This is a genomic window from Streptomyces sp. NPDC043812 (assembly GCF_056436245.1).
The window spans coordinates 1-49,522 of sequence record NZ_JBWKCY010000040.1; the positions used below are offsets into that span (position 1 = coordinate 1).

Consider the following 49,522-nt stretch of genomic DNA (forward strand, 5'->3'; position numbering starts at 1 on the left):
CTGGACACCGGCAACGAGGACGATCGCGGCGAGAGCGGTGGCCGCGGCCCTGCGGGGGCGCGGGGTCGGGGCGGGCATCAGGAGATCTCAATCGTGGCGGCGGGCATCTCCGGGACCAGGATGTCGACTTGTGAGGTGGCGGCGGGAGGGGCGGGGAACTGGGCGAAGAAACTGACCGACTCGTCAACGTCCATGCGTCCAATACCTGTCGTTGTCAGCGGATAGCCGTCCGTATCGCGCAGCACGTAGTAGCGCTTCTTCTCCGACTTGTCCACGAGCGTGATGCCTGCCAGTGAGCGCCCCGTCGCCTTGACCTGCGACTCCTGGCCGTTCCAAGTAATCGGCGCCCCTTGGCGTTCGCCGCTGACATTCTTGACGGTGCCGGTAACGGTCAGGAATCCGCCTTCGTCCCGCACAGCGGTATGGATGACGAACTCGAAGCCATTGCTGCCCTTGATGGTTGCCAGGGTCTGGCTGGTGTCGGGGACGGTCGTACCGCCGTCACCCTTTTCCTTGTCATCGCCCTCATCTGATGCAGCCGAAGACTTGCTCGTCTCCTTCTTCGGCGGCTCCGGGTCGTCCCCGCCACAGGCCGTCAAGGCCACCGTCAGGGCGACTGCCACAAACGCGGCCGCCGCAGCCCTGCGGGGCTTCGTCCCATACCTCATGCTCATCAATGTCATTCCTTTGCGATCTTCATGGGTCAGTCCTCGGCCAGCCGGACCTTGAAGAGATCGGCCATGTCCGGAAGCAGGTCCAAGTGCTCCGGATCGATGGTCCAATCCCTGAGGTCACAATCGAGCTTTCCGGGGGACGGCGGAGTGTCGTTCTCCTCCCCGCCCTCCGGCGGCGGCCCCTCGTCCTCCGCAGGTTCGAAGGTGCAGCGGGGCTCGACGACGGCTGTGGCAGTGGCTTTGGCGCGCTTGTTCTCAGTTCCCGGGAGAATCGACTCCCCCATGGACTCCTGAGTGATGACGCCAACGGTGAAGCCCCAACGGCCGTCGTTCACCCAGCCACATCCGCCTTCCCCGTAATCGACATCGGCCTTGTTCCGATCGGCGAAGTACTGGGCCGCCTGGCAGCCGTTGTACGTGCCGATCCGATCGCCGTTGAAGATGTCCCGGAGGAAGTCGGGGTCGAGGAGTCCGTCCAGCAGGTCGTCCCGGAATTGGTCACGGGATTCCTGGGCCGCCCCCAGAGCGGCTGCGTCTGCTGCGGACTGCGCACCGTTGTGCGTCGCGCCTGCCTGTCCGACCGCGAAGAACGCGAGCGCGACAAAGAGCAGGCCCGCCACCATCATGATGTAGATGGGAGCGGCCTGCCCTGCCTCGTGCTCGCGGCGCATTGTCAGCCGGCGTTCAGGATTTCGTCGACCTTGTCGGACAGACCCTCGGCGATGTCGTCCGCCACACCCGTCCCCACGATCGCCACGATGATCAGCGCCACCAGGACGATGACACCCACGTACTCGACAGCGCCCTGGCCCTTGTCGCTGCGGCGCTTCATCGCCTGGACGGCCGTGTTCGCCCACGTGCCGACGTACAGCTTGACGTTGGTCGCGGTCTTCAGCGTGATGTCCGACATGGTGTTCTCCTCCGTGAGCGGCCGGCCGTCCGCCGGCCGACTCGTACGAGTCCTCGATGTCGTGTGCGTTTCCGGCTACCTCCCGGCCGGACCCGCTGTCGACGTGAGAAACGTACGGGGGGACAACACCCCTCGGCATGGGCCTCAGGGCCCAACTGCGGGCCCACTTCAGGGAATGGGTCCTGTCCTCCTCAGCCATGGCCGGGCCGCCCTCCCCGGCTGATGGCGTGCCAGATGGCGATCGCCTCGCCCCTGCTGCCCGCGTTCAGCTTCGCGAAGATGCGGTTGATGTGGTTCTTCACCGTCTTCTGGCTGATGAAGCAGGTGGCCGCGATCTGCTGATTGGTCATGCCCGACGCGATCAGGTCCATCACTTCCACCTCCCGCTGGCTCAGTTCGGTCAGCAGGGCCCCGGACGCCTCGGCCCCCGTCGACGAATGTCCCACATTTGCTTGCGGAAGCGAAGACACTTGAGGGGATTGTTGCCGTCCCGCGACCGGGTCAACGCCCGTCAGCTGACGGTTTGTTGACTGGAGCGGCATCGACGCTCGGTACGAGCCGTGTGCGGTTGCAGACGATTGCTCCGGCCCGGAGAACGCCGTCCCCAGCCCCTCCGGGAGCGCCGGGCGAGGGCCCGGGTCCGGGGTGTCGCCGCGTACGGATGCGAGCAGCGCGCCGGCCGCCGAGTGGGTGAAGGACGCCCGGCCCTGCCGTACGTCCCTGACCGCGGCGACGAGCTGGTCGGCGGTGAACTCGCCGTGGACCAAGTAACCGCCCGCGCCCAGTCGCAGCGCCTCGTGGACGATCTCGCTCTCCCGGCTGTACGTCATCATCAGCACCGGCGCGAGCCGTACGAGGTGCGGCAGCGCGGAGATGCCGTCGACGCCGGGCATGCGGACGTCCAGCAGGATCACGTCCGGGCGGTGCCGAACAGCCTCGTCGTACGCCTGGCGGCCGTCGGACGCCTCCGCCGCGACCTCGATGTCGTCGCGGCCCTGGAGCAGCACCGTGAGGCCGGCTCTGACGACGGGGTTGTCGTCGGCGACCACCACCCGCAGGGGTGGGTCGGCCGGCATCGGGCCGGCCGGTAGCGAGGGGAACTCTCCGGACGCCGCTTGCGCGCGGGAGATGGGGGGAGCGGTGTGCTCCGGGCTCATCGACGGGGAGTTCGCCGACGTGTGCTGCGACGCGTGCGGCTGCTGCGTCCATTGCTGCCCGGAGGTGCGGGAGATGTCGTCCGGCATGGTGCGGCCTCCTCTCAGGGGGCGTGGGCGTACGGGGACGGATGGATCAGGTGCTCCGGTCGGGCGGCCCGGCCGGCGGTACGGACCGTGGCAGCTGACCGAGGGCGTGGGTGGGGCGGTCGGCAGTGGCGGGGCGGGACGCGGCCGCGGGTGACGTCTGCGCCGGAATCGCGGGGAGCACCTGAGGCGCGTGCGCCGCTTCCGCATGTGCCGCCTCCGTCCCCGCCGGACGCAGCGCCCGCACCGGCAGCTCCAGCCGTACCTCCGTACCTTTCGCCGCGCGCCCCTTGCCGATGCGGATACGGGCGCCGATGGAAGCCGACCGTTCGACCATTCCCACGAGCCCGAAGTGGCCTGCACGCTTCAGGCTTTCCAGCGAAGTGCCCGGGGGCAGGCCGCGGCCGTCGTCGTAGATGCTGATGCGCAGCACGTCGCCGACCACGCCCGAGGAGACGTCGAGGTAGCTGGGCCCGGCGTGGCGGTGGGCGTTCTCCATCGCCTCGGACGCGATGGTGAGCAGCTGTCTGGCCACTGCCTGCGGTACCGGCGGCGAGGTGTCGCCGAGACCGCGGTACGTCGCCCGCAGTTCGTGACGGCGGGCGAAGTCCGCGGTGCGCGCCTCGAGTTCGCCCGCCACGTCCACACCGCCGTCGAGGCCCGATTCGCGGCGGAGGTCGGAGAGGAGTTCTCGGGACTCGGCGGCGGCCCGGCGCGCGGAGCGGGCCACGAGTTCGGCCTGGTGCTTGACGGTGAGCGGGTCCATGCGGTCCGCGGTGCCGGCGAGGCCGTCGGCGGCGAGGGCCAGGCCGTGGAGCGTCTTCGCCACCGAGTCGTGCATCTCGCGGGCGAGGCGGGCGCGCTCGCCCTCGACCGCGTCGTTCACCGCCAGCCGGGCCCGCGCCTCGGTGAGTGCCTGGCTGGCGGTGCCGAAGCCGAGCATCATGTTGCGCAGCGTGCTGCCGATGGCGCCGGCGATGATGCAGAGGCCGGGCAGCAGCAGGGCGTTGGCCCCGGCTTCGGCGGTGTCGTTGACGGCGTACGCACCGCCCAGCAGCAGTGACTGGAGCACGGCGAAGAAGGCCGCGCCGCGCCAGCTGTAGACGAGCCCCGCAAGGAGCGGGGTGCAGATCGTGACGTAGGCGAGCGTGGAGTCCGGGGAGGCGGTGACGAGGAGCAGCGCGCCGAAGAGCATGTCGGCCGCGAGCAGGGAGGGGTGGCGCAGCAGGACGGGCCCGAAGCGCTCCCAGTCGCGCAGCAGGACGTACGACACCATGAACGTGACGAGGACGGCGGCGCCCACGAGCCATGTCCCGAGACCACGCGCCGTGTTGGTGAGGGCGAAGGGTGCAGCGAGGGCGATCATGGCGAGCCGGAAACCGAACGTCTGGCGGCACAACGCCTGGAGGGCGTTGACCTGGATCGGCAGCGCCGGTACGTGCTGGGGGGCCGACGCGGCTGTCAGGTGCGGTGCTTCCGCGGCGAGCCCGCCGGTGAGGGCGGCGATTCTGGGGGCCATCGGGGTCACCTCCCGTTCGGATGCGGCTTCGTTCGGTCGACGATCGGTTGGGGCGGATCGGGTGCCGGAAGCCCGGCGACGCGGCGGTCAGCCGCTCAGCAGGGTGCCGAAGTCCACTCCGGAGCCGTAGTAGAAGCTGAGGACGATGAGGATCATGGTGGCCGGGAGCATGACCATCGTGACGACGAGCGTCGTCTTGGGGACGGCCTTGGCCGCGCTGCGGCGGGCGTTCTGCGCGTCGGTGCGGCGCATGTCGTTCGCGATCTGGATGAGGGTGTCGACGATCGGCGCGCCCAGCTCCTCGCCCTGCTGGAGCGCGGTGACGAACATCGAGACCTGTTCGGAGTCGTTGCGTCTGCGGAGTTGGTCGAACGCCTCCCGGCGGCTGACGCCCATGTCCATCTGCCGCAGGGTGATGCGCAGTTCGTCCGACCAGGGTCCGGAGTACTTCTCCGAGACCCGCTCGAGCGCCTGCCGGAAGCCGAGTCCGGCGGAGACGACGACGGCGAGGACGTCGAGGAAGTCGGGGAGTGTGCGCTCGATGTCGTCGCGTCGTTTGCGGACATGGGCGCGGATGATGACGTCGGTCCACACCAGGCCGTACAGCAGGGCGGCGACCGCGATGACCGGCTGGCCGCGCACGAGGAGCGCGAGGGCTGCCAGGGCGCCGAGGATTCCGTACACGGCGCGGCGGGCGGCGTAGCGGTCGACGGTCATGCCGCCCGGGTTGCCCGCCCGGTCGAGGCGGCGGCGCAGGGCGTCGACACGCTTGGGGCCCATCAGGCGCAGCACGGTGGGTGCGTAGCGCATGCCCATGCGGTCGATGCCGGAGCCGACCGCGGTGGTGCGGGTGGCGCCCACCTCCAGCGCCAGTACGAGGTCGCTGGGCAGTTTGGCGTCGGCGCGGTAGAGGCGGATGCCGTGGAAGACGCCGTAGACGGCGAGGGCCATCACGCAGGCCAGCAGAAGTCCCATGGTTTCTCCTCCCGCCTCAGACCTGGATCCGGGACATCCGGCGGATCAGGAAGAACCCGACGGCGTACAGGGCGAAGGCGACGACCACCCCGATCTGGCCGACGACCGAGCCGGTCATCTTGTCGAGGGCGCCCTCGGTCATGCCGTTGATCATCAGCAGGAAGCCGAGTCCGAGCAGGGGGACGGCGACGGCGGTGACCTTGACCTGGGACAGCATGGTGGTGACCTCGCGGCGGGTCTCCTTGCGTTCCTCGAGCGTCTCGGTGAGGTTGCGCAGGGAGCCGACGACCTGGCCGCCCGCGCGATTGGAGAGAACGAGCGTGGTGACGAGGACGACGAGTTCGCGGGACGGGAGGCGGTCGGCGAGTTCGCCGAGTGCGTCGTCCAGGGTGTGGCCGACGGCCAGCCGGTCGGCGACGCGGCCGAGTTCCTCGCCCGCCGGGTCGTCCAGTTCCTCGGCGGCCATGGCGAGGGCGGTACGCATGGCGAGTCCGGCCTGGGTGGCGTTGGCGAGGACGCGGGTGAGTTCGGGGAGCTGGCCGATGAATGCCTCGGTACGTTTCTGGCGTTGCCAGTTGAGGAAGGCGTTGGCTCCCCACAGGCCGGCGAGCGCGGCGAGGACGCCGAAGAACGGGGCGAAGACCGCGCCGATCAGGAAGTAGATGCCGAGCAGACCGGCGACCGTGTAGACGAAGTACTCGCCGGGGGTGAGGTCCAGTCCGGTGGCTGCGAGTTTCCGTTCGATGCGCCTGCCGAGCTGGGTGGTGCGCAGCCGCCTGTCCACCCCGCCGAAGCGGCGGCGCCGGCCGCCGAGCGGGATGTGACCTGTCTGGGACATCCGGTCCACGATGGCCTGTCGCTGGGCGTGGCCCGACGCGTAGCTGTGCACACCGACGACGCCGAGTACGCAGGCGAGCAGGGTGACGCCGATCGTCAGAAGGGGGAGGTTGGCCATGTGGTCCTGGACCTTCTCGGTAGGCGGCGGGCGGGGAGCGGTTCGGGCGGCGGCGCGGGTGCGGTCAGGCGGCGGGTTCGCGGACGGCGAGCTGGTCGTCGGACTGGGCGACGCCGAAGGCGGCGGGGATGGGTTCGCTCTTCATGTAGAGGCGTTCGGCGACCCGGCGGGGCAGCGGGAAGTACGTGAAGTTCCCGTGGACGCGCCCGTCGGCTGCCAGGGGCCGGGCGTCGAAGCGGCAGACGGACACGATGCGGTACTCCTCACGGCCGTGGGAGTCGACGACCGCGATCTCGGTGATGCGGCGGGAACCGTCGGCGTGCCGGGTGAGCTGGACGATGACGTCGACGGCGCTGTTGATCTGGTCCTTGATCGCGACGAAGGGGATCTCGACCTCGGACATGGAGCCCAGGGTCTGCAGCCGCAGCAGGGCGTCCTCGGCGCTGTTGGCGTGGACGGTGGCGAGCGAGCCGTCGTGTCCGGTGGACATCGCCTGGAGCATGTCCAGCGTCTCGCCGCCGCGGACCTCGCCGACGACGATGCGGTCGGGGCGCATGCGCAGGGAGTTGCGGACCAGATCGCGGATGGTGACCTGGCCCTTGCCCTCGACGTTCGCCGGGCGGCTCTCCAAGGTGATCACATGCGACTGCTGGAGCTGCAGTTCCGCCGAGTCCTCGATGGTGACGATGCGTTCGCCTTCCGGGATGAGTCCCGACAGGGCGTTGAGGAGGGTCGTCTTGCCGGTGCCGGTGGCGCCGGAGACGATCACGTTGAACTTGGCGCGGACCAGCCCGGCCAGCAGCAGCATCATGTGCTCGTCGAGCGAGCCGAGGTCGATCAGCTCCTGCAGCGTGAAGGCGCGGGGGAAGCGGCGGATGGTGAGGATCGGACCGGTCAGCGAGAGCGGCGGGATGATCACGTTGACGCGCTCGCCCGACGGGAGTCGTGCGTCCACCATCGGATTCGACTCGTCCACGCGGCGGTTGACCGTGGAGACGATGCGCTCGATGGTCTGCATCAGCTGCTCGGTGGAGGAGAAGCGCATCGGCAGCATCTCCAGCCGGCCGCGGCGCTCGACGAAGACCTGCTCGGGTCCGTTCACCATGATCTCGCTGATGGACGCGTCCTCGAGGAGTGGTTCGAGGATGCCGAGGCCGAGCGCCTCGTCGACGACGCGGCGGATGAGCTGGGAGCGTTCGACGGAGGAGAGGACGGGGCCCTCACGGCTGATGATGTGCCCGAGCACGCGCTCCAGCCGGGCACGCCGCTCGGCCGCGGCCAGCGCGGACATCTCCGCGAGATCGATCTCCTCGAGGAGTTTGGCACGGTAGATCCCGACGAGGTGGTTCTCCTCGCCCTGGCCGTTGGTCGGCTGGGGACTGTTGACGCGTGCCCTCAGGCTCATGTCGTCGACTCCTGGCGTGTGCGGCGTGTGCTGACGTTCGTAAGCGGTTGGGCCGGCAGGAGGCCGCTGCTCAGTCGCGGGGCATCGTCGTGGTCCTCTCCGCGTCGTCGAACTGGAAGACCGGGAGAAGCCGGGGGACCTGGACGGTCGCGGTGACGGACACCTCTTCGCCTCCGTACTGGACGGAGAAGTCCGCCTGATCGGCGAGCCAGCCGCTCATCGCCTGCTCGCCGGCCTGTTGAGCACCGACGTCGAAGCTGTCGTCCGAGGCGGCGCGCGCCGCGGCGCGGGAGGCGGTGCCGGCCTGCTGTGCCGTGTAGGCGACGAGGCCGAGCTGGATGGCGACGAGGGCGATGAACAGCAGGAGCGTGATCACGCCGACGTATTCGACGGCCGTCTGACCGCGGCCGCGGTCCGGGCCCCGCATCGCGGAGCACATGCGCCGGCGGTCCGAGGGCCGGTGGTCCATGTCAGCTCTCCCTCACGGCCGCGGACTCGCCCGTCGCGTCGACGGCGATGTCGAATCCGGGGAACAGGACCGGGATGTTCACGGCGACCTCCGCCTTCACGAGGTCGCCCTCGGTCCAGCAGGTGACAGCCGCGGACCAGGCGCCCGGCAGGTCCGCCTCCCCCGCCTGCCGGCAGGCGGCTGCCATGTCGCCCTCGGCCACCGTCCCCGCCCGTACCGCCTCGTCCGCCGCGTTGCCCGCGAGCGAGAAGGTGTATCCGACGAGTGCGGCCTGCCAGAGCAGGATCACCGTGGCCAGGATGACCGGCAGCGTCCCGGTGAACTCGACGGCGGTCTGGCCCCGGTCGTCGCGGAACGGGTCAGGTCCGTAACGGTCGCGCAGGCGCGCCCGTATCGCACACGGCTGTGCCTGCGCCGCGCTCGGTGCCTCTCGTGCGTCTGAACGTCTCATGGCTCAACGTGCCCCCTCGGCCTTCCGCGTTCTGCCTCGGCTGTCGATCGGCTGTCGCCCGGAGCTGTCACTCGGTCCGGGTTCATCTCCCGCGCGGGCGACGTATGCCCACCGACCCCCGATCGCCGCGCAGCCGGCCCCGCTTGTCGCTCGCCTCGGGAGTCTTCACAATCCCCAGCTCGCCCGCCAGGGCCCACAGGGCCTGCTTGACCGTGGACTTGGCTTCCAGATCCTGCATGCGCCCCGAGTCGACGGCGGCGGCCAGCTCTTTGAAGTTGGCGGGGATCGCGACTCGGGAAGCACGCGTGCGGGTGATCTTCTCGATCAGCTGCGGCTGGATCTCGGTGTTGCGGGTGTAGCGGTTGACGACCGTGACGGTCTCCTCCGCCTTGCGGACCTGGAGCCGGTCCCACAGGCGCACCATGCGCTTGACGGCCCGGACGGTCACGACGTCCGGGGTCGTCACCAGCAGGGTGGTGTCGGCCATTTCGATGGCGGCAGCGTTCGCCGTGTTCATATGGGTGCCGCAGTCGATGACGACGACCTCGTAGCGGTTGCGCAGCGCGCTGACGATCTGGCGCACCGCCCGGTCGGTCACTTCCTCGCCCCGCTCGCCCTCCGCCGGTGCCAGCAGCAGTCCGATGCCGCTCTCGTGGGAGAAGACCGCGTCCTGAAGGACGCGGGGCGATATGTCCTGGATGCCGGCGAGGTCGACGATGGACCTGCGGAACTGGACGTCCAGGTACGAGGCGATGTCCCCGGCCTGGAGGTCGAGGTCGGCGAGAGCCACGGTCATCCCGGATGCACGGGCGGCGAGGGCGAGTTGGACGGCGGTGACCGTGGTGCCCACACCGCCCTTGGCCCCGCTCACAGTGACGACGGTGCCGCCCGGCCCGGTGAACACGTCACTGCTCTGCCCGAGGTGTCGGCGTACGCCCACGGACCAGGCGGCCGCCGACTGGACGCGCTGGGCGAGTTCCTCGTACGACAGGGGCAGTCCGATCAGGCCCCGGGCGCCCGAGTCCATCGCGGCGGAGAACAGGCCGGGGCCGGCGTCGGCGGTGACCAGGATGACGCCGACCGCGGGGAAGCGGAGGGCCACCTCGCGGATGAGCTCCAGTGCGGGGACCGGGCCGATGCGCTCATGTACCAGGACGACCTCGGGCAGCTCGTCGAGCGATTCGGCCGCGAGCCGGGCCAGCATGTCGATGAGCGAGGTCGAGTCGCCGACCGGGGAGGCCGGTTCGGCGTCGGGCAGCTGGCTGAGCAGAGTGGTGATGGACCGGGCGGCGTCGGCGTCACCGACGGCCGGGAGGATGCGCGTCGTCATTCGGCCCTCACTTGTTCCTGTCCTCTTCGAGGGTGTACGTGCCCTCGCCGGGGCGCAGGGTGGTCGGGCTGCCCTTGGCGATCAGGGCGAGGCGCACATGGACGGCGAACGACTCGGCGAACGCGACGCGCTGGGCGTCCTGGGTGTTGAGCGCGAACGTGATGGGCACCGCCTGGGTGGCCGTGCGGCCGCGGTCGTCGCTGGTGGGCTCCAGGGCGGTCAGCCTGCCCACGTCGATGACCTTGGCATTGGGCACGATGATCCGGGACTCGGCCACCTCGCCCTTGTCCTCGCCCTCGTCGTCGAAGGTGGCGAAGATGTTGACCAGGTCACCGGGGGTGATCTTGCCCGCGACGCCGGTGGCGGCGTCGATCATGATGGCGATCTCCTGCTCGCCGTTCTCCAGCGCCGGGCGACGGACGATCATGTCGTCCTGGAGCAGTGACCCCTTCCGCAGCTGGGTGACGGCGATCTTGCCTTTCACCACACCTATGTCCGTGACCGCGCTCGTCGACAGCCACCTCTTCGGCATGGTGATCTTTTCGAATTGGCCCGGCTGCAGCGCGCTGTAAGGCGCGACATCGGACTTCACGCGGTATGCGGTGACCTCCGAACCCACCTTGGAATTCACATTGCTGATCACCGAGAGAACGCCCACGAAGGCCGCGAAGGCGCACAGCACGGAGAGGAGCAGAAGAATGACGCCGCGGCGCTGCCGTGAATTCATGAGCGGGGCAACCTCGTTGGAAGACGGTGGTGGCTGGCTGACGAACTGACAGAAGGTGCAGGTGGTGCTCGCGGGTCCGGTGGCATGCCGTCTCGCGCGGGCCCTGGGAGACGGCCGGGAACACTGCCTAGGCCCCTTGGTGCGCCGGTGCTCTTTCGTTCAGGACACCGGGGTCGTGTGTTCGGTTCTCGGCCGGTGCGAGCGGTGCCGAGCAGAAACCGCAGCGGTCGCCGATCAGTTCGATACCGCACCATGAACACGATTCCCTCCTCACGGAGGAAACAAGCTGATGGACGACGGAGATGTCGGGGAGATACGCGGCGAATTCGATCAGCCGCTGCGTCCCCCACCACGACGCCGAATCCGCCGGCAGCGGCGCCTCCTGCACGGCCTGGACCCGCCAGGCGGGGGCCAGGTGGGCGGTCACCCACTCGGACTGGAGCTGCCCCTTGGCGAACAGGAGCTGGGTGGCGTACTCCGGTCCGGCGAGCTCACCGGCACCGAGCTTGACCAGCTGGGGGTCGGGGTTGGCCGCCACCGCGAACTGCGAGCCGGGCACCCAGGACTTGGCGTGCGCCTTGAGACCGACCGGCACGCGGTCGAGCCGGGCGACGGAGTTGAGCAGGGCGCCCGCGTGGATGTAGTGGGCGAGGAGCCGGGCGGCGGAGGCGACGATTCCGGCGCCGAAGTCGCAGATGGACAACTGCCGTAGCTGTCGGACGAGTACGGCGAGGCCCAGCGGCGGGAGGTCGGCCTTCAGCAGGGCGATGCGGTCGCTCTCCAGCACCGAGCGGATCGTGTGCAGACGCCGCTCGTGGACGGCGGGGATCGACGCCGGATAGAGGGCGATGACATAGCCGTGCTGCTCGACGAGCACCTGCATGTCGGCGAGTGCGGCCTCTAGCGGCTGACTGTCCGGATGCTGTACGAGCGCCGCCGTGGGCGTGTGGTGATCGGTGGACGGCAGCACCAGGTCCACACTGGTGACGGCAATGGAGGTCGGCACGCTGATCCCCCGTTCAGCTGCGGCTGCCGTGGGCGGGCGGCCGTTGATCCCTGATGCACCGTGCTGTTCGCCTCAGCACTTTATCCACGTCTCACGACGCAGAGAACAGCTTTCGGAACGCAGCGTGGTAACCGGCACCCGATACCCGCCGAACAAACCGGATGAAGCCGTCAGTTGTTCACTTCCTTCCCAGCAGCGCGGGCGTCGGGTGCCGTTCGCGCCCCGCTGCCCCGAGGCTTCCGCACCGTTCCCGGGCTGGCGGGAGCCCTGCACTCCGGGGGCATCGGCGCAGCTCCGCGCCCGCGTTCCGATTCAGGTCGGAGCTCACCGCCCGGGGCCCACCACCTGCCTGGGCCCGGAATGAGGCCCACGGGCCCACGCCACCCACCCGCCCCGTCCGTAGCGTCGGCCTCCGGTCACCGCACACGGTCGGACGAACGAGGGGGCGTCGACGAATGGATGGGGAAGGGCAGAGAGCAAAGCACCGGAGACACCGCCGGAGTCCCCGCGACCGGGGTGCCACCGCCACCGAGTACCTGGGGGTGATCGTCGTCGCCGCGACCGTGATCGGCACGGTCGTCGCCACGGGCATCGACACCACCCTGGCGACGAACCTGCGCTGCCTCGTGACGTTCGACGGCCCGTGCGGAAGCGGCGAGGAGGGCGGCGGCGAGGCAGGCCCCAGGACCGACGCGGACTACGAGCCCCCGCTCTGCCAGATCTCCTCGATCAGCGACAAGGCCGGCGCCAAGGCCAAGGTCCTCTTCATCGAGTGGGGCGAGGAGTACGGGTTCCAGCAGCAGACGTTCGAGGCCAACACCGACGTCAACGGTGACGGCACGGTCGACGACAACGACCAGCAGGTGACGATGACGTTCACCGACGCCGCCTCCGTCGCCGCGAAGAAGGACTGGAAACCCGGCGCCAGGATCGGCAGGTTCGGTTCGGACAAGATCGAGCTGGGTGCCGGGATCAAGGTCACCAACGGCGACACCTGGGTCTTCGACAGCGAGGCGGAAGCCGAGGCGTTCCGGGACGACATCGAGCTGCTCAAGACCTACGAGCTGACGAACCGGCACAGCAACGCCCAGGGCGGCGGCCTCGGCAACAGCATCCTCTATCTCTTCGGCAAGGGCCCGGTGGCCGAGGAGGAGAAGCTGCGCAACCGCATCGACGAGAAGCTCGGCGACCGGCACATCAGCTACGGCAAGGTCGGCATCGAGGCGACCGCGGCCGGCGGGCTCAAGCTCGGCGCGGGCGACGAGAGGAAGCTCGGCGCCACCCTCGGCGGCACCTTCAAGTTCTCGCCCGAGGCGACCTGGACGGACAACGACCACAAGGGCACCAAGTCGTACACGTACTCCGCGGCCATCGAGTACGGCGGCAGGGTCGGTTATGAGGCGGGGCCGATCAGCGGCGAGTCCTCGGCGTCCACCACACAGACCGGCACCATCACCGTCACCCATGACAAGAAGACCGGCGAACTGCTGCGCATCGACATGACCCGCACGGTCGAGAAGGGCGCCACCAAGGACGGCGTCAAGGCGGGCGGCGACAACGGCCGGTCGGGCGACGACAAACGCGGCGGCAGCGGCGGCGTCAAGGGGAGCGACGGGACCACGGGCATCGAGGTCGTCACGCACTCGATCGGTTTCCCGCCCGGCGCCGAGGGCGCGCAGCAGCGTGCGGTCGCCCGGGCGTGGCTCGACGGCGGCGGGGACATGGGCGCACCCTTTGCCTTCATGTTCTCCGACCACGCGCCGACGCAGCGGCCGGGAGCCGACGACCCGTTCGGCCGGCTGCTGTTCGACGAGGGCCTGTCGAGCCGGATGACGTACACCGGGCGGACAGAGGCCGCGGAGTACGGGTTCGAGCTCAATCTGGGGCTGAGTCTCGGCTTCTCGGTGTCGACCGAGAAGAAGGAGGAGACCCTCGCCGACGCCGAGTTCCTCGGGGCCCCGAACGGAGACCGCCGTGACTACATGCCCTACAGCTACTGTGCGAACTGACCGGTCCGAGAGGAGCGCACACGGCATGAACAGCAGAGACAGCAACGTGGTGAGCGGCAGGACCGGTGGGCGGCGGGCGCTGCCGGCGCTGGTTCTCGCCGTTGCCGCGGTCCTCACCGCCGGCTGCGGGAACGAGGCGGCGGGCGCGAAGGTGCCCGACGGCTGGTCGGAGCTGAGGACGCCGTCCGTGACCGTGGCGCGTCCGCCCGCCTTCACCGAGCAGGGCGCGGCCGAGCGCAGCAGGTTCAACGCGGCCGCCGCCACCCTGGAGGAGAAGGGGCGTGCGGTGGCGATGATCTCCGTGCAGCTGAACTTCACCCGTGCCGACTCGGTGGAGGAGGCGGCGATCGGGGCCGAGGCGGGGATCGCCCTCGGCTCGACGCTCAAGGGCCAGGAGGATCTGCGGGTGGCCGGGCCGGAGGAGGCCCGGGAGGCGCGGCGTATCGACTTCGCGTTCAGCTCGACCGGCGAGCGTGGCACGCCTGCCAAGGGCACCCGGGTGGCGGGCGTGATCGTCGCCGGGCTCGATTCCAGCGGGTCGGCGTACGCGGTGCGGGTGGACGCGGCCACGGGTGTGCTGTCCGACAACGACCTCAAGAAGATCATCGACAGCATCGCCGTCGCATGACCCGCTACGACGGCACGGGTGCCCCCGCGCGGCGCGACGACGGGCCGAAAGCGGGGATCCTCGCGCTGACGAAGGCGTGGGCAGCCGGCATCGTCGTCCTGCTGTTCAGCGAGTACCTTCAGGTCACCCTGGTGTACGACGCCATGGGCCCGCCCGAGCGGCTGGACACCTTCACCGGCCGCCTGGTGGCGATCCATCTGCCGAACGCGTTGTGCATCGCCCTGTCCGTATGGGCCGCGGCCCGGCTGCACCGGGCCCCGTTCCGCCGCGCGACCGGGCGCCATCTGACCGCCGCGCTCGCCGTGCCGGTCGTGGCCCAGCTGCTCAACATGGCGGTGCAGTGGGAGGAACTGGCCGCCGAGGGGCTGCTGATGTCGAACGCGGTACTGGCGCTGGGGTGTGTCGCCGGGTGGTCGGCGGACCGTCTGCAGGAGACGGACTGACGCAGCGGGGCGAGGCCGCGGCTTCCGCCAGAGGTCTTGACAACCAGATTGGTCTGGACCAGCTTGTACCTCCACGGTGGCCACCGTTCCGGGACTCCTCCGGATACCTCCATCCCCAACTCCCCCACCGGAGGCTGCAAGTGGACCGCACCACACGCGCACGCAGATGGCTCGGCGCCGGACTGGCGCTCGCCGTCGGCACCGGGATCGGCCTGATGGGCACGGCAGGCACGGCTCAGGCGGCCGACGTCAACGTCGCCAAGAACGCCGGCTACGAATCCGGCCTCGCCAACTGGACCTGTTCCGCCGGCAGCGGCGCCACGGTGTCCTCCCCCGTCCACGGCGGCGCGTCGGCCCTCAAGGCCACCCCCGCCGGCCAGGACAACGCCAGGTGCACCCAGTCCGTGACGGTCAAGCCCAACTCGACGTACACGCTGAGCGCATGGGTGCAGGGCGGCTACACCTACCTCGGGGCGAGCGGGACCGGCACGACCGACGTCTCCACCTGGACGCCCGGCACCAGCGGCTGGACCAAGCTGTCCACCACGTTCACCACCGGTGCGAGCACCACGTCGGTGACCGTCTACACCCACGGCTGGTACGGGCAGGCCGCCTACTACGCCGACGACGTGAGCGTCTTCGGCCCCGACGGTGGTGGCGGCACCGACCCTGACCCGGTCGTCCCCGCGGCCCCGGCCACGCCCTCGGTCGGCGCGGTGACCTCCTCCTCCGTCGCCCTGAGCTGGGGCGGCGTCTCCGGAGCCACCGGCTACAACGTGTACCGCGACGGCTCCAAGGTCCTGTCGGCGAGCGGCAGCTCGGCGACGGTGACGGGTCTGGCCGCGAACACCTCGTACCAGTTCCAGGTCACGGCGACGAACGCGGCGGGCGAGTCCGCGAAGTCGCCCGCGGTCACCGGGAGGACCAGCTCCACCGGCAATCCGGGCAACCCGGCCGTGCCGAGGCACGCCCTGACCGGCTACTGGCAGAACTTCAACAACGGCGCGACGGTGCAGAAGCTGCGGGACGTGCAGTCGCAGTACGACATCATCGCGGTGTCGTTCGCCGACTCTACGGCGACGCCCGGCCAGATCACCTTCAACCTCGACCCGGCCGTCGGCTACGCCTCCGTCGCCGACTTCAAGGCGGACATCGCGGCCAAGAAGTCCGCGGGCAAGTCCGTGATCATCTCGATCGGCGGCGAGAAGGGCAACGTCACCATCAACAGTGACGCGTCCGCCACCGCCTTCGCCGACAGCGCCTACGCGCTGATGCAGGAGTACGGCTTCAGCGGGGTCGACATCGACCTGGAGCACGGGATCAACTCGACGTACCTGACCAAGGCGCTGCGCCAGCTCTCGCAGAAGGCGGGCTCCTCGCTGGTCCTGACGATGGCCCCGCAGACCATCGACATGCAGAACACCGGCACCGAGTACTTCAAGACCGCACTGGCCGTGAAGGACATCCTGACGGTCGTCAACATGCAGTACTACAACAGCGGTTCGATGCTGGGTTGCGACGGCAAGGTCTACTCGCAGGGCTCGGTGGACTTCCTCACCGCGCTGGCCTGCATCCAGCTGGAGGGCGGCCTCGACGCTTCCCAGGTCGGCCTGGGTGTGCCCGCGTCGACACGGGGTGCGGGCAGCGGCTATGTCGACCCGTCCATCGTGAAGAACGCGCTGGACTGCCTGGCCCGCGGCACCAACTGCGGCGCGTTCAAGCCCTCGAAGACCTACCCGGGTCTGCGCGGCGCGATGACCTGGTCCACGAACTGGGACGCGACGGCGGGCAACGCCTGGTCGAACGCGGTGGGCCCGCACGTGCACGGGCTGCCGTAGCCGTAGCACGCCCCTGAACGACAAGGGCCCGTACCGCCGCTCCCCCGGTGGTACGGGCCCTGGTCGCGTCCCGCTCTACCAGGGAAGATCGCGCACCTGCTGCACGCACAGCACCACGAACAGCAGCCCCGCGGCAGCGAGCATCACGTTGCTGAGGATGCCGTTGCGCCACTCGGCGGGCGTACGCGAGGAGTTGAGCAGCCACAGCAGTGTGCCCGCCAGGAACGGCATGAAGAACGCGCCGAGCACGCCGTACCCCACCACCAGAGCGAACGGCTGATCGAGGAAGAGCAGCGAGATCGGCGGGAAGGTCAGCCAGAGCAGATACGCACGGAAGGGCAGCGAGCGCTCCTTCGTTCCGGCGGCCACCTCCTCCACGGTGCTCTCCTCGGCCTGAACTCCTCTGCGGTCGCGCTGCAGACGCTCCACGAAGTCGGCGAACATGAGGCTCACGCCGTGCCACACGCCGATGAGCGAGGAGAACGAGGTCGCGAAGAAGCCGACCAGGAACAGTTTGGCGGTCACCGCGCCGTACCTGTCCTCCAGGATCACGCCGAGGTCGATCAGTCCCCGGTCACCCTTGGTGAGGGCGAGGTGGGACGCGTGCAGCAGCTCGGCGCCGACGATGAGCATGGCGACGACGAAGATGCCGGTGGTGATGTAGGCGACCCGGTTGTCGAGACGCATCACCTTCATCCAGCCGGTGTTGGTCCAGCCCTTGGCGTTCACCCAGTAGCCGTAGGCGGCCATGGTGATGGTGCCGCCGACGCCGCCGATCAGTCCGAGGGTGTAGAGCAGCGAACCGTCGGGGAGCACCGGGACCAGTCCCGCGAAAGCGGCCCCGATGTCGGGGGCGACGCGGATCGCGACATACACGACGACCACGAACATCACGCCGATCAGGACGGTCATGACCTTCTCGAAGACGGCGTACTGGTTGAACCAGACGAACACCAGGCCGATGAGCCCGGTCAGCACCGCCCAGGTCTTGAGCCCCGGCCCGTCGGGGAAGAGCGCGACGATCGGCAGGGCGCTTGAGGACATGGCGGTCGCGCCGTAGATGAAGCCCCACACGACCACGTAGATCGCGAAGTAGACGGTGGTCCACTGCCCGAGGGAGCGCCAGCCCTCGAAGAGGGTGCGACCGGTTGCGAGATGCCAGCGGCCGCACGCCTCGGCGAGCGAGATCTTCACGACGCAGCCGATGACGGCCGCCCACATCAGTGTGTACCCGAACTTGCTTCCCGCGATGAGCGTCGCGACGAGGTCACCGGCACCGACGCCGGTGGCGGCGACGACGATGCCGGGTCCGATGTATCTCCAGCTGGACTTCCGAGGTACGGAGATGTCCTGTCCTGTGCTCGCGTTTCCGGTGGTCCCGGCCATCCCGCGCCTCCCGCCGACTCGTCCCCCGTCACTATGGATCACCGCCACCAAAGCGTGAAGCCGCTGATCGCACAAGGGGTCGGGCAGCAGCGGGGCGCGCCGGGACTGCCGGTCACATGGGGTAGGCGTAGTCGATGTGCACAAGTCGGGCGACACCGAGCACGGTGAACGCGGCGGGCGCCAAGAGCCACCACCGGTTGAGTACGTCCTTGCTCATGGGCACGAGCGCGAGCAGCAGCGTACACACCCCGATCACGCTCAGCATGACCGACGCCGCCGCGATCCCGCTCAGCGCGCTGTCGTCGTAGGCGCCCTCGGGCTGGATGAGCAGGGCCGCATAACCGACGTAGAGGCCGAGGAGATCGGCGAGTACAAGGACGACGCCCCACGCAGCCCGGCCGAAGACCGGCGCTCCGGCCGCTCCGCTCACTTCAGTGCACCCCCTGCCTCGTCGAGACTCCTGTCGAAGTCACGGCCGTAGTTCTGCGCCCTGCCGGACTCCCAGTACGGGCCACCGTTGTAGCGGGCGGCCAGTTCCTGGCGCTGCTCACGCGTCATTTCCTCGGCCGGCACGTCGTCGAAGCCGCTCTCCTCCTTGAGGGCCATGGATCTTTCCCTCTTCCCCCGTACGCGCCGGATAACGATCACCCCGACGCGGGAAGAGCGTACCTGACCGGGAGTCAGCCTTGACGGGTCCATGCCAGCTCGCGACGATGTGCGCGAACGACTCCGAACACTGCACCACCCGCGTCGCAACTGAACAACCCCCCACAACTCCCCACCCAGGAGACAGCATGCGACTTCGTATCCGTGCGAGCAGGAGGAAGGCCGCCACCCTCGCGGCCGGACTCGCGCTCGCCATGGCGGTACCCCTCACCGCAGGCGCCTCGACGCCGTCCGACCGGCCGACGCCCTCCGCCGTGGAGGAGGAGCAGACCAGGCAGTACCAGATCCACGGCCCCGACAGCGTCGCCGAACGCACAGCCGTCGCCGCCACCGGTGTCACGATCGACGAGGTCGACGACCACACCATCGTCGTCAGCGCCGATGCCGCACAGGCGAAGAGGCTGCGCGCCCTCGGTCACACGCTCAAGGCACTCCCCGCCCCGCCCGCGCGGCGCACCACGGCGGACGTGAAGCTGTTCGACTTCCCCTCGGCCGACGCCAGGTACCACAACTACGCCGAGATGAACGCCGAGATCGACCAGCGCATCGCCCAGTACCCGAACATCATGAGCAAGCGCGTCATCGGCAAGAGCTACCAGGGCCGGGACATCGTCGCCATCAAGATCAGCGACAACGTCGGCACGGACGAGAACGAACCCGAGGTCCTCTTCACGCACCACCAGCACGCGCGCGAGCACCTCACCGTCGAGATGGCGCTGTACCTGCTGCGCGAGTTCGGCGAGGACTACGGCAGTGACTCGCGGATCACCAATGCCGTCAACGGCCGCGAGGTCTGGATCGTCCCGGACCTCAACCCGGACGGCGGCGAGTACGACATCGCCACCGGCTCCTACCGCAGCTGGCGCAAGAACCGGCAGCCCAACACCGGCTCGTCGGCCGTGGGCACCGACATGAACCGCAACTGGAACTTCAAGTGGGGCTGCTGCGGCGGCTCCTCGGGCTCCACCTCCTCCGAGACCTACCGCGGCCGGGCCGCCGAGTCCGCGCCCGAGGTCAAGGTCGTCGCGGACTTCGTGCGCAGCCGCGTCGTCGGCGGCAAGCAGCAGATCGCGACCGGCATCGACTTCCACACGTACAGCGAACTGGTGCTGTGGCCCTACGGCTACACCAACGCCGACACCGCGCCCGGCATGACGCAGGACGACCGTGACGCGTTCGCCGCGGTGGGCGGGAAGATGGCGGCGAGCAACGGCTACACGCCCGAGCAGTCCAGCGACCTCTACATCACGGACGGGTCGATCGACGACTGGCTGTGGGGCAACCAGAAGATCTTCGCGTACACCTTCGAGATGTATCCCTCGGGCTTCGGCGGTGGCGGCTTCTACCCGCCCGACGAGGTGATCGAACGCGAGACCAGCCGCAACCGGGACGCCGTGCTGCAGCTCCTGGAGAACTCGGACTGCATGTACCGCTCGATCGGCAAGGAGGGCCAGTACTGCGCCGGGTGACCAAGCGGCAGGGGTGAGCGGGCGTCCGGGACCACGCGGTCCCGGGCGCCTTTCCCGGCCGCACCTCTCACGCCGTCACGCAGGCCGGTGGCCGCCGAGGTAGTGACCGACCACCGGCGCCAGCTGCGCGCACCAGTCCCGAAGACGCGCCTGACGCCTGGTGCCGACCCGGCACTCGTAGCGCGCGCCGTTCATGTGCTCGACAGTGACGACGAGGCAGAGGCCGAGGACGGCGTGGTGCATCGCCCGGACCTCGTGCCAGCCGAACTCGACGTGCAGATGCCCCTGGTCGAAGGAGACGCCTGCCGCATCGACGAGCACCGCGTTGTTCCTGTCGGCCGCGATGAACTCCGGACCGGCGACAGCCGCGGGGCCGGGCCCGTGGACCGGCAGTCCGGGCCCGTGGACCGGCAGTCCGGGCCCGTGGACCGGCGGCCCGGGCGCGTGGACCGGCGGCCCGTACGCGGGTGACGGGGCCGGCTCGAAGGCCGGGCCGAAACCGGGCGGAGAGGCGGGCGGCGACGCGTGCGCGCCCGGAGCGATCGTCTGCGGTGGCGCGTCCGGGTCGCACTGCGGCAGCAGGGCCGCCAGCGTGCGGCGGAAGTCGTCCTCGGTGCGGGTCGCGTAGAGCGGCAGGAACATCGGGTGGGAGCCGAACTGCCAGATGCCGCCGGTCCGTTTGACGACGATCGCGGGCCCGGCGCCGTCCACCGGCACGGCACCGCCGTCCAGGACGGCGTCCGGCCGGGTGTCGACGGAGTACGCGAATCCGATGTCGGTGATCCGCCGGTCGGCATGGCGGGGGCCGTACTGCGCGCACACCCATGCGCGGACTTCCTCGGACGTAAGCATCCGACAGATCCTAGGCTCTGTCCGGATCGGCATGGGGCACGGGGTGGAACGGGTAAGGAACGCCGTCGACGGGGGCTGTACCGTCCGCGGCGGGTCTGCCCGGGCAGACCCTGGAAGCGGACGGCGGGGGCCGTCCCCGACGGACCGGCCCCCGCACTCCTCGCGTTCCTAGACCGCCAGACTCAGCGCTGCCGCCACCGCGAAGCCCGCGACCGACAGGACCGACTCCAGGACCGTCCACGACTTCAGGGTGTCCCGCTCGGAGATCCCGAAGTACTTGGAGACGATCCAGAACCCGCCGTCGTTGACGTGCGAGGCGAAGATCGAGCCGGCCGAGATCGCCATGATGACCAGCGCCAGGAAGGCCTGGGAGTGGTCGCCGTTCTCCACGAGGGGCAGCACGATGCCCGCGGTCGTCACGATCGCGACGGTCGCCGAACCCTGCGCCACGCGCAGCACCAGCGAGATCAGATACGCCAGCACGATGACGGGCAGGCCGACGTCGTTGAACGTGTCCGACAGTGCCTGCGCGACGCCGCTCGCCTTGAGCACCGCGCCGAAGACACCGCCGGCGCCGACGACGAGCAGGATGTTGCCGACCGGCTTCAGCGACGACGTCGACACGGACTCCAGCGATTTGCGGGACCAGCCCCGGCGGAAGCCCAGCAGGTAGTAGGCGAGGAACAGCGCGATGGTCAGCGCGACGAACGGGCTGCCGAAGAACTCGATGACCGAGCGCAGGGTGGACTCGTCGAGTGCGATGGAGGAGAACGTCGCGGCGAGGATCAGCACCAGCGGCGTTCCGATGATGATCAGCACCGTCGCAAGGGACACCGGCCGCTCCTGCGGCTCACGGCCCGTGGCGGTCTGCTCGGCGATGATCGCGGCCTTGGCGTCCTCGGCGGCCTCGACCATGTCCAGGGGCACCTCGACGAACAGGCGCTTGCCGATCCACGCGGCGTAGACCCAGGCGGCGATGACGGCCGGTATGCCGACCACGAAGCCCATGAGGAGGACCCAGCCGAGGGAGACGTTGAACAGGCCCGCGGCGGCGACCGGTCCGGGGTGCGGCGGCAGGAAGGCGTGGGTCATCGACAGACCGGCGAGCAGCGGCATCGCGTAGAGGATGATCGACTTGCCGGACCGCTTGGCGGCCGCGTAGACGATCGGCGCGAGGACGAAGATGCCGACGTCGAAGAAGACGGGGATACCGAAGATCACGCCGGTGAGGCCCATGGCGAGCGGGGCCCGCTTCTCGCCGAACAGCCCGAGCAGTCGCGAGCTCAGCACCTCGGCGCCGCCGGACACTTCGAGGATGGCGCCCAGCATGGTGCCGAGGCCGATGATGATGGCGACATGGCCGAGGATGCCGCCCATGCCTGTCTCGATGACGGATATCGCAGCGGATCGCTGGACCGTGCCGAACAGTTCGGTCACCGACAGACCGGCGGCGAGACCGACGGCTATGGAGACGGCGAGCAGCGCGACGAACGGCTGCAGCCGCACCTTGATGATCAGGAGCAGCAGAAGCGCGATTCCGAGAGCGGCGACGGTGAGCAGACCCGCGGTGCCGTCGATGATCGTGAGCAGCCCACCGGTGTGGGGAGTGGGTGGTGGGGGCGCGTCAGCGGCGAGAAACATCGGGATTCCTTCGGCTGGAGGCGGTTTTCGGCAAGGGGGGAGCGCGGCACGGCGCATCGGGGAAGCGCGCCGTGCCGTACAGCGGGGAATTCAGTGGGATCAGCCCAGGGTCAGCCGAGGACCGCCAGGGCGTCGATCTCGATGAGCAGGCCGGCGGGGAGACCGACATAGACCGTGGTACGGGCGGCGGGGGCCACCGTCAGGTCCTGGAAGTACTCGTTGTAGATCTCGTTCATCTCGGCGAAGTGGGCGGTGTCCGTGAGATAGACGCGGATCATCATCACGTCGTCCCAGCTCGCGCCGCCCTCCTCGAGGACGGCCTTGACGTTGGCCAGGGTCTGGAGGGTCTGCTCGCGCAGTGTCGGGCCGGCCGGGGTGGGGGCCTGTCCCTCGACGGCGGGGAGGAATCCGACCTGGCCGGCGACCTGGAGGATGTTGCCCTTCCTGACCCCGTGGGAGAACTTCGCGGGAGGCGCGGTGTGGGTGCTCGGGGTGATCGCGGTCTTCTCGCTCATGCGCGTGCTTCCTTCTGGGGGGTGTGTCCTGAGTACTCCCGCGTGATCGCGTCGGCGGTGCGGCGCACCAGCGGGAGGAGGGTGAGGAGTTCGTCGGCTGTGACGACGACGTTCGGCGCGGACACCGACATGGCGGCTACGACCCGGCCGTCCGCACCGCGGATGGGGGCCGCGATGCAGTTGATGGACTCCTCGTGGCCGCCGAGGTCGGTGGCCCAGCCCTGTTCGCGAACACTTGCCAGCTCCTTGAGGAAGGCGGGCGCGTTCGGGGTCGAACGGGACGTGTACATGGGGAAGTCGAGCTTCTCGGCGACGGCCCGCCGCTCGGCTTCCGGCAGGTCGGCGAGGAGCAGCTTCGCCACAGCCGCGACCGTGATCGCGACGGGCTTGCCGATCCGGGAGTACATCCGGACCGGGTAGCGGCTCTCGACCTTGTCGATGTAGAGGACTTCGCTCTCCTCGTACACGGCGAGGTGCACGGTGTGGCCGATCTGCTCGTTCAGTGCGACGAGATGGGGGTGCGCGATCTCGCGTACGTCGAGGTTCTCCACGGCCTCCTGCGCGAGCGCGAACAGCCGGGCGCCGAGGCGGTAGCGCTGGTCCTGCTGCCGGTAGACGAGCCCGTGCTCGTGCAGGGTGCGCAGCAGCCGCAGGGCGGTGGACTTGTGGACGCCGAGCCGGTCGGCGACCTGTCCCAGGTCGGCGGGACCCTGCGCGAGCAGCGGCAGGATGCTCAGCGCACGGTCGACGGTCTGGCTCATGGCGTACGTACCTCCTCGGTCTGCCCCGTCCACCCGGGGCCGAGGTGCAGTGTCCCCCAGGCGTCGTCGTCGCGGGCCGCGAGCCGGTCGGCGTGCGCGGTGTCGGGCGGCGCACCGAGGTCGCCGGGGACGGTGAGCGCGGCGGCGGCGAAGAGGTGCCCCCGCCGCAGCGAGTCCTTCGCCGCCAGCCCGCGGAGGGTGGCGGAGAGAAAACCGGCGGCGAAGGCGTCGCCGGCGCCGGTGGCGGCGACGACGTCGACGGTGGGGGCGTGCACGTGGGTCACGGCGCCGTGACCGTCACGGCTGAACAGCGTCGCCCCGCGCGCGCCCTGCTTCACCACCAGCAGCGACGGCTCCGGCAGCGCCTCCCCGATGGAGTCGACGCCTCGCAGCCCCCATGCCTCCTCCGCCTCGTCCTCTCCCACGAACACGATGTCCGCCCCGCGGGCCAGGTCGAGGAGGACCTGCGCGTCGGACGGGGTGCGCCACAGTCCCGGACGGTGGTTCACGTCGAACGAGACGAGGGGCCTGCCCTCCCGCCGGGCGGTCAGGTCGCGCATCAGGGCGAGGCAGTCGTCGGACAGGGCCGCGGTGATACCGGAGAGATGGAGCAGACGGCCGGAGTCGACGGCGTCCCTGGGGACCGTCGCCGTGGACATCGCGGAGGCCGCCGAACCCGCCCGGTAGTAGACGACCTCGTGGTCGTCCGCAGCGCGGTCGCCGGACGTACGGAAGTAGATGCCGGTGGGCCGCTCCGCGTCGCGCTGCACGGCAGAGGTGTCCACCCCGTACGACGCGATGGCCTCCACCAGGTGCTCGCCGAACCCGTCCGCACCCACCCGGCCGACCCACCGCGTGCGGTGTCCCGCCGCGGCCAGGACGCACGCCACGTTGGATTCCGCTCCGCCGATGCCGCGGACGAACGACGGGACATCGGCGAGGCGGCCGTCCCGGGTGGGCAGGAACGTGACCATGGACTCGCCGAGGCAGACGACGTCCACGGGTGCCTGCACGCTCGCGGTCATGATCGCGGGGGCTCCTCGCTGGTCGGTGCCGGGCACCATTGACCCGGCGTTGGCTCGGATGTTAAACAGCGATAAGCGAAATACGCAATGAGCGTTGCACATGACGCAACGCCCGGAGGAGGGTCCCCTCATGGCCGCCGACAACGCCGTCGCACGACTCGCCGACGAACGGGTCGACCACCGCTTCAAGGCGCTGCCGCCCGACGCCGAGGGCCAGACCGTCGGCGAACTGGCAGCCGCCCGCCGCAATCTCTTCACCGGCGGATTCACCACCCCCGTTCTCGCCCTCTCCGCCGAGTCGGTCGAGCACAACCTCGCCCTCCTCGAGACGTACTCCGAGCGACACGGCCTCGCCTTCGCACCGCACGGCAAGACCTCCATGTCGCCGCAGCTCTTCGCGCGCCAGCTGGAACGCGGCGCCTGGGGCATCACTGCCGCCGTGCCGCACCAGGTGCGCGTCTACCGCGCGTACGGGATCCGGCGGATCTTCCTCGCCAACGAGGTCGTCGACGCCGCCGCCCTGCGCTGGATCGCGCACGAGCTCGACACCGACCCCGACTTCCGCCTCGTCTGCTACGTCGACTCCGTGCGCGGCGTCGAGCTGATGGACGCGGCCCTGCACGGGGTCTCGCGCCCCCTGGAGGTCGTGGTCGAACTGGGCGCGGGCGACGGCGCACGCACCGGGGCCCGTACGGAGACGGACTGCGCCGCCGTCGCCGACGCGGTGGCGGCGTCCGCCACGCTCCGGCTGGTCGGCGTCGCCGGCTACGAGGGCGAGGTGCCGGAGGCCGACGGCGAGCGGGTGCGCGCCTGGCTGCGCCGCCTCGTCGCGCTCGGCGCCGAGTTCGACAAGGCCGGCTACTTCGCGGACACGGACGAGATCGTGATCAGCGCGGGCGGCAGCGCGTGGTTCGACGCGGTCGCCGATGTCTTCGCGGACATCCCCGAACTGTCCGCTCCCGTACTGAAGTTGCTGCGCTCCGGCGCATACGTCTCGCACGACGACGGCCACTACCGCCATCTCACCCCCTTCAACCGGGTCCCGGGGGAGGGCGCGCTGCAGCCCGCGTTCCGGCTGTGGGCGCAGGTGGTCTCCCGCCCCACGCCGGAGCAGGCCTTCGTCAACGCGGGCAAGCGGGACGCGGCGTACGACCTCGACCTGCCCGAGGCGCAGGCGGTCCGCGACGGCCGCACCGGCGAGATCCGCCCGGCCGAGGGCATCTCGGTCACGGGCCTGTCCGACCAGCACGGCTGGGTCAGGACCTCCCCGGGGGTGCGCCTGGAGGTCGGGGACTGGGTGGGGATGGGGTTGTCGCATCCGTGCACGTCGTTCGACAAGTGGCAGCTGATTCCGGTGGTGGAGGCGGACGGAACGGTGACGGACTTCATCCGCACGTTCTTCTGACCGGGACTCCCCCACGGCCTGCCCAGACCCCACCACCGCCCAGAAAGGCGCGCGCATGGACCTCCTCATCCGCGACGTCCGTCTGATCGACGGCACCGCCGCCCCCGCCTACCGCGCCGATGTCGCCGTCCGCGACGGCCGCATCGTCGCGATACGCCGCGAGGGCGAGCCCGCACTGTCCGGGAAGCGCACCCTCTACGCGCACGGCCTCGCCCTCGCTCCCGGTTTCATCGACATGCACGCCCACTCCGATCTCGCCCTCCTGCGCGATCCGGACCACAGCGCCAAGGCCGCGCAGGGCGTCACCCTCGAAGTCCTCGGACAGGACGGGCTGTCGTACGCGCCCGTCGACGACGACACCCTCGCGCACGTCCGCAAGGCGATCACCGGCTGGAACAGCGACGGCTCCGACATCGACTTCGACTGGCGTACGGTCGGCGAGTATCTGGACCGCCTCGACCGGAACTTCGGCGGCCGGGGCATCGCGGTCAACGCCGCGTACCTGATCCCGCAGGGCACCGTCCGCATGCACGCCATGGGCTGGGAGGACCGGCCCGCCACCGAGGCCGAGCTGACCCGTATGAAGCAGCTCGTGGCCGAGGGCATGGAGCAGGGCGCGGTCGGTCTCTCGTCCGGGCTGACGTACACCCCCGGGATGTACGCGAACGATGCCGAGCTGACCGAGCTGTGCCGTGTCGTCGCCCGCTACGACGGCTACTACTGCCCCCATCACCGCTCCTACGGCGCGGGCGCCCTCCAGGCGTACGAGGAGATGGTCGACCTCACCCGCGACGCCGGCTGCGCGCTGCATCTCGCGCACGCCACCATGAACTTCGGCGTGAACAAGGGCAGGGCGCACGAGCTGCTCGCGCTGCTCGACGACGCTCTGGACGCGGGCGCGGACATCACGCTCGACACCTACCCGTACACCCCCGGCTGCACCACGCTCGTCGCGATGCTGCCCAGCTGGGCGGGCGAGGGCGGGCCCGAGGCGGTGCTGTCCCGGCTGCGGGACGACGAGGCGGCGGAGCGGATCCGCCACCACCTCGAGGTCACCGGCTCCGACGGCTGCCACGGCGTGCCGATCGAGTGGGAGACCATCGAGATCTCCGGGGTGAGCGACCCGGCGCACGCGGACCACGTGGGCAGCACGATCCGGCAGTCGGCCGACCGGCGCGGCGAGGCGCCCTGGACCACCGCCCGCCGGCTGCTGATCGAGGACCGGCTCGGCTCGACGATCCTCCAGCACGTCGGCCACGAGGAGAACGTCCGCGCGATCATGCGCCATCGCGTCCACACCGGCGGCAGCGACGGCATTCTGCAGGGCGCCAAGCCGCACCCGCGTGCGTACGGCACGTTCCCGCACTATCTCGGCCGGTACGCGCGGGAGCTGGGCATCCTCACACTGGAGGAGACCGTCGCGCATCTGACCTCGCGTCCCGCGGCCCGGCTGCGGCTGCCCGACCGGGGCCTGGTCCGTGAGGGCTACCGCGCCGACCTGGTGCTGTTCGACCCGGACACGGTCGCTGCGGGCTCCACGTTCGACACACCGCGGACCCTGCCGGTGGGGATCCCGCATGTGCTGATCGACGGCCGGTTCGTGATCGAGGACGGGGCGCGCACCGACGTACTGGCGGGCCGCTCCGTACGCCGCACGCCTTCCTAGGCCACTCCCCGCGGTCGGTACTGGATGCTGATGCGCGGGCCCACGGAGCGCGCCGACTTGGGGACGGCGTGCTCCCAGGTGCGCTGGCAGGAGCCGCCCATCACGATCAGGTCGCCGTGGCCGAGGGCCCGGCGCACCACGTCCCCGCCGCCGTGCCGGGGGCGCAGGACGAGATCGCGCGGGGCGCCGACGGACAGGATGGCGACCATGGTGTCCTCGCGCGCGCCCCGCCCGATCCGGTCGCCGTGCCAGGCCACGCTGTCGTGGCCGTCGCGGTAGTAGCAGAGCCCGGCCGTCACGAAAGGCTCTCCCAGCTCGTCGGCGTAGTGCGCGGACAGTTCGTCGCGAGCCCGGTCCAGCACGGGGTGCGGCAGTCCGTCGCCCTCCCGGTAGTAGGCGAGGAGGCGGGGCACGTCGACCATCCGCTCGTACATCCGGCGCCGCTCGGCATGCCACGGCACCTCGCCGGCCAGCTCCTCGAAGAGGGCGTCCGCGCCGGTCAGCCAGCCGGGCAGGACATCGATCCACGCACCGGCGCCGAGCACTGTGCGCCGCACGCCGTCGAGCGGACCGAGGCCGATCTCGTCCGTCAGGTCGAAGAGCGAACCCTGGAGATGTGCTGCCATGTCTTCCACAGTAGACCCAAAACCGAACACATGAACGAAGGAGACCGGTCGTGACCACCGAACGGGTCAGTCCGCCCTCGCGAGCCGGCGAGCGCGAGACCTTGCGCGCCTGCCTCGACTTCCACCGGGCCACGCTCGCAAAGAAGTGCGAGGGCCTGGGCGACGAGGACCTGCGCCGGCGCTCGATGCCGCCGTCGACGCTGTCCCTGCTGGGCCTCGTCCGGCACATGGCGGAGGTGGAGCGCGCCTGGTTCCGCCGGGTGATCAACGGCGAGGACATCCCGCTGGTGTGGTCGGACGAGGGCGACTTCCAGGTGGCCTACGACGCGAGCGAGGCCACCGCCTCCGAGGCGTTCGCCGCCTGGCGTACCGAGGTGGAGCACGCGCGCCGTATCGAGGCCGCGACCGAGTCGCTCGACCGGACGGTGTGGGTGGAGAAGTGGCAGGACAAGGTCTCGGTCCGGATGCTGATGCTGCACATGATCCACGAGTACGCCCGCCACAACGGCCACGCCGATTTCCTCCGCGAGGGCGTCGACGGAACCGTTGGGGTCTGACTTTGTCCTGATCCGTTACCGGGGTCCGCTTTCCGCGTTGAACGGGGAGTGATGACCGCAAACCCCTGCGGTCACCTCTCGTCCTGCAAGGAGAAGTTGATGTCGCGTATCGCGAAGGCCGCCGCCGTTGTCGCCGGCACGGGTGCCATCCTCGCCGGCGGCGCCGGCATGGCTGCCGCCGACGCCGGAGCGCACGGTGCGGCAGTCGGTTCCCCGGGGCTCGCCTCCGGCAACGCGGTCCAGGTTCCCGTCCACGTCCCGATCAACGCCTGCGGCAACACGGTGAACGTCATCGCGCTGCTCAACCCGGCCTTCGGCAACGAGTGCGTCAACGTCGACGGTGGCCACCACGAGGCCTACTGAGCACCGGACACCCGCTTTTGTTGCGGCCTCCCCCCGCCATGCGGGGGGAGGCCGCAGTCATGTGCGGACGCCTTCCGTCACGCACGGGACACGAAAGGGCCGGCCGGGATGACGTCATCCCGGCCGGCCTTCGGCTCACGGCCCTCGGCTCACGGCTCATACGTAGCGGTAGTGGCGCGTATGGTCGAGCAGCGCCGACGGCTTCACGTTCCACGGCGGCATCGGATCGTCGAGGGCGAAGATCTGGCCGTGCGCAGGATCGGACCGCGCCGGCTTCCTGCGGGGCAGATAGCCCGACGCCGGATGCGCCTTCTGCCAGCGCACCCACAGCAGGTCCACGAAGGCGTGATGGAGCCAGAACACCGGATCGTTGGGCGAGGTGGCGCCCATCATCAGACCGCCGACCCAGCGGTGGACCCGGTTGTGGTTTCGCCAGCGGTCCTCGCCGCCCCGGTTCCACCCCTCGATCCGGTTACGGAACCCGGTCTTCGCGGTGGAGTCCCAGGGCGCCGCGTCGTAGACCGGGTCGGCCAGCGCCTGTGCCACGTCGGACTTGGTGGGCAGGGAGACCGGGTTGCGCGGCCTGCCGAGATCGCGGGTGAGGTACTTGCCGTCGGTGATACGGGTGTTGATCGGCCACTTCCCGTTGTTGCGGCCGAACGGGCCGGTCATCACCTGGCGGTCGGTGCGCCGGCCGGTGCCGCCCATGAAGTCCTCCGCCCACAGCGAGGATGCGGGGCTGTTGTCGACGGTCCAGTCCCAGTAGGGGATGGACACCCCGGAGTCGACCTTCTGCAGGGCGCGCTCGAACTCCAGCAGGAACCGGCGGTGCCACGGAAAGAACGACGGCGTCATATGGGCGGCGCGGGCGCCCTCCTCGGCGTCGGAGACATAGAACGCGCCGTGCATCCTGACGAACTCGTCGTACCGGCCCGAGCGCTTGAGCGCCAGCAGCGCGTCGACCAGACGTTTCTTCTCCGAACGGGTCAGGTTCCGCTGGTTCTTGCGGGTGTACACGGTGTGCTGCCCCTCCCGGCTGTCAGACGCTGTGCATGGGTGTCAACGAGAGCTGGTCATCGCCCAGTTCGTCGACGGCGGCGCGCGCCACATCGCGCAGGGTGGGAAACGACTCGTAGTGGTTCACCAGACTCAGATACGTGCCGTCCGCTCGGCGCATGACATGCAGCGGACGGCCGTCGATGCGTACCTCGACGCTCGGCACGGCGGCTGCCCGCGCCTCGCGGGCGGCGGCGTCCTGCACCGTCTCCGTGTCCCCGGGGCCACGCGTTCCGCGGGCGGGGACCATCACGGTGGCGCTGCCCTGGATGTACCGGCCGCGGTAGGTCTCGGCGAACCGCTCCAGCGACTGCCGCGCCGCGCCGGTCGCCTTCCGCTCCCGGGCGACGCCGCTCCGGCGGGCGGCGAGGACCGGCACGAGCGCGCCCGCCGTACCCGCGAGCACACCGACGGTCAGGGCGGCGCGCAGCAGCAGGCGGCGGGCGAGGGGGCCGCCGCCTGCTGTCCCAGCACCGCCGGTGCTCCGGTTCATGTCGTCGCCCCTCCCCGTGGTCCCACTCGTGCGATGTATCGCTGCTTCGGTGTTGACAACGAGAGCGCGGCGAAAGGGTTGCTCGCCCGGCCGGGGGCGGTCCGGGCCGCTCAGCTCAGCAGCAGTCCGGCGGCCGGGGTGCCCTGCACGACCGGGGCGATCAGGTCGGCCTCGGGCAGCGTGGTCCCGGGCAGGCCGAACTCGTGGCGCGGCTGCGTGAGCGGCGCTCCGAGCGAGGCGCCGGGGCTCGCCACCTTCATGTCGGTGGACTCCGTCGTCGCCTGGGCGACACCGAGGTCGCCCTCGCCGAGCGGGTTCTCCACGGGGCAGATCCAGCAGCGTGGCGGGCAGCTCGGTGGTGAACGGGACCGCGGGCACCATGCCGTGCGCCAGCAGCTCCTCGGAACCGTGCCGCGACGCCTCGGCTGCGCCCGGGACCGGCACACCGGTGCTCAGCTCGGGAGCCTCGACGGGCAGCGCCCACTCCGGGCTCTCGAGCGGCGGCGCGACCGGCACCGACGTACCGGCGACGGCAGGCGCGGCTCCCGCTGCCGATGCCATGCATGCCACGACTGCCGCCATGGTCCCGCGGGTTGTCAACTTCATCGCTCGATTCGTCCCCTCATGGATTCACTTCCGGATGCCCTCCGGAATGCGCTTGTCTCCGTTGCCCTGCCACAACGAGCAGGAGGGGCCGACCCGTGCAGATCTCCCCCGTCCGCAGCAACACGGGGACCGAAGGTGACGCGCGGCTGGTCCAGCATGGCGCCCTGAGCACCAGGAGGTTGCTGTGGAGAAGAAGATCCCCGGGCAGTCGGACGGGCGCACCGCCCGTGCCGAGGGCGTCGATCTCGCCGACCCGTCGTTCTGGCGGCGGCCCCGCGCGGAGCGCCTCGCCGCCTTCGCGTATCTGCGCACCCTCGACGCACCTGTGCGGTTCGGCGTGCAGCCGGGTCGCGCGTTCTCCGCACTGGTCAGGCACGCGGACGTGGTGGAGGCGAGCCGCAGGCCGCGCGAGTTCGCCAGTGCGCCGGGGGTCACGACGCCCGAACCCGCCGGCTGGGCGAAGGCCGTGTTCGGCAATTCGATGGTGAACATGGACGGTCCCGAGCACGCCGATCTGCGCCGTATCGTCGCCCGTTCGTTCACGCCGAGGCTGCTGGCGGCAGCGGAGGAGAACATCCGGGAGGTGGCACGGCGCATCGTCGACGAGATGATCGAGAGCCGTCCGGACGACTTCGTCCCGGCGGTCGCCTCACGCATGCCGTTCGAGGTCATCTGCGATCTGATGGGCATCCCCCGGGAGCAGCGCGCCGAGATCGCCACGCGGATCGACCAGGCGTCGCAGAACGTGGGCGTGCAGCGGGGGCTGCGGATGCCGGGGCGGGGGCTGCGGGCGCTCGCCCATATGCAGTTGGCGATGGCGAGGCTGGCCCGTGAGCGTCGCCGACGCCCCGCCGGGGACCTGATCTCCGCCCTGGTCGCTGCCGATGTCGACGGCCGGGGACTGACCTCGCGTCAACTCGGCGCGTTCTTCTCGCTGCTGCTCGTGGCCGGGGTGGAGACGACCCGCAACGCGATCGCGCACGGGCTGACGCTGCTGACCGAGCACCCGGAGCAGCGGGCGCTGCTGGAGTCCGGTTTCGAGACGTACGCGGACGGTGCGGTGGAGGAGATCGTGCGGCATTCGACGCCGATCATCCAGTTCCGGCGCACGGTGGTGACCGAGTGCGAACTGGGTGGCCGCACCTTCCGCCCCGGCGAGAAGGTCGTGCTCTTCTACGCGTCGGCCAACCGTGACGAGCGGGTGTTCACGGACCCGGACACCTTCGACATCACGCGCAGCCCCAATCCCCATCTGGGGTACGGCGGGGGTGGCCCGCACCACTGTCTCGGCGCGCATCTCGCCAGGCAGGAGATGAAGGCGCTGTTCCACGAACTGCTCACCGGACCCAGGGCCCTTCGGGCGATCGGCCGTCCGGGCCTGGTGGACTCCAGCTTCGACAACCGGGTCCGTACGCTGCCGTTCGCGTTCGACGTGCGGTGAGCGGCGTGCGGGCCGGGCAGGCGTACCGAGGGCCGGTGCCCGAGCCCGCTGGGCCGGGACACCGGCTGCTCAGCCGCGCAGGGCGGACACCGGGAGCAGGACATGGGCGGTGTCGGTGAGCGCAGCCTCGTCGCCGAGGAAGGCCTCCAGTGTCTCCTCGGAGACGGGCTCGCCGGGCTTCGCCTCCGGCCAGGCACGCCCTGCGATCATGAAGTGCACATGTCCTCGCTGGTCGGCGGCGGCCAGCCATTCGGCGGGCGCCGGGCACTGGGCGTGCAGGTACGGCATGGTGACGACGGCCTGGCCGGCCTGGACCAGCAGATGGATCGGGGAGACACTCCGGCCGGTGTGGTCGTGCATGACGTCTCCGGTGGCGAGCCCGAGCTCCGCGATCATCGCGCGGACGGCGCTGCCGGCCGCTTCGGCACCGCCCGTGCCGTCGCCGAGGGAGTAGGCCATCAGGTAGGGCGTGTCGTGCCCCTGGGCCGGGTCGCCGGTCCAGGCGAGCAGGGCGAGGGTGCCCAACTGGCCGCGGTCGACGGTCGCTTTGGGGGATTTTGCAGTGGTCATGGCTCGGCACCCTAGTGCCCGGCCGGACCCCTGCCGTTGCTCCGTTCACCTGCGCGGGTGAACCGGGCGACGCAGGTCCCCCGTCGGTGAGCCGGAGACCGGCGGCCGATCACCCGCACCCGAACGGGCGGTGCGCTCGAAAGGCCGTTCCACCCGTACCCCAGCCCTCCGGCCGAGCAGTGACCTCGGGTGCCCGGTGGGCGTTTGCCGCGGTATGGCAAGGATTACCGCGCCGGCTCGTTGGCAGCGCATCCAGACGAGAACGGATTCGGCGCCGACGGCTCCGCCACCCGGCAGCAGCCCGATCTACGACCAGCTGGCGCGCGAGTGGGCGGCCGCCGGCCGGACCATGCCGGGCCGCCCGGACGGTGAGTGGACGCGGCTCTCGCTCTTCCCGACGCCGTCGGTGGAGGAGCAGCAGGTCCGCCCCGCTCCCCCGCCGCCGCGCCGGGGCTGGCTCCACGACCGGCACACGGCCTGACCCCGGGCGGCCCGGGACCTCTCAGCGATCGAGGACGGACCGCGTCACGTCCTGCGAGGCCGCCGAAAGACGTGGCACCCGGGCCGTGCCCGCGCTGCGGCGCAGCCGTCCGCTCACCCCGGAGACGAGCCGGTGCGCGGTGTACGTCGCCCCGTGCACGAACCGCATCGACGGCCCGAAGGTCGGTGCCGACAGCAGGCCGGCGAAGAACAGCCCGGGACAGGAGGACTCGAAGCGGGCACTCAGCTCCGGGGACCGGGTGCCCTGCACGGTCAGGATCCGCCGCACCAGGCAGTCGTCGAGCAGCCGCAGCCGTTCCAGGTCGGGGGTGAACCCGGTGGCGGCGACGACGTGCGCGGTGTCCAGTGACCGGCTGGTGCCGTCCGGGCCGCGCAGTACCAGCCGTACCCGGCCGTCGGAACGGACCCCGGAGCCGCGCAGCACGTGCCCGAGGAGCTCGGGCACCCGGCCTTCGTAGCGCTCGCGCAGCCACCAGGCGCCTGCGGGGCCGAGCACGGTGTCCGCCCGGCGGCGGCGGACCTGGGCGGGAAGTCTTCTGACGACGCCGGGCAGTTCGGCCCACGCCCAGGTGCTCCAGTCGGCGCCCAGGCCGCTGGGCGGGGTGCGCAGCGATTGCAGGAGTCCCCGGTCGAGGGGTGCGGGTGCCTCGTTCCAGCGGAGCCGGCGGGTGCGGGCCACGAGCTGGGGCCGTGCCCCGTGCTCGGTGAGCAGGGCGGCCGTCTCCAGGGCGGACTGACCGGCGCCGACGACGGTGACGTCCTGGCCGGCGAAGCGGCCCAGGTCGCGGTGGCCGCTGCTGTGCGTGCACAGCTCGTCCGGGAGTGCGGAGAGCGCGTCGGGGACGTCGACGAAAGGCAGCATGCCGACGGCGACCGCGACCGTACGGGCCCGGGTGCTCTCCCCGTCGGCGGTCTCGACCCGGAATCCGTCCGCTTCGGCGGCTACGCGTGTGACGCGGCGTTCGTCCACGGCGGGTACGGCGTGTTCGGCGAACCAGGTCCCGTAGTCGGTGAACATGCCGACGGGGAGCGGGTGTCCGTGCACGGCCCCGAAGCCGTTCAGCGCCGCGTACCGTCCGAGCGTGTGCTTGCCACCCGGGTGGGAAAGGCCGGACGACCAGGAGGGCTCCGACTCGAGGAACATTCCCTCGGGCATGTGGTTCCGCCAGGTGGCCATGACGTCGCCGAACACCCGCAGATGCATTCCGGCCGCAGCGGCGTGCGCCGCGATGGAGAGCCCGTAGGGGCCCGCGCCGATCACTGCCAAGTCGTACATGGTGCGCTCTCGTTCCTCGGGTCGGGGTCGGGGGTGTCGGGTCGTACGGGTCGGTCCCGCGGCGGGGCGGGCGGCGGTCCCAGCGCGTCGCGCAGTCGGTGCGCCGCTTCGACAAGGCCCCGGCCCAGCCAGGCCCCGGCCATCGCGGCGAACGGCGCCGGGTCGTCGGCGGCGAACCAGGCGGTCTCGATGCCGCCGACGGCCCGCAGCGGCACGGCGGCACGGCACCGGGCGGAGGCGGCTGCGGACAACAGCGCATAGTTCTCGGCGACGAAGACCCGCCCCGGCCGGTCGGCGGACGCAGGCACGGGACGGCCGGTCAGATCGAGGTGGAGAGCACGTACGACGTCGAGCCCGTCCGGCCCGGTGAAGAGCCGGAACTGTGCGCCGGGCCGCGGGTTGACGTTCAACAGGTGGTGCGTGCCGTCCGCGTCGCGCCGGAAGCCGAGGGCGAGGATGCCGCGGTAGCCCGTCGTCCGCACGAGCCGCAGCGCGGCTGCGGCCACCTGCGCGTCGGGCTTCCAGCGCCCCAGCGCGGTGCGGCCGGTGCGCGGCGGCCAGGACAGCTCCTTGCGGCCGGTGCCGCTGTGCAGACAGCGCGCGTCCGCGGCGAAGCAGCCGTGGAAGAACCAGTCGGAGTGCCGGCCCTCGGGCAGGTACCGCTGCAGCAGCAGCCTGCTGCCGGCTGTCCCGCTGCGCTCGAAGAGCCGTGCCGCCGCGCCCGGCGAGGCGACCAGGGTGGTGCCGCGCAGCCCGGTCGCCGGGTCCAGCAGCCACGGCCTGCTCCACTTCGCCACCAGCGGTACGCCCATCCGCCGCACTGCGGCGGCCGCCGCGGCGGCGCTGTCGGGCAGCATCGTGTCCGGATGCGCGATCCCCGCCTCCGCGCACAGGCCGGCCAGCTCGGCCTTGTCCGCGAGACGGCCGGGCAGGTCGCCCGGCTGGTCGGGGAAGAGGAACCGGTCCGCGAGCCGGGGCGCGTGGGCGGCGACGAGGACGGCGGCGAGGTCGTCCATCGCGATGAGCACGGCCCGCCGCCCGATCCGGTCCGAGGCTTCCAGCAGCGACCGCACGAACGCCTCGGGCTCCGGCGGACCGGGCGGCCTCGGGTGCGCACGGTGCAGATGGCGGGAGCGGGCGACCGGGCTGCGGGCCGATTCGACGACGGCGTGCACCTCCACCCCCGCACGTCCCAGCGACCGCACCGCGCCCAGGGTGCCGTAAGGGAACGGATTCCGGTCCAGCCGGAGCAGCAGAGCGGGTACTCCGGAGTCGAATGTCGGCATTCGGGTCACGTCTTTCACCTGGATGGGCCCGATGGGGGCGCGCCTCTTCGCTAATGGCCTACGAACGTGCCTTCGGGCATCCCTTCGGCAGGAATATCTGCCTAACGTCGGGTCAGTCACAGCAATTCGTCACGAGGAGGAAGGCATGCCACAAAGGCACCGTCTCATCAGGAACTGTATGGCGACGGTCGCGGCCGGACTCCTTGTCTCGGGCGGGCTGTTGGGCCCATCGGCGGCAATGGCGGATACCGCGGGCGACGAGGCACGGGACACGGCGGATTCGCCGGTCGCCGTCGGCGCGTATCTCCATTACGGACCGCCCGGGATCGCACGCATGGCCGAACTCTCCCGCTGGCTCGGCGGCCGGGAGCTGAGAGTGGGTCACACATATCTCCCGGGGGACAAGTGGATCAACATAGAAGGCCGTCCTGAGTTCCTGAGCGCGTGGGCCGACTGGCGCCGCGGCGCCGAGGACCGGATGTTCGTGCTGAACGTCCCGATGCTCGAGCGCAACGAGGACCGGCTGTCGGACCGGACCGTCGCGAGGCAGCTGCGGGCGGGGGCGAAGGGGCGGTTCGACCAGCACTTCCGTACCCTCGCCGACCGTCTGGTGGAGCAGGGCGTACCCGACACGGTGATCGTGCTGGGCTGGGAGATGAACGGGACGACGTACAGCCACCGCTGCGGTCCCGACCCGAAGGCCTGGAAGGCGTACTGGAACAGTATTGTCACCGCCATGCGTTCCGTCCCCGGGCAGGATTTCCGCTTCGACTTCGCTCCCAGTCGCGGACGGGATGCGATTCCCTGGACCGAGTGCTATCCCGGCGACGACGTCGTGGACATCATCGGAATGGACTCCTACGACCAGCCTCCCGGCGAGACGTTCGACGACCAGGTGAATGCTCCGTACGGACTGAAGAAGCAGGTCGAGTTCGCCGCAGCGCACAACAAGCCGATCTCGTACCCGGAATGGGGGCTCTTCAGGAACGGTGACAATCCCGAGTACATGCGCCGCATGCTCGAATGGATCGACCTGCACGAGCCGCTGTACCAGACCATCACAGACTACTGTCCGCACGGCGTTTGGCAGTGCGAGAGCAATCCGGACTCCTCGAAGGTGTTCCGCTCGAAGATGTCTGCGAATTCGGAGCCGGCCGAGCCCGTTCCGGCTCCGCCGCCTGCCGAGCCCGGACCCGATCCGGTGGAACCGGCACCGGACCCGGTGGAGCCCGGACCCGATCCGATCGAGCCCGATCCGATGGAGCCTGCGCCGACGGAGCCCGATCCGACGGATCCGCCGGCCGGTGAGGAGCCGAACCCGGACGACTGGTGCCTCGAGACGGACCTCGGCGACTGGATCACGCGGTGGGTGCCCGACCAGCGGTACTGCGTCAGTCTCCCCTGGACGGTCTCCCTCCCCTGGACGTCGTACCGGCCGTTCTGACCGAAGCCCCTTCCGCCCGAAGGTCGTTGAGCCGGTCGCGCCACTCCCGCGCGGCCGGCAGACGGGTCCGTACGACCTCCGCCGCCCGCTCGCGCGCCCTGACCCGCGAAGCCTGCAGCCGCAGCACCGGCTCCAGTTCCGGGCGGGCCAGCAGCAGCCGCTGATTGGTGACCTCGTCGGGGCGCCAGTGCTTCTTGTACGGCTCGTTGCCGCGCAGCAGACTCAGCACCCGGCGCCCTCCGACAGCGGCCTGCTGGGCGTCGTGCCGCAGCAGCAGCGCCGCGACATCCACCTTCCGCTCACGCAGCGCGGGGTCGGCGCCGAAGAGGTAGCCGCCGCTGAGGTGGGCCGTGTGGAGGGTGAGCGCGGCGACCACGACCTCACCGTCCAGACGGAACTCGGTGAGCGTGGCCTCGTCGCAGGCGACCATGTGCCGTACGGCACGGACCAGATGCGCGGAGAAGCGTGGCCGCAGGTGTTCCACGTTCACGCCCCGGCCACGCCACTGCAGTTCGTGCAGACGCAGCAGATGCGCCATCGCGCCGGGCACGTCCTGCTCGCCTGCCGTGTGCACCTCGATCTTCAGTGCGTCGATCTTGCGGAGCTTGGCCCGCACCCGCTGGGCTCCGCTCGCGGACATCCGCTTGACGAGTTCTTCGACGGGCGCGGCGGGCAGCTCCATGCAGACCGAGTCGCCGAGCCGTGCCCGGGCACCCTTCCAGGTCTCGTACAGCCTCTCGGCGGCCGCTCCCGGCCGCACTTCCCGCAGGTCGACGACCGCGTGCCGGGCGGCCCGCTCCAGTCCCCGGACCAGCGCCGGAACGGCGGTGTGCAGGTGCGCGTCGTCGATCAGGACGTCGCCGTAGTCGGAGATCGCCCCGCCGACGGGTACGAGCAACGGCAGCGGCCGGTGCACAAGCATCAGGGGCGCGGCGCCGATCAACCGGCCGTCCCTGCGGGCCAGTACGACACGCAGCCGGCCCTCGGTCCCGTACGACTGCCACCAGGAATGCAGCCACGCATGGCTCTGGAACGGAGTGGCCGTGGCGCATCCTCGGTGCAGGCGGTCCCACTCCGGTCGCAGCGCGTCGAATTCCTGCGGATCGCGGCACAGGGTGACGGCGGTGCCCGACCGGGCGCCGGGTGTCACACCCGCTCCCGTTCGGCGGCGGGTTCCGCCGGCTGGGCCGGGCCGGGCACCGCGGTGCTGCCGGCCGGGCGCGGGCGCCGGGGCCGTACGAGCAGCGCGAGGCCGCCGAGCAGGCCACCCGCGCAGCCGCCGACTGCCGCGCTGATCGGCGCGGACGGCGAGACGGGCCGGGAGGGGGCGATGGCCTGCGAGAAGAGCATCAGCCGCACGCCGGTCTCCTTGGAGACCCGGTCGCTGCTGACGAAGACGGCGTCGGCGACCGCGTTGGCGATGTCGGCGGCCTCGGCGGGCCGGGTGGAGGTACCGGTGATCGCGATCATCGGGGAGTCGGGGGACGTCTCGGTCCGCACACGGGCACGCAGTTCGCGGGCCGGGACTCCGGCCGCGACACGCGCGTAGGCCAGCGTGGAGTCGCTGGTGGTGATCCGCCCGTAGGCCTGTGCGAAGCCGAGCGCGGCGACGGGCTCGGTGTCCTTGGCGGGCACGGCGACGAGATAGGTGGTGGCGGCGTATTCGGGGGCCTTGAGCACACCGTAGGTGAGGCCGCAGCCCGTGCCGAGCAGGGCGAAAACGGCCACGGGCCACCAGGCGGGCAGGGACAGGAGGTTCGCAAGGCGACGGCGGGGCCTGCCGGGGGCGGCGGGCCTCCGCTCGGGCGAGGTGGTCATGGGCGGGCTGCTCTCTCGGTGGGCGGGGGCGTCGGGGTCGGGATGGTGATCGGGGGCGCAGTGGCGAGGGCAGATGCGTAGACATCCGTCAGAAGGCGTCCGCTGCGGGCGATGTCGTAGTGGGCGACTGCCCGCGGCGGCGGGAGCCGGTGGACGCCGGAGGTCGTGCGGGAACGCAGCGCGGCGACCAGCTCCCGGGCGTCACCGCGCAGCGGGCGGGCGCCGGGGGCATGGTCGGCCGGCAGGTCCTCGACGGCCGGGCAGGGGCCGTGCAGGACGGGCAGACCGGCGGCGAGCGCCTCGACGACGGCGAGGCCGAACGCCTCCTCGCGAGACGTGGAGACGAACACGTCCATGGCGGACAGCAGCGCCGGGACGTCCTCGCGTTCGCCGAGCAGCCGGATGCGGTCGGCCGCGCCGCACCGTGCGGCGAGCACGCGCAGCGACTCCCGCTCGGGCCCGCCGCCCGCAAGGAGCAGCCGGACGCCCGGAAGCGCGGCGACGGCCTCGACGAGCACGTCGAAGCGTTTGCCGGGGACGAGCCTGCCGATGCCGCCCACGGTGAACGTGCCTTCCGTGATGCCCAGTTCGGCACGTACGGCTGCGCGGGCGGCGGGGTCGAAACGGAAACGGGCTGCGTCGATCCCGTTCGGCACGACCCGGATGCGGCCGTCGGGCACACCCCATGCGCGCAGCCGTCCGGCGACGGTCGGGGACACGGCGACGGTCGCCCGGCCGAGGCGTTCCGTGGCGAGGTACAGCTCGCGAGTGCCGCGGGTGAGGGGACGGCCCTCGATCTCCGCGTCACCGAGCGAGTGCTCGGTGGCCACCGCCCGCACGCCCGCCAGACGCGCTGCGATCCGGCCGTACACGCAGGCGCGGTACAGGTGGGTGTGCACGAGGTCGTAACGGCCCCGGCGAATGATGCGCACCAGCCGGGGCAGCGCGGCGAGGTCGCGGTTGCCCCGCATGCCGAGGTGGGTGACGGACATCCCGTCGGCGCGCAGCCCGTCGGCGACCGGGCCCGGGTTGGTGAGGGTCAGCACGTCGCAGGAGGAGGCGGGCAGATGGCGCAGCAGCACGCGCAGTTGCTGTTCGGCGCCGCCGACGCCGAGGCCGGTGATGATGTGCAGGACCTTCATGGGGTGCCCTCCGTGACGACGGGCGCAAGGGCGGGCAGCGGGCGCAGCCGGTGCCGCAGCCGTTTCACGGCCAGCCGGGCGGCGCGGTCGGCGTGGCTGATGTGCGTGCGCGGCAGGGCGTACGTACCGGCCGCCGGGCCGGGGGCGATGGCACAGGCGTAGGTGTATCCGGCCGCACGCACTGCTTCGGCGGCGCGCCGGTCGAAGGCGCCGTACGGGTAGCAGAAGCCGGCCGGGGCCGATCCGGTGATCGCGCGCAGCAACTCCCTGCTGCGGGACGTCTCCTCGCGCGCCTGGGCGTCGGTGAGCGCGGTCATGTCGCGGTGGAGCATGCCGTGCGAGGCGATTTCCGTACCCGCTTCGGCAGCGGCCCTGATCTGCCGTTCGTCGAGGAGGGGGCGGCGTGGGCCGTCGGTGTCCCATTCGTTGCTGCCGCCGAGCCTGCCGGGCAGGACGAACAGGGTGGCGGTGCAGCCGTGGTGGCGCAGCAGCGGGAGGGCGGCCTCGGCGAAGTCGGCGTACCCGTCGTCGAAGGTGAGCCCGACGAGGCGGGCGGCAGCTCCGCGGGCGTGGGCGCGGAGCAGTGTCGCCATGTCGACGCCGCGCAGGCCGCGTGAGCGCAGCCAGCGCAGCTGGAGGTCGAGCCGGTCGGGGGCGACTGTGATGCCGTACGGGTCGTCGGTGTGGTCGCCGACCGCGTGGTACATCCAGATCCATGGCTGGGGGTGGCGGGCAGTGGTGCCCGTACGGGTCGGGGCCGTATCAGCGGACATGACAGAGCCTCCGTCGGACGAGGGCGAGAAGATGAACGGCTTCGGGGGCGCGCAGGGCACGGGCAGCGAGCAGGAAAACGACGGGCACGAGCAGACAGCCGACGGCGAGGCTCCCCACCGGGCCGCCCGTGACGGGTGCGGCGAGCAGCCCGGCGGCGGCGGCCGCGGCGGCCGCGAGGGCGAGACGGGCGATGCGGAGTCCGATGGCGCGGACCTCGATGGCGACGATGCGGGAGCCGAGTCCGAGCAGGAGGAGCACGGCGGTGGTGGTGATGCCGGCGGCGTTCGCCGCCGCGATGCCGTGGACGCCGTGCGGGCCCACGGCCGCCGCCCCTGCCGCGACGGTCACCACGAGACCGGCGGCCATCGCGACGGCCGGGTACCAGGTGGGCCGCCCGGCGGAGAAGAACGGCCGGCCGAGCGCGCCGACGAGGCAGTGGCCGAGGAGCCCGGCCGCGTACACCCGCATCACTGCGGCGGTCGTCGCGGTGTCCCCGGCATCGAACGCGCCGCGCTGGAAGAGGACTTCGATGATCTGCGGCGCGTAGCCGATGACGAGAGCGGTGCCGAGCAGGACGACCGTGGCCGCCGTCGCGAGATCCTCCTCGACGCGCCTGCGGGCCCGTTCCCGGTCCCCCTCGGCAATGGCCTTGGCGACGACGGGGAACGTCACCGTGCACAACATGAGGGACAGGACCATCGGCATCTGCGCGACCTTCTGCGCGTAGTTGAGGTGGGAAATGGCCCCGGGGGGCAGCGGCGCGGCGAGAAACCGTTCGACCAGCACCTGCGACTGGCGGCTCACCGCGAAGAGGACGACGGGAGCGAGGACGGCGGCGCCGAGGAGGGGGCCACGGCGCGCGGGGCGCAGGAGCGGGGCGAGGCCGATACGCCTGCCGAAGGAGGGCAGTTGGACGAGGACCATCAGCAGCCCGCCGACGCAGACTCCCGCGGCGGCGGCACGCACGCCCCACAGGGCGTGCACGGCGAGGGTGGTGCCGATGATGCCGACGTTGTAGGCGGCGTACACGCTCGCGGGCGGCAGGAAACTGCCGTGCGCGCGCAGGGCGGCACTGAAGTAGCCGGTGATGCCGAAGGTCAGGACGGTGAGCGCGGTCAGTCTCGTGCACTCGACGGCGAGCCGCGGATCGCCGATCCCGGGTGCGAGCACCCGCACCACGAGCGGAGCACCGGCCATCAGCAGTACGGCGGTGCAGGCGAGCAGGGCGAACAGCCGGGGGAAGGTTGCGGAGACGAGCTCGTGCACGGCGCCCCGCCCGCGGGTGGTGAGGGCGTGACTGAACGCGGGCACGAGGAGCAGTGCCATCGCGTCCTCGATGAGGAGAGTGGCGGCCATCTCGGGAACGGTCCACGCGATGAGGAAGGCGTCGCTCTCGGCGCCGGCGCCGAAGAGGTGGGCGATGGTCTGATCACGCAACAGCCCGAGCAGTGCACTCGCGACGGTGAGCACACCGGTGACGACGGCGGCCCTGACGAGCCCGCGCCCCAGCCGCGCGCCGCGGCCGTCGTCGCCGGCACGGTGGGTTGCAGGCGCCTGCGGTGCGGCACGTGCGTGCCGCCCGGTGCCCGATCCGGTGGGAACGGGACCTTCCGGGTCCGCCGGGCGGCTGCCGCGACGGGCATGTCGCGGACCGCCCCCGGTCCGGCCCGGGGCGTCCGCCCCCGCACCGGCTTCGCCGACCGACACCAACGGCGCTGCGGGCACAGGCCGTTCGGCGCTCGGCCGAGGGGCTGCGGTGCGGTCGGGCGGCGCCGTCTCCGTCGGCGTGGGGCGGGGCGCTTCACGGCGCGCCCCCTGCGTGGCGTGGCGACCGCGCTGCGGGGGCGGCGCCGGGGGCCGGTCCCCAGGAGTCATCCCCGTTCCCCCTCCGGCGCTGCCGGCGCCGACGGCGCTTTGAGCGCCCACCATGCCGTCAAGCCCACGATCACGCCTGTCAGCACCGTCGACGGGCCGCCGATGTCCGCATACAGGAAGTCGACCGTCTGCCAGAGCATCAGGCCGACCGCCGCCAGGCCGCAGTCCGCCCCGGCCGCCCGCGCTCCGCGCTTGCAGCGGCGGACAGCGCGGATCAGGATCGCCGTCCACGGGACGAGGAAGGCCGTCAGTCCGATCAGGCCCTGTTCGCTCAGGATCAGCAGGTACATGTTGTGCGGGGACAGCAGCGGCTGCTTCTCGAAGGCCCGCCCCGCGCCCGCCGTGTCACCGCCGGAGGAGAGGCCGATCGAGGCGTGACCGTCGCGGTGCGCCGGGAAGCCCTTGAGGCCGACGCCGGTCGCGGGCTCCTCACGCCACATCGCCGCGGCCGCCGCCCACATCGTGTAGCGGTCGGTGACGGAACGGTCGGGCGCATCCACCACCTGGGTGATGCTGGTCATCCGCTGGGAGATCGTCTCGGAGCCGATGCCGAGGCCGCCCGCCAGGACGACCCCGAGCGCGGCGACTGCCGCCAGCGCACGGGACGCCTGCCGGACCCCCGTCAGGAAGAGCATCGCCAGCGCGGCGGCCGCCGTGGCGATCCACGAGCCGCGGCTGAAGGACAGCCCGAGCGGGACCACCAGTGCGACGGCCGCGGCAACGGCCGCCGGCCGCAGCCACACGGGCGAGCCGGGCGGGGGGCGCAGTGCCAGGGCGAGGGCAGCGAGCAGGCCGTACGAGACGACGGTGGCCATGCCCATCACATCCATGGGCCCGAACGTCCCCACGGCCCTGATGTTCGCGCCCATGTAGGAGGCGCCTGTGCCGGTCGCGAACTGGTGCGTCCCGATCACGCCCTGCACCAGTGCCAGCACGATCAGGCATCCGGTGACCGCACGGAACGCCCGTGCGTCCCGCAACAGCAGCACCACCGCGGCGGGGACCAGCACGAAGACCTGGAGGTAGCGCACGAAGCCGGGCAGTGCCGCCTGTGGGTCGGCGGCAGTGACGGTCGCCACGGCGAACCCGACGACGGGCAGGCCGAGTACGACCGCCGCGGTCCGCGTCAGCGGGCGGCCCCGGCGGTACAGCACCTCCAGCAGGCAACCGAGGACGAGTACACCGGAGGCGATGTCGGCCGGGGCCACCGTGCCCGGTTCACCGCCGTCCCGCCCGGCGGGCAGGGCGAGCAGCAGCACCGTCGCCATGAGGAGTACGAGGGTGGCCCAGGGCACGAGTCCCCGCACGGGCACGGCGGCGGTTGCGGCGGTCATGGTCAACTGCCTCCCAGCCGGAACAGGGACGCGGCGGTCCGCGCGAGGATGCACACGTCCTGCCACAGCGACCAGGTCGCGATGTAGTGATTGTCGAAGCGGGCGCGCTCCTCGATGGACGTGTCGCCGCGCAGACCGTTGACCTGCGCGAGACCGGTGATGCCGACAGGCATGCGGTGGCGGGCCTGGTAGCCGGGGTAGGTGTGGCTGAACTTGGCGACGAAGTACGGGCGTTCCGGCCGGGGCCCGACGAGGCTCATGTCGCCGCGGAACACGTTCCACAGTTGCGGGAGTTCGTCGAGCGAGGTGCGGCGCAGCACGCTGCCGGTGAGGCTCATGCGCCGGTCGTGCGCCACGCTCCAGCGTGTGGCGGACTCGTGCTCGTCGGCGGGGCTGATGGTGCGGAACTTCAACAGGACGAACGTGCGTCCGTCGAGGCCGATGCGTTCCTGGCGGAAGATCACGCCGGGCCCGTCGGCAAGACGTACGGCGAGCGCGCAGGCCGCGATGACGGGGGCGGCGGCGACCAGCGCGAGGGCGGCGAGCACGGCGTCCATGGCGCGCTTGACCGCAAGGCCGAACGGGCGTCGGCCGCCGGGCTCCCACGGCCGCACGGCGAAGCCCCACAGATGGTCGCGGTGCGGCTCGCCCTGTCGCGGCACCAGGGGGCGTACCGGCCCGAGGGCCTCGCCGCCGTCGACGAGCCACACCCGGCAGCCGTGATCGGCGAACAACTGCGGGAGCGCGTCGGATTCGGGCTGGTCGGTGAACACGGCGTGGCGCACCGCGTTCTGGATGACGGCGCGGCCGACGTCCTCCGGTGTGATGAGCACGGGCAGGGTGGTGAGGGTGTCGGCGGGGCCGCCCTGGTGGTGCGGGTCGACCCGGCCGACGGGTCGCATCCCGTAGCCGGACTGGGCGTACAGCGCCGCGATGACCTGCTGGGCGACCGGCCCTCGGCCGACGACGAGCGCGGATCGCGGTCGGCGGGCGGCGGCCCGCCGCCGCCCCTGGTGGACTGCGGCTCGCCCCGCGCAGGCGAACAGAGCCTGCGTCGCGCCGCCGACCGCGACGACGTCGGGGTCGGCGCCGTACCGGCTGTCGTATGCGATGAGCACTCCGGCCGCCGCGTACCACTGGAGCAGGGCAAGGCCGAGCAGCGCGGGCAGTTGGGCGAGCGCCGACGGGGACAGGCTGTGCCGGTACAGGCCGCGCCACGCGTGCAGCGCCGTGCAGAGCGCGGCGGACAGCACGGCGGTCAGCGGCACGGGCCACGGCACGGAGGGCGCGAGGGCGACGACGAGAGCGGCGGCCGCCGCATCGGTGGTGAGCAGTGCGACGGGACGGCGGTGCTGCCCGATGCGGCGCTTGGCATGGGCGGCGGGCCGTCGGCCCGCGGGCCCGCGCTGCGGATACACCGAGGGTGCCCGGCGGGTGGCGGCAACCGGCGTGGCGTGGGGCGCGGGAGCACTCTCCGTCGTCATCGTTCGGTGGGCTCCCTCGTCATGGACCGGTGGGGGCTGAGCAGTTCCTGGTAGAGGGCGAGTACGTCGGCGGCCGTGCGTCGCACGTCGCACCTCGCACGGGTGTGCTCCGCCGCCCGGCGGCCCAGCTCGTCGCGCAGACCGGGTTCGGTGAGCAGGCCGGTGAGCGCCTCGGCGAGCGCGGAGGGGTCCTCGGGCGGCACGAGTGCGTGTGCCTCCTGCCCCGGCGGCAGACTCTCCCGCGCGCCGCCGACGTCGGTCAGGACGACGGGCCGTCCGCACGCCATGGCTTCCAGCGGGGCGAGAGCCATGCCTTCCCAGCGGGACGGCAGCACGGCGACATCGGCCGCGTACAGCCACGGCCGGATGTCGGCGCGGGCACCGGCGAACACGACCGAGGGCGGGGCGGTGCGCCGCAGTTCCTCGGCGTCCGGTCCGTCGCCGACGAGCACCAGCCGGGCATCGGCGACCGCTCCGGTCACCGCGGGCCACGCCCGCAGCAGCACGTCCTGCCCCTTCTGCCGGCACAGCCGGCCGACGCAGACGACGAGTGGCGTGTGCGGCAAAGACCCGGTCGGCAGAGGGAGTTCGGCCCGTGCGGCCTCGCGGCGGGTGCCGTCGTCGTCCGCGGCGAAGTGTCCGAGGTCGATCCCGTTGCGGATCACCGACCATCTGGCCCGGATTCCGGCCTGCTCCCCGGCCCGGCGTTCACTCTCGCTGACGCACAGGGTGCGCGTGCTCCACCGGGTGCCGTACCGCTCCCATTTCAGGGCGAGTTCGGCGGTGCGTCCCTGCACGGCGTCGAAGGACCAGGCGTGCGGCTGGAAGACGGTCGGCAGGCGCCCGCGTACGGCGAGCCGGCCGGCGAGTCCGGCCTTGGCGCTGTGGACGTGGACGAGATGCGGGCGGGTTTCGCGGATGATCCGGGCCGCGGAGCGGATCTCGCGGGCGAGTCCGGGGCCGGGTGCCCGTACGGCGGTCCAGATGTGCACACGGGCTCCGGCGTCCGCGGCCTCGTCGGCGAGCCCTCCGCCGGACGGGCAGGCCACGACGGGCCGTACTCCTTCGCGCACTTGGGCACGCACCAGGTCGGTGACGACCCGCGCCACTCCCCCGTCGACGGGCTGTACGAGGTGGAACACCGTCAGCCGGCTCTTCTCGGTCCAGTCTCTTTGCAGCACGTGCGGCTCTCTTCGAACACGGTGGAACTCGGTGGACTGTGAACGGGAACAGGACCGCGAATCAACGGCGCGAGTCTGTCTGCACGAAGAGGGCGCCGAGGAGATGTCCGCTGTTCTCTGCGCCGAACATGCGGGGAGCCTCCGCGGGAGTGGGGGCGGGGGACGCCGCGGCCGTGAGCGAAGCGGCCGAAGGCGCCGTCCGGAGCGGTGCTCCCAGGACGCCTCGCGCAGCGAAGCCTGTCGACTTCGGCATGACTGGCTCTCCCCAGTTTTCGATCAAGCGCCAAAACAGGAGTGCACTTTGTCAGAAAGCCCGTGGGAAATCACGTCGAACTCGCTCGGATGACTGTCCGGGATTGCCTGTATTCCCTCCCTCTACTGGCGTGTTGTGCGCGGCATTGCGCGCGCCCCTCCCCCGGGATCAGTCCATCGTGTGATTCAACAGAACCCTTTGGCGACTTGCTCGTTGAGCGATCTCTGCATACTCGTTCACTTGTGCGCGGCGAAAACACAGGAACGACAGGGGTTTCCCATGGAAGTGCGGCTCGTTACGCCTCTCGACGGCGGGGAGCACCGCCGGGAAATGGGATGGAACACATGAAGTACTCGAAGGCTGCCGCCATTCTTGCCGGTTCCGTGGCGGCGCTGGGCGCAGCTGGTCCCGCGTTCGCCGCCGATGGCGGGACCATGCCCCCCATGAGCCTGAACGGAGGTCTCGCCGAGGTGGCCTCCTCCGCACCGCAGTTGGAGGACGCCACCGAGGCCGGCTCCGCCCTGGGGCAGGCGACCGACACCGTCACCGAGCTGAACAACGTGAAGGGCAGCGCGCCCGAGCAGGTGCTGAAGACGGCTGCCGCGACCACCCCGATGCTCGGCGGCATCTCGCTCGGCGGCTGACCGGTCTGCCCGCCGCCCGGATTCTGCCGACAGAAGCCTTGGGACACAGGGCTGTTGGAGTGAACCGAGATAACCAATCCGGTCCCCTCCCGGTTGGGCAGGCAGCTCCATCGGCGGGCATACGAGACAGAAGGACGGAATATGTTCAAGAAGGTTTTGACCACCGCGGCAATTACGCTCTCCGCTGCAGCTGCGGGGGCCACGATGGCGCCCCAGGCGATGGCTGTCGGCGACGACCAGGGCACCTTCTCCACGAGCGGCAACTTCGCCACGCAGGTCTACGGCAACTCGGAGACGTCCGGCGACCTGAGCCCGCAGATCGGCCTGATCCAGGGCTCGTTCAACAAGCCCTGCGTCGGTCTGCCGGCCAAGGCCAACATCCAGAACATCCTCGGCGCCGCGCAGATCGGCCTCCAGGACATCCCGGTCCTGTCGGCTCCGCAGAACCAGCAGTGCGTCGAGAACTCCACCCAGGCCAAGGGTGACGAGCCGCTGTCGCACATTCTCAGCGACATCCCGATCGCGTCGGAGAACGGCGACTCCACTCGCTGATCACCCACCGTCACCACCGGTCAACCGCAGGAGCCCCGGCGCCGTGAGGCTGCCGGGGCTCCTGTGCGTGGTGCTCCGCACCCGCGGATCAGCCGGTCCAGAAGTCCCACCAGCGGGTCAGGATCAGCATCCCGATGATCCCGATGTGCAGCACCGGCACGACCCAGGTGAACTCGTCGAAGAAACCGCGCAGCCAGCCCGGCGCGGGCAGGAGCCCGTGACGCACGTTGTGCGAGGTCACGTACCAGAACATGACGATCGTGGCGACCCACGCCAGCGA

General features: G+C 71.0%; 50 protein-coding genes and 1 pseudogene. 14 read left to right on the top strand and 37 right to left on the bottom strand.

All coding sequences use genetic code 11. From position 1 onward, the window contains the following. Positions 1-77 precede the first annotated feature (77 nt). The 13 genes from AC067Z_RS35710 to AC067Z_RS35770 all read right to left on the bottom strand — a co-directional run bounded on the left by AC067Z_RS35710 (position 78) and on the right by AC067Z_RS35770 (position 11,662). The gene (locus tag AC067Z_RS35710) at positions 78-674 is read right to left on the bottom strand and encodes a hypothetical protein (protein ID WP_478793803.1); all 597 of its coding nucleotides are present in this window, start codon (positions 672-674) and stop codon (positions 78-80) included. 29 nt (positions 675-703) lie between these two features. Further along, positions 704-1,345 carry a pilus assembly protein TadG-related protein gene (locus AC067Z_RS35715; protein WP_478793804.1) on the bottom strand — a complete coding sequence of 214 codons (642 nt, stop codon included), beginning with the start codon at positions 1,343-1,345 and terminating at the stop codon, positions 704-706. Positions 1,346-1,347: 2 nt separating this feature from the next. Next, positions 1,348-1,584, bottom strand: coding sequence for a hypothetical protein (locus tag AC067Z_RS35720; RefSeq protein WP_478793805.1), 237 nt, complete (start codon positions 1,582-1,584; stop codon positions 1,348-1,350). Positions 1,585-1,775: 191 nt separating this feature from the next. Continuing rightward, a complete protein-coding gene (locus tag AC067Z_RS35725; RefSeq protein WP_478793806.1) occupies positions 1,776-2,828 on the bottom strand; it encodes a response regulator in 1,053 nt (350 codons plus the stop codon). 46 nt (positions 2,829-2,874) lie between these two features. After that, positions 2,875-4,344 (bottom strand): sensor histidine kinase, encoded by a 1,470-nt coding sequence (locus AC067Z_RS35730; RefSeq protein WP_478793807.1) that lies wholly within the window; start codon positions 4,342-4,344, stop codon positions 2,875-2,877. An 87-nt stretch (positions 4,345-4,431) separates the two neighbouring features. Continuing rightward, positions 4,432-5,319, bottom strand: coding sequence for a DUF5936 domain-containing protein (locus tag AC067Z_RS35735; RefSeq protein ID WP_478793808.1), 888 nt, complete (start codon positions 5,317-5,319; stop codon positions 4,432-4,434). Between the two features lie 16 nt (positions 5,320-5,335). Further along, the gene (locus AC067Z_RS35740; RefSeq protein ID WP_478793809.1) at positions 5,336-6,274 is read right to left on the bottom strand and encodes a type II secretion system F family protein; all 939 of its coding nucleotides are present in this window, start codon (positions 6,272-6,274) and stop codon (positions 5,336-5,338) included. 64 nt (positions 6,275-6,338) lie between these two features. Beyond that, on the bottom strand, positions 6,339-7,679 hold the full coding sequence (locus AC067Z_RS35745) for a CpaF family protein (RefSeq protein ID WP_478793810.1): 1,341 nt from the start codon (positions 7,677-7,679) through the stop codon (positions 6,339-6,341). Positions 7,680-7,749: 70 nt separating this feature from the next. After that, complete coding sequence (locus tag AC067Z_RS35750; protein ID WP_478793811.1) at positions 7,750-8,148, bottom strand: TadE family protein; 399 nt, start codon at positions 8,146-8,148, stop codon at positions 7,750-7,752. 1 nt (position 8,149) lies between these two features. Continuing rightward, positions 8,150-8,599, bottom strand: coding sequence for a TadE/TadG family type IV pilus assembly protein (locus tag AC067Z_RS35755; RefSeq protein WP_478793812.1), 450 nt, complete (start codon positions 8,597-8,599; stop codon positions 8,150-8,152). An 82-nt stretch (positions 8,600-8,681) separates the two neighbouring features. Next, complete coding sequence (locus AC067Z_RS35760; protein ID WP_478793813.1) at positions 8,682-9,929, bottom strand: CpaE/TadZ family protein; 1,248 nt, start codon at positions 9,927-9,929, stop codon at positions 8,682-8,684. Between the two features lie 7 nt (positions 9,930-9,936). After that, positions 9,937-10,656: a Flp pilus assembly protein CpaB gene (gene cpaB, locus AC067Z_RS35765; RefSeq protein WP_478793814.1), complete on the bottom strand. Its 720-nt coding sequence runs from the start codon at positions 10,654-10,656 to the stop codon at positions 9,937-9,939. A gap of 127 nt (positions 10,657-10,783) precedes the next feature. Beyond that, a complete protein-coding gene (locus tag AC067Z_RS35770) occupies positions 10,784-11,662 on the bottom strand; it encodes a hypothetical protein (RefSeq protein ID WP_478793815.1) in 879 nt (292 codons plus the stop codon). A 542-nt stretch (positions 11,663-12,204) separates the two neighbouring features. Here AC067Z_RS35770 and AC067Z_RS35775 point away from each other — a divergent pair. From AC067Z_RS35775 to AC067Z_RS35790, 4 genes are all read left to right on the top strand, one after another. Continuing rightward, complete coding sequence (locus tag AC067Z_RS35775) at positions 12,205-13,671, top strand: hypothetical protein (protein WP_478793816.1); 1,467 nt, start codon at positions 12,205-12,207, stop codon at positions 13,669-13,671. Between the two features lie 25 nt (positions 13,672-13,696). Then, complete coding sequence (locus AC067Z_RS35780) at positions 13,697-14,299, top strand: hypothetical protein (protein WP_478793817.1); 603 nt, start codon at positions 13,697-13,699, stop codon at positions 14,297-14,299. Next, positions 14,296-14,742 carry a hypothetical protein gene (locus AC067Z_RS35785; RefSeq protein ID WP_478793818.1) on the top strand — a complete coding sequence of 149 codons (447 nt, stop codon included), beginning with the start codon at positions 14,296-14,298 and terminating at the stop codon, positions 14,740-14,742. Before AC067Z_RS35780 ends, AC067Z_RS35785 begins: the two co-directional genes overlap by 4 nt. Before the next feature lie 140 nt (positions 14,743-14,882). Continuing rightward, the gene (locus AC067Z_RS35790) at positions 14,883-16,580 is read left to right on the top strand and encodes a chitinase (protein ID WP_478793819.1); all 1,698 of its coding nucleotides are present in this window, start codon (positions 14,883-14,885) and stop codon (positions 16,578-16,580) included. Between the two features lie 75 nt (positions 16,581-16,655). Here AC067Z_RS35790 and AC067Z_RS35795 read toward each other — a convergent pair whose 3' ends face one another. The 3 genes from AC067Z_RS35795 to AC067Z_RS35805 all read right to left on the bottom strand — a co-directional run bounded on the left by AC067Z_RS35795 (position 16,656) and on the right by AC067Z_RS35805 (position 18,572). Then, positions 16,656-17,966, bottom strand: a complete 1,311-nt coding sequence (locus AC067Z_RS35795; RefSeq protein ID WP_478793820.1) for an Nramp family divalent metal transporter — start codon at positions 17,964-17,966, stop codon at positions 16,656-16,658. Between the two features lie 112 nt (positions 17,967-18,078). Next, the gene (locus AC067Z_RS35800) at positions 18,079-18,396 is read right to left on the bottom strand and encodes a hypothetical protein (protein WP_478793821.1); all 318 of its coding nucleotides are present in this window, start codon (positions 18,394-18,396) and stop codon (positions 18,079-18,081) included. Further along, a complete protein-coding gene (locus AC067Z_RS35805) occupies positions 18,393-18,572 on the bottom strand; it encodes a hypothetical protein (protein ID WP_478793822.1) in 180 nt (59 codons plus the stop codon). Before AC067Z_RS35805 ends, AC067Z_RS35800 begins: the two co-directional genes overlap by 4 nt. Before the next feature lie 188 nt (positions 18,573-18,760). On the opposite strand from AC067Z_RS35805, the gene AC067Z_RS35810 reads away from it, so the two are divergent. Then, positions 18,761-20,101, top strand: coding sequence for a M14 family metallopeptidase (locus AC067Z_RS35810; protein ID WP_478793823.1), 1,341 nt, complete (start codon positions 18,761-18,763; stop codon positions 20,099-20,101). Between the two features lie 75 nt (positions 20,102-20,176). On the opposite strand, the gene AC067Z_RS35815 is transcribed toward AC067Z_RS35810, so the two are convergent. From AC067Z_RS35815 to AC067Z_RS35835, 5 genes are all read right to left on the bottom strand, one after another. After that, the gene (locus AC067Z_RS35815; protein ID WP_478793824.1) at positions 20,177-20,953 is read right to left on the bottom strand and encodes a hypothetical protein; all 777 of its coding nucleotides are present in this window, start codon (positions 20,951-20,953) and stop codon (positions 20,177-20,179) included. A 168-nt stretch (positions 20,954-21,121) separates the two neighbouring features. Next, positions 21,122-22,594 carry a GntP family permease gene (locus AC067Z_RS35820; protein ID WP_478793825.1) on the bottom strand — a complete coding sequence of 491 codons (1,473 nt, stop codon included), beginning with the start codon at positions 22,592-22,594 and terminating at the stop codon, positions 21,122-21,124. Positions 22,595-22,704: 110 nt separating this feature from the next. Next, complete coding sequence (locus tag AC067Z_RS35825; RefSeq protein WP_478793826.1) at positions 22,705-23,109, bottom strand: RidA family protein; 405 nt, start codon at positions 23,107-23,109, stop codon at positions 22,705-22,707. Further along, positions 23,106-23,870: an IclR family transcriptional regulator gene (locus AC067Z_RS35830; protein ID WP_478793827.1), complete on the bottom strand. Its 765-nt coding sequence runs from the start codon at positions 23,868-23,870 to the stop codon at positions 23,106-23,108. The genes AC067Z_RS35825 and AC067Z_RS35830 overlap by 4 nt, the downstream gene beginning before the upstream one ends. Beyond that, complete coding sequence (locus AC067Z_RS35835) at positions 23,867-24,895, bottom strand: sugar kinase (RefSeq protein ID WP_478793828.1); 1,029 nt, start codon at positions 24,893-24,895, stop codon at positions 23,867-23,869. The genes AC067Z_RS35830 and AC067Z_RS35835 overlap by 4 nt, the downstream gene beginning before the upstream one ends. A gap of 130 nt (positions 24,896-25,025) precedes the next feature. On the opposite strand from AC067Z_RS35835, the gene AC067Z_RS35840 reads away from it, so the two are divergent. Both AC067Z_RS35840 and AC067Z_RS35845 read left to right on the top strand, forming a co-directional pair. Further along, complete coding sequence (locus AC067Z_RS35840; RefSeq protein WP_478793851.1) at positions 25,026-26,300, top strand: alanine racemase; 1,275 nt, start codon at positions 25,026-25,028, stop codon at positions 26,298-26,300. A gap of 55 nt (positions 26,301-26,355) precedes the next feature. Beyond that, entirely contained in the window at positions 26,356-27,966 is a 1,611-nt protein-coding gene (locus AC067Z_RS35845) for an N-acyl-D-amino-acid deacylase family protein (protein WP_478793829.1), read from the top strand. Here the strand turns inward: AC067Z_RS35845 and AC067Z_RS35850 are convergent. Further along, positions 27,963-28,592 carry an alpha-ketoglutarate-dependent dioxygenase AlkB gene (locus AC067Z_RS35850; RefSeq protein ID WP_478793830.1) on the bottom strand — a complete coding sequence of 210 codons (630 nt, stop codon included), beginning with the start codon at positions 28,590-28,592 and terminating at the stop codon, positions 27,963-27,965. The genes AC067Z_RS35845 and AC067Z_RS35850 overlap by 4 nt on opposite strands. A gap of 50 nt (positions 28,593-28,642) precedes the next feature. On the opposite strand from AC067Z_RS35850, the gene AC067Z_RS35855 reads away from it, so the two are divergent. Together AC067Z_RS35855 and AC067Z_RS35860 are read left to right on the top strand one after the other, a co-directional pair. Then, positions 28,643-29,149 (top strand): DinB family protein, encoded by a 507-nt coding sequence (locus AC067Z_RS35855; protein ID WP_478793831.1) that lies wholly within the window; start codon positions 28,643-28,645, stop codon positions 29,147-29,149. A 99-nt stretch (positions 29,150-29,248) separates the two neighbouring features. Then, positions 29,249-29,512: a chaplin gene (locus tag AC067Z_RS35860; protein ID WP_478793832.1), complete on the top strand. Its 264-nt coding sequence runs from the start codon at positions 29,249-29,251 to the stop codon at positions 29,510-29,512. Between the two features lie 156 nt (positions 29,513-29,668). On the opposite strand, the gene AC067Z_RS35865 is transcribed toward AC067Z_RS35860, so the two are convergent. From AC067Z_RS35865 to AC067Z_RS35875, 3 genes are all read right to left on the bottom strand, one after another. After that, a complete protein-coding gene (locus tag AC067Z_RS35865; protein WP_478793833.1) occupies positions 29,669-30,529 on the bottom strand; it encodes a tyrosinase family protein in 861 nt (286 codons plus the stop codon). 22 nt (positions 30,530-30,551) lie between these two features. Next, on the bottom strand, positions 30,552-31,061 hold the full coding sequence (locus AC067Z_RS35870) for a tyrosinase family oxidase copper chaperone (RefSeq protein WP_478793834.1): 510 nt from the start codon (positions 31,059-31,061) through the stop codon (positions 30,552-30,554). 110 nt (positions 31,062-31,171) lie between these two features. Further along, the gene (locus AC067Z_RS35875; RefSeq protein ID WP_478793835.1) at positions 31,172-31,384 is read right to left on the bottom strand and encodes a hypothetical protein; all 213 of its coding nucleotides are present in this window, start codon (positions 31,382-31,384) and stop codon (positions 31,172-31,174) included. Between the two features lie 467 nt (positions 31,385-31,851). On the opposite strand from AC067Z_RS35875, the gene AC067Z_RS35880 reads away from it, so the two are divergent. After that, the gene (locus AC067Z_RS35880) at positions 31,852-33,108 is read left to right on the top strand and encodes a cytochrome P450 (protein ID WP_478793836.1); all 1,257 of its coding nucleotides are present in this window, start codon (positions 31,852-31,854) and stop codon (positions 33,106-33,108) included. Between the two features lie 69 nt (positions 33,109-33,177). On the opposite strand, the gene AC067Z_RS35885 is transcribed toward AC067Z_RS35880, so the two are convergent. After that, positions 33,178-33,678 carry a DUF5949 family protein gene (locus tag AC067Z_RS35885; protein WP_478793837.1) on the bottom strand — a complete coding sequence of 167 codons (501 nt, stop codon included), beginning with the start codon at positions 33,676-33,678 and terminating at the stop codon, positions 33,178-33,180. A 214-nt stretch (positions 33,679-33,892) separates the two neighbouring features. Here AC067Z_RS35885 and AC067Z_RS35890 point away from each other — a divergent pair, with 214 nt between their 5' ends. Beyond that, entirely contained in the window at positions 33,893-34,159 is a 267-nt protein-coding gene (locus AC067Z_RS35890; protein ID WP_478793838.1) for a hypothetical protein, read from the top strand. Positions 34,160-34,180: 21 nt separating this feature from the next. Here AC067Z_RS35890 and AC067Z_RS35895 read toward each other — a convergent pair whose 3' ends face one another. Both AC067Z_RS35895 and AC067Z_RS35900 read right to left on the bottom strand, forming a co-directional pair. Then, entirely contained in the window at positions 34,181-35,455 is a 1,275-nt protein-coding gene (locus tag AC067Z_RS35895; RefSeq protein ID WP_478793839.1) for an NAD(P)-binding domain-containing protein, read from the bottom strand. Next, the gene (locus AC067Z_RS35900; protein WP_478793852.1) at positions 35,437-36,741 is read right to left on the bottom strand and encodes a carboxylate--amine ligase; all 1,305 of its coding nucleotides are present in this window, start codon (positions 36,739-36,741) and stop codon (positions 35,437-35,439) included. Before AC067Z_RS35900 ends, AC067Z_RS35895 begins: the two co-directional genes overlap by 19 nt. A 145-nt stretch (positions 36,742-36,886) precedes the next feature. Here AC067Z_RS35900 and AC067Z_RS35905 point away from each other — a divergent pair, with 145 nt between their 5' ends. After that, positions 36,887-38,185: a glycoside hydrolase family 26 protein gene (locus AC067Z_RS35905; protein ID WP_478793840.1), complete on the top strand. Its 1,299-nt coding sequence runs from the start codon at positions 36,887-36,889 to the stop codon at positions 38,183-38,185. On the opposite strand, the gene AC067Z_RS35910 is transcribed toward AC067Z_RS35905, so the two are convergent. The 8 genes from AC067Z_RS35910 to AC067Z_RS35945 form a co-directional block, all read right to left on the bottom strand. Beyond that, positions 38,133-39,335, bottom strand: coding sequence for a GNAT family N-acetyltransferase (locus tag AC067Z_RS35910; RefSeq protein ID WP_478793841.1), 1,203 nt, complete (start codon positions 39,333-39,335; stop codon positions 38,133-38,135). The two genes, AC067Z_RS35905 and AC067Z_RS35910, sit on opposite strands and share 53 nt — an antisense overlap. Next, positions 39,332-40,003: a YveK family protein gene (locus AC067Z_RS35915; RefSeq protein WP_478793842.1), complete on the bottom strand. Its 672-nt coding sequence runs from the start codon at positions 40,001-40,003 to the stop codon at positions 39,332-39,334. Before AC067Z_RS35915 ends, AC067Z_RS35910 begins: the two co-directional genes overlap by 4 nt. Next, positions 40,000-41,145 (bottom strand): glycosyltransferase, encoded by a 1,146-nt coding sequence (locus tag AC067Z_RS35920; RefSeq protein ID WP_478793843.1) that lies wholly within the window; start codon positions 41,143-41,145, stop codon positions 40,000-40,002. The genes AC067Z_RS35915 and AC067Z_RS35920 overlap by 4 nt, the downstream gene beginning before the upstream one ends. After that, the gene (locus tag AC067Z_RS35925; protein WP_478793844.1) at positions 41,142-41,918 is read right to left on the bottom strand and encodes a polysaccharide deacetylase family protein; all 777 of its coding nucleotides are present in this window, start codon (positions 41,916-41,918) and stop codon (positions 41,142-41,144) included. Before AC067Z_RS35925 ends, AC067Z_RS35920 begins: the two co-directional genes overlap by 4 nt. Further along, positions 41,908-43,644: a murein biosynthesis integral membrane protein MurJ gene (gene murJ / locus AC067Z_RS35930; RefSeq protein WP_478793845.1), complete on the bottom strand. Its 1,737-nt coding sequence runs from the start codon at positions 43,642-43,644 to the stop codon at positions 41,908-41,910. The genes AC067Z_RS35925 and murJ overlap by 11 nt, the downstream gene beginning before the upstream one ends. Positions 43,645-43,790: 146 nt before the next feature. Continuing rightward, positions 43,791-45,128: an O-antigen ligase family protein gene (locus tag AC067Z_RS35935; RefSeq protein WP_478793846.1), complete on the bottom strand. Its 1,338-nt coding sequence runs from the start codon at positions 45,126-45,128 to the stop codon at positions 43,791-43,793. Positions 45,129-45,130: 2 nt separating this feature from the next. Beyond that, positions 45,131-46,612 carry an exopolysaccharide biosynthesis polyprenyl glycosylphosphotransferase gene (locus AC067Z_RS35940; protein ID WP_478793847.1) on the bottom strand — a complete coding sequence of 494 codons (1,482 nt, stop codon included), beginning with the start codon at positions 46,610-46,612 and terminating at the stop codon, positions 45,131-45,133. Next, positions 46,609-47,793, bottom strand: coding sequence for a glycosyltransferase family 4 protein (locus AC067Z_RS35945; protein WP_478793848.1), 1,185 nt, complete (start codon positions 47,791-47,793; stop codon positions 46,609-46,611). The genes AC067Z_RS35940 and AC067Z_RS35945 overlap by 4 nt, the downstream gene beginning before the upstream one ends. A 696-nt stretch (positions 47,794-48,489) precedes the next feature. Here AC067Z_RS35945 and AC067Z_RS35950 point away from each other — a divergent pair. Next, on the top strand, positions 48,490-48,690 hold the full coding sequence (locus AC067Z_RS35950) for a hypothetical protein (protein ID WP_478793849.1): 201 nt from the start codon (positions 48,490-48,492) through the stop codon (positions 48,688-48,690). Positions 48,691-48,831: 141 nt separating this feature from the next. Further along, positions 48,832-49,242 carry a rodlin gene (locus tag AC067Z_RS35955; RefSeq protein ID WP_478793850.1) on the top strand — a complete coding sequence of 137 codons (411 nt, stop codon included), beginning with the start codon at positions 48,832-48,834 and terminating at the stop codon, positions 49,240-49,242. Positions 49,243-49,330: 88 nt separating this feature from the next. Here AC067Z_RS35955 and AC067Z_RS35960 read toward each other — a convergent pair. Beyond that, positions 49,331-49,522: pseudogene (locus tag AC067Z_RS35960) on the bottom strand (vitamin K epoxide reductase family protein); the annotation flags it as partial.

Excerpts from the sequence above, each read along its gene's own strand:
- AC067Z_RS35755 (WP_478793812.1), bottom strand. The coding sequence starts at position 8,599 with ATGAGACGTTCAGACGCACGAGAGGCACCGAGCGCGGCGCAGGCACAG.
- AC067Z_RS35745 (WP_478793810.1), bottom strand. The coding sequence starts at position 7,679 with ATGAGCCTGAGGGCACGCGTCAACAGTCCCCAGCCGACCAACGGCCAG.
- AC067Z_RS35795 (WP_478793820.1), bottom strand. The coding sequence starts at position 17,966 with ATGGCCGGGACCACCGGAAACGCGAGCACAGGACAGGACATCTCCGTA.
- AC067Z_RS35735 (WP_478793808.1), bottom strand. The coding sequence starts at position 5,319 with ATGGGACTTCTGCTGGCCTGCGTGATGGCCCTCGCCGTCTACGGCGTC.
- AC067Z_RS35915 (WP_478793842.1), bottom strand. The coding sequence starts at position 40,003 with ATGACCACCTCGCCCGAGCGGAGGCCCGCCGCCCCCGGCAGGCCCCGC.
- AC067Z_RS35750 (WP_478793811.1), bottom strand. The coding sequence starts at position 8,148 with ATGGACCACCGGCCCTCGGACCGCCGGCGCATGTGCTCCGCGATGCGG.
- AC067Z_RS35805 (WP_478793822.1), bottom strand. The coding sequence starts at position 18,572 with ATGGCCCTCAAGGAGGAGAGCGGCTTCGACGACGTGCCGGCCGAGGAA.
- AC067Z_RS35825 (WP_478793826.1), bottom strand. The coding sequence starts at position 23,109 with ATGAGCGAGAAGACCGCGATCACCCCGAGCACCCACACCGCGCCTCCC.
- AC067Z_RS35870 (WP_478793834.1), bottom strand. The coding sequence starts at position 31,061 with ATGAACCGGAGCACCGGCGGTGCTGGGACAGCAGGCGGCGGCCCCCTC.
- AC067Z_RS35725 (WP_478793806.1), bottom strand. The coding sequence starts at position 2,828 with ATGCCGGACGACATCTCCCGCACCTCCGGGCAGCAATGGACGCAGCAG.
- AC067Z_RS35830 (WP_478793827.1), bottom strand. The coding sequence starts at position 23,870 with ATGAGCCAGACCGTCGACCGTGCGCTGAGCATCCTGCCGCTGCTCGCG.
- AC067Z_RS35925 (WP_478793844.1), bottom strand. The coding sequence starts at position 41,918 with ATGTCCGCTGATACGGCCCCGACCCGTACGGGCACCACTGCCCGCCAC.
- AC067Z_RS35730 (WP_478793807.1), bottom strand. The coding sequence starts at position 4,344 with ATGGCCCCCAGAATCGCCGCCCTCACCGGCGGGCTCGCCGCGGAAGCA.
- AC067Z_RS35845 (WP_478793829.1), top strand. The coding sequence starts at position 26,356 with ATGGACCTCCTCATCCGCGACGTCCGTCTGATCGACGGCACCGCCGCC.
- AC067Z_RS35885 (WP_478793837.1), bottom strand. The coding sequence starts at position 33,678 with ATGACCACTGCAAAATCCCCCAAAGCGACCGTCGACCGCGGCCAGTTG.
- AC067Z_RS35935 (WP_478793846.1), bottom strand. The coding sequence starts at position 45,128 with ATGACCGCCGCAACCGCCGCCGTGCCCGTGCGGGGACTCGTGCCCTGG.
- AC067Z_RS35850 (WP_478793830.1), bottom strand. The coding sequence starts at position 28,592 with ATGGCAGCACATCTCCAGGGTTCGCTCTTCGACCTGACGGACGAGATC.
- AC067Z_RS35950 (WP_478793849.1), top strand. The coding sequence starts at position 48,490 with ATGAGCCTGAACGGAGGTCTCGCCGAGGTGGCCTCCTCCGCACCGCAG.
- cpaB (WP_478793814.1), bottom strand. The coding sequence starts at position 10,656 with ATGAATTCACGGCAGCGCCGCGGCGTCATTCTTCTGCTCCTCTCCGTG.
- AC067Z_RS35920 (WP_478793843.1), bottom strand. The coding sequence starts at position 41,145 with ATGAAGGTCCTGCACATCATCACCGGCCTCGGCGTCGGCGGCGCCGAA.
- AC067Z_RS35900 (WP_478793852.1), bottom strand. The coding sequence starts at position 36,741 with ATGCCGACATTCGACTCCGGAGTACCCGCTCTGCTGCTCCGGCTGGAC.
- AC067Z_RS35835 (WP_478793828.1), bottom strand. The coding sequence starts at position 24,895 with ATGACCGCGAGCGTGCAGGCACCCGTGGACGTCGTCTGCCTCGGCGAG.
- AC067Z_RS35740 (WP_478793809.1), bottom strand. The coding sequence starts at position 6,274 with ATGGCCAACCTCCCCCTTCTGACGATCGGCGTCACCCTGCTCGCCTGC.
- AC067Z_RS35955 (WP_478793850.1), top strand. The coding sequence starts at position 48,832 with ATGTTCAAGAAGGTTTTGACCACCGCGGCAATTACGCTCTCCGCTGCA.
- AC067Z_RS35860 (WP_478793832.1), top strand. The coding sequence starts at position 29,249 with ATGTCGCGTATCGCGAAGGCCGCCGCCGTTGTCGCCGGCACGGGTGCC.
- AC067Z_RS35905 (WP_478793840.1), top strand. The coding sequence starts at position 36,887 with ATGCCACAAAGGCACCGTCTCATCAGGAACTGTATGGCGACGGTCGCG.
- AC067Z_RS35720 (WP_478793805.1), bottom strand. The coding sequence starts at position 1,584 with ATGTCGGACATCACGCTGAAGACCGCGACCAACGTCAAGCTGTACGTC.
- AC067Z_RS35710 (WP_478793803.1), bottom strand. The coding sequence starts at position 674 with ATGAGCATGAGGTATGGGACGAAGCCCCGCAGGGCTGCGGCGGCCGCG.
- AC067Z_RS35815 (WP_478793824.1), bottom strand. The coding sequence starts at position 20,953 with ATGCTTACGTCCGAGGAAGTCCGCGCATGGGTGTGCGCGCAGTACGGC.
- AC067Z_RS35810 (WP_478793823.1), top strand. The coding sequence starts at position 18,761 with ATGCGACTTCGTATCCGTGCGAGCAGGAGGAAGGCCGCCACCCTCGCG.
- AC067Z_RS35715 (WP_478793804.1), bottom strand. The coding sequence starts at position 1,345 with ATGCGCCGCGAGCACGAGGCAGGGCAGGCCGCTCCCATCTACATCATG.
- AC067Z_RS35890 (WP_478793838.1), top strand. The coding sequence starts at position 33,893 with ATGGCAAGGATTACCGCGCCGGCTCGTTGGCAGCGCATCCAGACGAGA.
- AC067Z_RS35820 (WP_478793825.1), bottom strand. The coding sequence starts at position 22,594 with ATGTTTCTCGCCGCTGACGCGCCCCCACCACCCACTCCCCACACCGGT.
- AC067Z_RS35895 (WP_478793839.1), bottom strand. The coding sequence starts at position 35,455 with ATGTACGACTTGGCAGTGATCGGCGCGGGCCCCTACGGGCTCTCCATC.
- AC067Z_RS35785 (WP_478793818.1), top strand. The coding sequence starts at position 14,296 with ATGACCCGCTACGACGGCACGGGTGCCCCCGCGCGGCGCGACGACGGG.
- AC067Z_RS35940 (WP_478793847.1), bottom strand. The coding sequence starts at position 46,612 with ATGACGACGGAGAGTGCTCCCGCGCCCCACGCCACGCCGGTTGCCGCC.
- AC067Z_RS35780 (WP_478793817.1), top strand. The coding sequence starts at position 13,697 with ATGAACAGCAGAGACAGCAACGTGGTGAGCGGCAGGACCGGTGGGCGG.
- AC067Z_RS35840 (WP_478793851.1), top strand. The coding sequence starts at position 25,026 with ATGGCCGCCGACAACGCCGTCGCACGACTCGCCGACGAACGGGTCGAC.
- AC067Z_RS35760 (WP_478793813.1), bottom strand. The coding sequence starts at position 9,929 with ATGACGACGCGCATCCTCCCGGCCGTCGGTGACGCCGACGCCGCCCGG.